The 57671-nt window shown below is 68.3% G+C and carries 44 protein-coding genes and 3 pseudogenes (1 of these 47 running past the window's edge); 14 read left to right on the forward strand and 33 right to left on the reverse strand.

What is annotated here, in order from left to right; all coding sequences use genetic code 11:
- Positions 1 to 200: hypothetical protein (locus OIE40_RS08190; protein WP_264701723.1), on the forward strand; the 200-nt coding region annotated here is incomplete at its 5' end.
- A 91-nt stretch (positions 201 to 291) separates the two neighbouring features.
- Here the strand turns inward: OIE40_RS08190 and OIE40_RS08195 are convergent.
- Both OIE40_RS08195 and OIE40_RS08200 read right to left on the reverse strand, forming a co-directional pair.
- Complete coding sequence (locus OIE40_RS08195; RefSeq protein ID WP_264701724.1) at positions 292 to 795, reverse strand: hypothetical protein; 504 nt, start codon at positions 793 to 795, stop codon at positions 292 to 294.
- A 50-nt stretch (positions 796 to 845) separates the two neighbouring features.
- Complete coding sequence (locus tag OIE40_RS08200) at positions 846 to 1202, reverse strand: hypothetical protein (protein ID WP_264701725.1); 357 nt, start codon at positions 1200 to 1202, stop codon at positions 846 to 848.
- A gap of 310 nt (positions 1203 to 1512) precedes the next feature.
- Between OIE40_RS08200 and OIE40_RS08205 the strand changes: the two genes are divergently transcribed.
- Entirely contained in the window at positions 1513 to 2376 is an 864-nt protein-coding gene (locus tag OIE40_RS08205; protein WP_264701726.1) for a hypothetical protein, read from the forward strand.
- Between the two features lie 14 nt (positions 2377 to 2390).
- Here OIE40_RS08205 and OIE40_RS08210 read toward each other — a convergent pair whose 3' ends face one another.
- From OIE40_RS08210 to OIE40_RS08220, 3 genes are all read right to left on the reverse strand, one after another.
- Positions 2391 to 2690, reverse strand: a complete 300-nt coding sequence (locus OIE40_RS08210) for a hypothetical protein (protein ID WP_264701727.1) — start codon at positions 2688 to 2690, stop codon at positions 2391 to 2393.
- A gap of 183 nt (positions 2691 to 2873) precedes the next feature.
- Positions 2874 to 4010: a hypothetical protein gene (locus OIE40_RS08215; RefSeq protein WP_264701728.1), complete on the reverse strand. Its 1137-nt coding sequence runs from the start codon at positions 4008 to 4010 to the stop codon at positions 2874 to 2876.
- Between the two features lie 213 nt (positions 4011 to 4223).
- Positions 4224 to 5018: an alpha/beta fold hydrolase gene (locus tag OIE40_RS08220; RefSeq protein WP_264701729.1), complete on the reverse strand. Its 795-nt coding sequence runs from the start codon at positions 5016 to 5018 to the stop codon at positions 4224 to 4226.
- A gap of 47 nt (positions 5019 to 5065) precedes the next feature.
- Between OIE40_RS08220 and OIE40_RS08225 the strand changes: the two genes are divergently transcribed.
- Entirely contained in the window at positions 5066 to 5773 is a 708-nt protein-coding gene (locus OIE40_RS08225) for a TetR/AcrR family transcriptional regulator (RefSeq protein WP_264701730.1), read from the forward strand.
- A gap of 237 nt (positions 5774 to 6010) precedes the next feature.
- On the opposite strand, the gene OIE40_RS08230 is transcribed toward OIE40_RS08225, so the two are convergent.
- Together OIE40_RS08230 and OIE40_RS08235 are read right to left on the reverse strand one after the other, a co-directional pair.
- Positions 6011 to 6838: a GIY-YIG nuclease family protein gene (locus OIE40_RS08230; RefSeq protein ID WP_264701731.1), complete on the reverse strand. Its 828-nt coding sequence runs from the start codon at positions 6836 to 6838 to the stop codon at positions 6011 to 6013.
- A 450-nt stretch (positions 6839 to 7288) separates the two neighbouring features.
- A complete protein-coding gene (locus OIE40_RS08235) occupies positions 7289 to 8230 on the reverse strand; it encodes a GlxA family transcriptional regulator (protein ID WP_264701732.1) in 942 nt (313 codons plus the stop codon).
- A gap of 107 nt (positions 8231 to 8337) precedes the next feature.
- On the opposite strand from OIE40_RS08235, the gene OIE40_RS08240 reads away from it, so the two are divergent.
- The gene (locus tag OIE40_RS08240) at positions 8338 to 8649 is read left to right on the forward strand and encodes a putative quinol monooxygenase (protein ID WP_027020518.1); all 312 of its coding nucleotides are present in this window, start codon (positions 8338 to 8340) and stop codon (positions 8647 to 8649) included.
- 291 nt (positions 8650 to 8940) lie between these two features.
- Here OIE40_RS08240 and OIE40_RS08245 read toward each other — a convergent pair whose 3' ends face one another.
- Positions 8941 to 9105, reverse strand: coding sequence for a hypothetical protein (locus OIE40_RS08245; protein ID WP_264701733.1), 165 nt, complete (start codon positions 9103 to 9105; stop codon positions 8941 to 8943).
- A gap of 176 nt (positions 9106 to 9281) precedes the next feature.
- On the opposite strand from OIE40_RS08245, the pseudogene OIE40_RS08250 reads away from it, so the two are divergent.
- Positions 9282 to 10008: pseudogene (locus tag OIE40_RS08250) on the forward strand (transposase); the annotation flags it as partial.
- 145 nt (positions 10009 to 10153) lie between these two features.
- On the opposite strand, the gene OIE40_RS08255 reads toward OIE40_RS08250, so the two are convergent.
- The 11 genes from OIE40_RS08255 to pglW form a co-directional block, all read right to left on the reverse strand.
- Positions 10154 to 11005: a metallophosphoesterase family protein gene (locus OIE40_RS08255; protein ID WP_264701734.1), complete on the reverse strand. Its 852-nt coding sequence runs from the start codon at positions 11003 to 11005 to the stop codon at positions 10154 to 10156.
- 21 nt (positions 11006 to 11026) lie between these two features.
- Entirely contained in the window at positions 11027 to 11236 is a 210-nt protein-coding gene (locus tag OIE40_RS08260; protein ID WP_105184541.1) for a helix-turn-helix domain-containing protein, read from the reverse strand.
- Between the two features lie 23 nt (positions 11237 to 11259).
- Positions 11260 to 15141 carry a MobF family relaxase gene (gene mobF / locus OIE40_RS08265; protein ID WP_264702320.1) on the reverse strand — a complete coding sequence of 1294 codons (3882 nt, stop codon included), beginning with the start codon at positions 15139 to 15141 and terminating at the stop codon, positions 11260 to 11262.
- A gap of 1125 nt (positions 15142 to 16266) precedes the next feature.
- Positions 16267 to 16659, reverse strand: a complete 393-nt coding sequence (locus OIE40_RS08270; RefSeq protein WP_264701735.1) for an OsmC family protein — start codon at positions 16657 to 16659, stop codon at positions 16267 to 16269.
- A gap of 370 nt (positions 16660 to 17029) precedes the next feature.
- The gene (locus OIE40_RS08275) at positions 17030 to 18013 is read right to left on the reverse strand and encodes a DUF7662 domain-containing protein (protein ID WP_425326173.1); all 984 of its coding nucleotides are present in this window, start codon (positions 18011 to 18013) and stop codon (positions 17030 to 17032) included.
- Between the two features lie 125 nt (positions 18014 to 18138).
- Complete coding sequence (locus OIE40_RS08280) at positions 18139 to 20271, reverse strand: DEAD/DEAH box helicase (protein WP_264701737.1); 2133 nt, start codon at positions 20269 to 20271, stop codon at positions 18139 to 18141.
- On the reverse strand, positions 20271 to 21608 hold the full coding sequence (gene brxD, locus OIE40_RS08285) for a BREX system ATP-binding protein BrxD (protein ID WP_264701738.1): 1338 nt from the start codon (positions 21606 to 21608) through the stop codon (positions 20271 to 20273). Before brxD ends, OIE40_RS08280 begins: the two co-directional genes overlap by 1 nt.
- The gene (pglZ, locus tag OIE40_RS08290) at positions 21605 to 24280 is read right to left on the reverse strand and encodes a BREX-2 system phosphatase PglZ (RefSeq protein WP_264701739.1); all 2676 of its coding nucleotides are present in this window, start codon (positions 24278 to 24280) and stop codon (positions 21605 to 21607) included. Before pglZ ends, brxD begins: the two co-directional genes overlap by 4 nt.
- A complete protein-coding gene (locus tag OIE40_RS08295; protein WP_264701740.1) occupies positions 24265 to 27987 on the reverse strand; it encodes a BREX-2 system ATPase PglY family protein in 3723 nt (1240 codons plus the stop codon). The genes pglZ and OIE40_RS08295 overlap by 16 nt, the downstream gene beginning before the upstream one ends.
- Entirely contained in the window at positions 27984 to 31586 is a 3603-nt protein-coding gene (gene pglX / locus OIE40_RS08300; protein ID WP_264701741.1) for a BREX-2 system adenine-specific DNA-methyltransferase PglX, read from the reverse strand. Before pglX ends, OIE40_RS08295 begins: the two co-directional genes overlap by 4 nt.
- Positions 31583 to 35818 (reverse strand): BREX system serine/threonine kinase PglW, encoded by a 4236-nt coding sequence (pglW, locus tag OIE40_RS08305; protein ID WP_264701742.1) that lies wholly within the window; start codon positions 35816 to 35818, stop codon positions 31583 to 31585. The genes pglX and pglW overlap by 4 nt, the downstream gene beginning before the upstream one ends.
- Positions 35819 to 35928: 110 nt before the next feature.
- Here pglW and OIE40_RS08310 point away from each other — a divergent pair, with 110 nt between their 5' ends.
- Positions 35929 to 36645 (forward strand): DEAD/DEAH box helicase, encoded by a 717-nt coding sequence (locus OIE40_RS08310; protein ID WP_264701743.1) that lies wholly within the window; start codon positions 35929 to 35931, stop codon positions 36643 to 36645.
- On the opposite strand, the pseudogene OIE40_RS08315 reads toward OIE40_RS08310, so the two are convergent.
- The 5 genes and pseudogenes from OIE40_RS08315 to OIE40_RS08330 form a co-directional block, all read right to left on the reverse strand.
- Positions 36617 to 37923, reverse strand: a pseudogene (locus OIE40_RS08315) (ISL3 family transposase). The gene OIE40_RS08310 and the pseudogene OIE40_RS08315 overlap by 29 nt on opposite strands.
- Positions 37924 to 38082: 159 nt before the next feature.
- Positions 38083 to 38951, reverse strand: a pseudogene (locus OIE40_RS17015) (nucleotidyl transferase AbiEii/AbiGii toxin family protein).
- Positions 38952 to 38995: 44 nt separating this feature from the next.
- Positions 38996 to 39556: a type IV toxin-antitoxin system AbiEi family antitoxin domain-containing protein gene (locus OIE40_RS08320; RefSeq protein WP_413774483.1), complete on the reverse strand. Its 561-nt coding sequence runs from the start codon at positions 39554 to 39556 to the stop codon at positions 38996 to 38998.
- A gap of 569 nt (positions 39557 to 40125) precedes the next feature.
- Positions 40126 to 40458 carry a hypothetical protein gene (locus OIE40_RS08325; RefSeq protein ID WP_264701745.1) on the reverse strand — a complete coding sequence of 111 codons (333 nt, stop codon included), beginning with the start codon at positions 40456 to 40458 and terminating at the stop codon, positions 40126 to 40128.
- A gap of 112 nt (positions 40459 to 40570) precedes the next feature.
- On the reverse strand, positions 40571 to 40996 hold the full coding sequence (locus tag OIE40_RS08330) for a hypothetical protein (RefSeq protein WP_105184565.1): 426 nt from the start codon (positions 40994 to 40996) through the stop codon (positions 40571 to 40573).
- Between the two features lie 318 nt (positions 40997 to 41314).
- On the opposite strand from OIE40_RS08330, the gene OIE40_RS08335 reads away from it, so the two are divergent.
- The 3 genes from OIE40_RS08335 (at position 41315) to OIE40_RS08345 (ending at position 45449) form a co-directional block, all read left to right on the forward strand.
- Positions 41315 to 41956 (forward strand): response regulator, encoded by a 642-nt coding sequence (locus OIE40_RS08335; RefSeq protein ID WP_264701746.1) that lies wholly within the window; start codon positions 41315 to 41317, stop codon positions 41954 to 41956.
- Complete coding sequence (locus tag OIE40_RS08340) at positions 41953 to 43494, forward strand: sensor histidine kinase (RefSeq protein ID WP_264701747.1); 1542 nt, start codon at positions 41953 to 41955, stop codon at positions 43492 to 43494. The genes OIE40_RS08335 and OIE40_RS08340 overlap by 4 nt, the downstream gene beginning before the upstream one ends.
- A 140-nt stretch (positions 43495 to 43634) precedes the next feature.
- Positions 43635 to 45449 (forward strand): alpha-amylase family glycosyl hydrolase, encoded by a 1815-nt coding sequence (locus OIE40_RS08345; protein ID WP_264701748.1) that lies wholly within the window; start codon positions 43635 to 43637, stop codon positions 45447 to 45449.
- A 342-nt stretch (positions 45450 to 45791) separates the two neighbouring features.
- Here the strand turns inward: OIE40_RS08345 and OIE40_RS08350 are convergent, their stop codons facing one another.
- Positions 45792 to 46181, reverse strand: coding sequence for a hypothetical protein (locus tag OIE40_RS08350; RefSeq protein WP_264701749.1), 390 nt, complete (start codon positions 46179 to 46181; stop codon positions 45792 to 45794).
- Between the two features lie 282 nt (positions 46182 to 46463).
- Between OIE40_RS08350 and OIE40_RS08355 the strand changes: the two genes are divergently transcribed.
- A complete protein-coding gene (locus OIE40_RS08355; RefSeq protein ID WP_264701750.1) occupies positions 46464 to 47051 on the forward strand; it encodes a DUF2231 domain-containing protein in 588 nt (195 codons plus the stop codon).
- A 55-nt stretch (positions 47052 to 47106) separates the two neighbouring features.
- On the opposite strand, the gene OIE40_RS08360 is transcribed toward OIE40_RS08355, so the two are convergent.
- Both OIE40_RS08360 and OIE40_RS08365 read right to left on the reverse strand, forming a co-directional pair.
- Entirely contained in the window at positions 47107 to 47604 is a 498-nt protein-coding gene (locus tag OIE40_RS08360; protein ID WP_264701751.1) for a DUF427 domain-containing protein, read from the reverse strand.
- Between the two features lie 124 nt (positions 47605 to 47728).
- Positions 47729 to 48115: a hypothetical protein gene (locus tag OIE40_RS08365; RefSeq protein ID WP_264701752.1), complete on the reverse strand. Its 387-nt coding sequence runs from the start codon at positions 48113 to 48115 to the stop codon at positions 47729 to 47731.
- A 53-nt stretch (positions 48116 to 48168) separates the two neighbouring features.
- Between OIE40_RS08365 and OIE40_RS08370 the strand changes: the two genes are divergently transcribed.
- From OIE40_RS08370 to OIE40_RS08380, 3 genes are all read left to right on the forward strand, one after another.
- The gene (locus OIE40_RS08370; RefSeq protein WP_264701753.1) at positions 48169 to 48408 is read left to right on the forward strand and encodes a hypothetical protein; all 240 of its coding nucleotides are present in this window, start codon (positions 48169 to 48171) and stop codon (positions 48406 to 48408) included.
- A 640-nt stretch (positions 48409 to 49048) separates the two neighbouring features.
- Positions 49049 to 49936 (forward strand): fructose bisphosphate aldolase, encoded by an 888-nt coding sequence (locus OIE40_RS08375; protein WP_264701754.1) that lies wholly within the window; start codon positions 49049 to 49051, stop codon positions 49934 to 49936.
- 117 nt (positions 49937 to 50053) lie between these two features.
- Positions 50054 to 50701: a hypothetical protein gene (locus tag OIE40_RS08380; RefSeq protein WP_264701755.1), complete on the forward strand. Its 648-nt coding sequence runs from the start codon at positions 50054 to 50056 to the stop codon at positions 50699 to 50701.
- A gap of 8 nt (positions 50702 to 50709) precedes the next feature.
- Here the strand turns inward: OIE40_RS08380 and OIE40_RS08385 are convergent, their stop codons facing one another.
- The 6 genes from OIE40_RS08385 to OIE40_RS08410 all read right to left on the reverse strand — a co-directional run bounded on the left by OIE40_RS08385 (position 50710) and on the right by OIE40_RS08410 (position 56885).
- Positions 50710 to 51501, reverse strand: a complete 792-nt coding sequence (locus tag OIE40_RS08385; protein WP_264701756.1) for a nucleotidyltransferase domain-containing protein — start codon at positions 51499 to 51501, stop codon at positions 50710 to 50712.
- 132 nt (positions 51502 to 51633) lie between these two features.
- Positions 51634 to 52059 carry a thioredoxin gene (trxA, locus tag OIE40_RS08390; protein ID WP_105187390.1) on the reverse strand — a complete coding sequence of 142 codons (426 nt, stop codon included), beginning with the start codon at positions 52057 to 52059 and terminating at the stop codon, positions 51634 to 51636.
- 169 nt (positions 52060 to 52228) lie between these two features.
- Positions 52229 to 52624 (reverse strand): OsmC family protein, encoded by a 396-nt coding sequence (locus OIE40_RS08395; protein WP_264701757.1) that lies wholly within the window; start codon positions 52622 to 52624, stop codon positions 52229 to 52231.
- A 1167-nt stretch (positions 52625 to 53791) separates the two neighbouring features.
- Entirely contained in the window at positions 53792 to 55516 is a 1725-nt protein-coding gene (locus tag OIE40_RS08400; protein WP_264701758.1) for a DNA/RNA helicase domain-containing protein, read from the reverse strand.
- Entirely contained in the window at positions 55503 to 55823 is a 321-nt protein-coding gene (locus OIE40_RS08405) for a nucleotide pyrophosphohydrolase (RefSeq protein WP_264701759.1), read from the reverse strand. The genes OIE40_RS08400 and OIE40_RS08405 overlap by 14 nt, the downstream gene beginning before the upstream one ends.
- 141 nt (positions 55824 to 55964) lie before the next feature.
- On the reverse strand, positions 55965 to 56885 hold the full coding sequence (locus OIE40_RS08410; protein ID WP_264701760.1) for an NADP-dependent oxidoreductase: 921 nt from the start codon (positions 56883 to 56885) through the stop codon (positions 55965 to 55967).
- Positions 56886 to 57202: 317 nt separating this feature from the next.
- On the opposite strand from OIE40_RS08410, the gene OIE40_RS08415 reads away from it, so the two are divergent.
- On the forward strand, positions 57203 to 57671 hold the start of the coding sequence (locus tag OIE40_RS08415; protein WP_264701761.1) for an MDR family MFS transporter. The gene runs 2264 nt beyond the window's last position; the window shows 469 of its 2733 coding nt (coding positions 1-469); it begins with the start codon at positions 57203 to 57205; its stop codon lies off the right edge, out of view.

Consider the following 57671-nt stretch of genomic DNA (forward strand, 5'->3'; position numbering starts at 1 on the left):
GCTGCTACGACTACCAAGCGGGCGAGCCGTGGCCCGGAGTGCTGTTGATCCTCTTGTGCGCGGTGATGCAGATGTGTTGGTGGTTAGCATTCCGAAGGACCAAGTCCCACTGGTTGCTTCGAGTTCTGGCTATTACACTGGCCATCATCCCACTGGCCACGTTTGTATGGTTGCGGTTGCATCCCGAACTCCTGGGCTGAACCGCTTGGCTCAGGCTCGGCGGGCATCCGCTCATGCCGCCGTCTGCGCGCTCCGCATGGTTCTAGCGATTCAGGCGGGGAAACCACCGCGCTAGTCGATGATCTCCACGTCGGAGTCATGCGTGAACTTGGCCACCGTGGTCTCGGGACTAATGATCTCCGAGGTTCGCAGCCTCAATGCGGACTTCGAAAGGAGGTTGACCACCGGGCGTTTGCTTGTCTGAAGGAAGTGTTTGGGAAGGTCGCCCACGACGAAGAGTTGCCGCCGACGACCTGTCGAGTCCATCGCGAGGCCGACGAGGTCGGCGACGAGGCCGCGTTGGCGGAGACTGTCGGCGCCCTTCCACTGGGCGACTTTGAACTCGGCGACTCGCAGGTTCGTTTCGAGATCGAAGATCCGTTGCGGATCGTTGCCTGCCGCGAGAGAGGGTCGCTTGAGGAGCTGCTCGCCCTCCTCCAGCAGCAGCGGGAGGGTCTGGGTGATTACCGCGGCATGGATCAAAGAGTCGAGGACACCGACGCGTTCGCGGACGATCAGAGCGGAGTCAATGACCGTGTAATCGAAGTCAGTGTTGTGCGCGACATGAGTGGCCATTACCTGGTCCGCGCCGGCCAAGGCGGCCTCGAGGTTGCTGACCGCTCGGGTCAGGGCTGACGCTGGAGGAAGGTGTCGAGGGTTGCGAACGCCTCGGCGGCCTCGGACGGTGTGATGGCCGGTCGTAGTTGCGGCCGCGGCGGGGTTGGGGTGGGGAATGCAGCATCTGGCCCGGGGATCTCGCTGGTGTGGAATCCCAGCCGTGCCAACAGCCGCACGGCCGTGTGGGAGATGTACTCCGACCGCCTGATCCCGGTCGCCGCCTCGAACGCCTGCTTGGCCGGCCAGCGGCGTCCGTCGATCTCGACCCAATGTGTGCGAACAGGGTCCGGAACCGACATCAGGATTCGAGAGCGAGCGACATCCGGGTCTACGTCGAAGGTCTCGCCGTTGAGCTGGAATCGCATGACCGCACATTATGCCCGCCACTCTGCCACCCGGGTGCCGCGCAGCATGCCCCCCCGGGTCTACTTCCCGAGAAGTGGTGCGTGAGCACCTACCGCCTCTCGCTGAAGGCACCAAGACCATCCGATTATGCCGTCCGCGCGGTCGACAAGTAGCCGAGATGCGGGTAGCGCTGGTTCAGGGTAGCCGCCCACACGGGCAACCTACCCAACCGACTGTCCAATGGCTTGGACCCTCCGCCTGACATCCGAGAGAAGGCAAGAGCCAGCGATCCCCCTGCAATCGGACGGGTCGGTGCGTAGCCTCTGGGACATGTCGACCGCCGTATGCGCGATCTGCCGAAGCGCAGCCACTCGCACCCGCGAGCACGTGTGGTCGAATTGGTTCCTGCAGCGGATGGACCGGCATGGAGCCCCGCCACTCGGATGGTCACTCAACGGCGTGCCGCTCCTGACACGCGACCGCACCCAGATCAAGGGGAGCCAGCGACAGCGGGTGATGCTCGGGATCTGTTACGCCTGCAACCAAAGCATGAACATGACGATCGAAGAGCCCGCAAAGCCGGTCGTCGGGCCACTCGCGCTCAACGGGTGGCGAGGGGAGTGCACCCGAGAGGACTGGCGAGCGGTCGGGCTGTGGTGGGCCAAGGTTCTCCTCCTCGTTGGCCATCCCGACTCGACATTGGAGAACCCTCGCCTGCAGAAGCTCGTCCGGTGGCATTTCGAATCCGCGCCCGATGTGCGGTGGCTGACCGACGGCAACGGCATTCCCGACCACGTGTCGGTATTCATTCACCGGGCCGACTTCAAGAAGGCCGGGACTCGACACGAACTCGTCGTCCCTGCGCACGTATTCATGGACGATGGCACGATCGCCGACTGTCACGTACTGTCGCTTGCCACCCCGGGGATGGCCGTTACCGCGGTCTCTTCTCCCGGAGTCACGATCGAACACCCACTTGTGGCCTCGGGGCACGCCTGGGAACTCCTCCACACGCCGCCGGCCGGTGGCGCTTTGCAGCGACTCAGGCCGCTGCCCCGAGACGTGGTCAGATTCGTGCGCGGAGGTGGTGTCCCTGAAGGTCACATCGTCGATGGCAGCGAGATGGCGCGGTTGACCGCGCTATTTGGGTACGAAGCCTCGTCAGCAACGGAATCGACCGCACAACCGCAATGACGCTGCGCGTCGAACTAAAGCCAGCGCACGTTCTGGGTCAAAACAGTAAGCCGCCGAAGGCCGGCGACGGTCTCCACTCCATGGTCCAAGGTGAGGGTGACTTCCTCGGCGTCGGGCCCCTCCATCTCTCCCCGTAGCCAAATCTCAACCGGGAAGACCGAGTCGGCGCTGAGTTCATGCACCGTGAGGACCGGGAGCTTCTCAACGATGTGGTGCGCTCGACCTCCCGCGTCCTCAACAACGACCTCGACCCAGCCCGGGAAGTCATCACTCGTCCAGCGCAGCGCCGTCGCCCGGAGAAGTCCGTCTGTCACGAGAGTCAGACTATTGCGGTGCCGCTCACTCGCGCGCTCATGCCGCGCAGCGTGTGCAAGGCCAGCCTCTGGTTTCGGTTCCCGAGCGCACGACCGCGTCCGCCGCCCGCGCGGGAAGGTCACGGCTACTACGGGGGGCGGCAATGACCGGATATCAACGGGTACAGGTGAGCGTGCACTGCTTTACGACCCCAAGAGGTTCAAGACAGGAGTGGGCTGTCCCCAGCGGTGAATGCCCCCGTCACGTCTATTGCATCCACAGGGGCATGGGTGACCGGTTCTGGCTGGGAGTGGTGCAGGCCACAGGTGGCGTTGCGTCAGGGCGCCAGCGCGGGTTGTGATAGCAAAGTCGTCTACCAGCTGCCGGGCTTGGATCAAAGCCTCGAAGTAAGTCTTAGCTGCCGCGGCTGTTGAGTCAGCTATGTGCGCAGCCACTTCGTTGAACTGCGGCCGGATCCGGTCGGCGATCGCTTTTCCGGTATTATCTAGCGGAGCACTCGACAATGGACCCTTCGCGACAAACCGAAAGGCCAATGCCCCCGTCTCGTGGACCATCGCTTCGCTACTAGACGCGATCCTTGCGGCGAATGCTGGATGTGATGCATCGGAAAGCCAGTCGTACCATTTGCTGTAGCGCTTCTCCCCGGTCATCTTTTCAAGCCTCTTCACGTAAGTGAGAACATTGGGCGCCTGTAGTCTTTCTGGAGAGCCGCTGATACGGGTCCCCATGGATGTCTTCACCAGAACAGGCGTCATCTTAGATCTCACCATTTCAGCCCGTGCTGCGCTCCCCGCACGCCCAGCCTTGGCATCAGCCCATGCGTTGAATAGAGACCTGCACTCATGCAATAGACAACCCACTTGCTCGATCAGGGCCCTCGCCGCCAAGGGTGCGGTAGTCAAGCGCCATGAGGCAATCCCGGAGACTGCGTCCGTTACGAGATCTGCACCTCTCCAAGCATGGAATAGCCACCAAGCACACAGCTGGCTGAGGAGAGCGGGATAGGTCACGGCGGCAACTGGCTGGGAGAGGGCGTGGTCTGGGACTTCATCCACTGCAAGGACCCCACCGCTCTTGAGATTCACAAACGACCAAGTCTCGCGAAGCTCGATTGCCGATCGCCGCCACCCCTCAGCCTGCGCGGGCGTCATTGGTGCAACCCAGAACTCTGTGCACCACTCGTCCCCCACCGTGGCTGTCAGTTCTTGGGCGCGCAGCGATAGGTCGACGAGATCCTGCACCCTATCGACTCCTAGAGCCCTAGTGACGCTGGAGGCGAACTTCGGTGGCATCATTCCAGCACCCTCCTCGCTTTTCATCTCTGACGGATCCTCCCACTTGAGATGGAGCTTTCAGGAGCAGTCCTACGTGCCTGCCACTCGAGAGTGCCGCCGCCGGACCCCCGATCCATGCCGCCACATACCGGCGACGAAGCCAGTTGAGGGCCCCCGGGCCCATACGCTCATGCCGCGGTGCGCCGGTCTTGTCTTCGATCGCTCAGGCGGGTGTGGCGGCGTGGCTGAGGAACCCGGTCAGGATCGTGTTGAATGCTTCGGGGTTGTCCTGGTGGGCGGTGTGCCCGGCCTGGGAATCTCTGTCTGCTCGGCGTAGGGTTGGCGGGCTGCCCAAGGCTTTGCTGACTTGGGGAAGATGCCGCCGTTGGCCTTGTCGAGTTGTCCGTAGGTGATCAGAGTTGGGCAGGGGAGCTGGTAGTTGTCCCCGAGTCCGGAATCGCGGGTGAGGCAATCGAGCCCGGCCATGATCACTTGTGTGTAGGCGTCTCGAGTCAGTGCGCCCGTGGCCTCGAGGGCCTGGGCTGTGACGTCGGGGCGGCTGCTGATCGCCTTGACCGACTCGGCTCGCATTCTTTCAAGGGGCATGCGCGCGACCCGGCCTGGTGCGAACTTGGCGAGCAGGGCGAGCAGGGCGGAGGGTTTGGCGCTGAGGTCTGTGCATCCCTCGACGACGAGGCCGCGGACCCGTTGTGGGGCCTTCGCGGCGGCGCCCTGAACGATGTAGCCGCCGAAAGAGTGCCCAACCAGGAACGCGGTCGGGGCCTCGCCGGTGTCCATCACGGCGAGCAGGTCATCGACGGCGATATCGAGGTCGAACGAGTCACCCATGGGTTGGGAGGCGCCGTGTCCGCGTAGGTCCCAGGTGAGTACACGGAAGCCGGCCTCGACCAGGGCGTCGATCTGTGGGTCGAACGAATGATGGTCCATCGCCGCGCCGTGGGTGAGCACGACGGCCGGATCGGTTCGCGACCCCGTGGACCACATGTGGATCGTCGAGCCGTGTCGCTCCACACATGTTTCGTGACCTGTCATCGGTGCCTCCTCGGTTCCGGCGGGCCCACTCCGCTATTATTCTGACAATGGAAGGAACTGCTGTCAAAAAACCAGTGCGGGGCCGGGGGCGCCCACCGCTGAGTGTCGATGCGCTCCAGTCGCGTAGCCAGCGGATCCTCGACGCCGCCGCCGACCTGGTCCTCGAGCACGGCTATGACGCGATCTCGATGGACCACATCGCGCGCGCGGTGGATCTCTCCAAGGGGACCCTGTACGAGCATTGGTCCACCCGCGAGGAGCTCTTCCTCGACCTCGTCCACCGGGAACAGGACTCGCTCGCCACTCAGGTCAGCGACGCTGCGCCGAGGACAGTGCAAGCCCTGATCAGGGAGTCTGCACGAGCTTTGCTGGAGCGCCCTTTGCTGGTCGCGGTCCTGGTCGAGAACAGCGCCATCTGGGGTAAACAACTCAAGCGGCTGCCGCCATCGATCATCTACCAGGACCGGATCGCCTCCTTCGCCGACTTCCTCTACGACCTTCGAGAGCGGGGAGAGATCCGCACCGACCAGTCAACCAGCGAACAGATCCACATCGTCACCGGAGTCCTGGCCGGGTTCCTCATGACGCGATCGCTGATCCCGCCCGCCCACAGCGTCGACGACGACACCCTCGCCCAACTCATGGCAGACACCGTCGCCCGAGCACTGGAAGCAACCACCAATAACCTGCCCGAACCCACCGCGACCCGCCTCCTCAACGCCGGGAAAAAAGCCCGAGGGAGATCCAGGACCTAGGACAGCCGACATCGCCGGGAACACCAACGGCCGCAGCCCCCACGCCGCGCGGGCCCTCGGTCCGAGACATCCGCATCTGCCGCTCTTCGCGCGAGCCGGTCGCGACCTTCGGCTGCGGGATGTATTCAATCCCAGGCTCATACCAGAAGCGAGCAGACCTGGAGGGCGATGGCTCGAAGAACTCCAGGGGATGTGGTCAGCGTCGGTACTGATTGTGGGCGTCAGCGACGTTTCTGCTCAGTTCTTGTTGTGGCCGAGCGATCGTGCGTGGAGCACTTCCTTCCAATAGCTCTCTCGCTCGAGGACGTGGGCGTCGTCGGTCCGCATAGACCAGTACTCGAGGAGCGCGAACCGCATGTTGGTGCGGTAGTACTCCTCGCCCTTGGCCTCAACGAGTTCGCGCAGGCCGACGTTGCCGCCATGGAGTGTGGTTGCGTACGTCGCCCAGCGATGCCAGATGCCGGTATCGCCGTAGGCGGAACCGACGTAGCGCTGTCCGGTCTCCTTGTCGTGGATGACGTAGACGCCCTTCATGCTTTCGAGTGCGATCCGCCAATCGGCGCGGGCCTGAGCAACGACTGCCTGCAGGTCAGAGAGGCTGTGGTTGATTCGGTCGTGCCCCGGAAAGGGTTCACCGGCGAAGGGTTCCTCGAGGATTGAGGAGACGCTCATCGCGGGGAGGACCGTTTCCATCGATCGCCGTCGGTTCCTGCCCACCAGTTTGTGGCGGATAATGAGCCGACGGATGAACGGCCCCATCAGGTCCTCACGGAGCTCGACGGTGTACGAGTCGGCTCTAGGTTCGGGTCGGCGTTCCAGGACTTTCCAGATCCCGCCGAACAGCCACAGCGTCAGGTCGTTCTTGTCCTGGGCTAGCGAGAAAATGAAGTCGCGGTTGAAGTCGTCCTTTGCGCCGCGCCACATTTGCCAGGCCTGCCACTGTTCCTGACTGCTGGCGAGGGCATCCATGGGCTGAGTGATGCCATTCCACACAGCGAAGTGGACCTTGAACGCTGACGGGTCTAGGTCTGCGGGAAGGAGTGCGGTTAGCGGGATGATCTCCATGTACTGACCATAAGACCCAGGACTGCAGCTTGATTGATCCAAGCAACGCGTTAGGGGCTCTTCCCAGATGAGGGTGTAGGTCGGCCAGGCGCGTCGGTCCGCAGATAGACGTCGAGATCTCCCGACGATGGAGGTTCCTACGCCATCCATCCGAAAGACCTCGACGTGACCGACGCTACCGCGCCGGCCGGCTTCGGCCGCCCTGACCTGACCGCCTTCGCGTCTCATCCCAATCGACCCTGATCGAGTCTGCTGACCCCCTCGACGAGAACGCAGCGACATCACAGCCACCCAACCCCGACCGTCCGGGAAGCCGGGACACGTCACATGGCCTGTGCTGCGGGCGTGTCGAGTGGGTCGTCCAGGGGGCGACGCAGGAGCGTCGACGCGACGTGCTGAGAGGTGGTTCCAGTCGAGCACTAGCACACCGGCTACAGGCATGGCGATAGGTCAGGAACGGCGTCGCTCCCTACGCAGGAGGGAGCGCAGAGTCTCGGCGTTCGCGTAGCCGACCCGTAGCGCGATCTCGGCGGAGGTGAGGTCCGTGGTTGCTGAGAGGTGCCGAGCTCGTTCGATGCGAAGCCGTTGGACGAAGCCGAGCGGAGTGAGGTTGAGCGCCGCACGGACTCGTCGTTCGAGGGTGCGCCGGCTGGTGCCGAGCGACTGCGCGACGAAGGCGACGTTGAACGGTTCGTCCAGGCGGGCGCGCACGAAGCGTTCGAACTCGACGACGATCGGGTCCTCGTGCCGGAGATGTTCGTAGGCGACGAAGGCCGCCTGCGACGGGCGCTCGTCGATGATGAGGAGCTTGGCGACATGTTGGGCCAGGTCGGGGCTGATCGATCGCACGAGTGAGAGCGCGAGGTCGATGTGGGCGAACGCGGCGCCGGCGGTGACGAGGTTCCCGTCGGCCACGACCATGGTGTCGAGATCGAGGGCGACGGTCGGATAGCGCTTCAGGAACTCCGGCCCCAGGAACCAGCTGGTCGTCGCCCGCCGATGATGCATCCGTCCGGTCTCGGCGACAGCGAACACGCCGGTGCACGCCGCGGCGATCCGGGTGGTCGCCTCGTCGAGGCGCCCGAGCGAGGCGATGACCGAACGAGCATCTCGGCTCTGGAGGGCGTCGTTGGTAGCGGCGGCCGTAAGGGTTCCAAGCGCAGGGACGACGACCACGTCGAACTCTCCGGACTCCGACAGCGGGTGGTCCACCGACAGGGTCATCGATGACGTCGTGGTCACTCGCCGTTTCGGTCCGAGGATGGCGAGTTCGATCGGGTCGATCCGCGGGTCGACATCGCCGCGGGCTCCGTCGGCCACCCGCACGATGTCGATGATCGACGCGATAGCCGATCCGAAGCAGCCGTCGATCGCGATCAGTCCGATACGCATGACGTAAACAATAGCAATACTGCCGTATACGCCACTCCCCACCGGCCCTCGCTCGTCATACGCTGAACTCGTCCCACGAAGAACCCCGATTTCAAGGAGAGTCCCTCATGTCCACACCCGCATCACTTCCGTATGCCTTCGTCGCCAAGATCGTCGCGGCCGATGGACAGCACGACGCGCTCGCCGATCTGCTCGCCGGCGCTGTCGCACTCGCCAACGAAGAAGTAGGAACGATTGTCTGGTTCGCGGTCAGGACCCACGCCGACACCTTCTGGATCTTCGATGCATTCCCCGACGAGGCCGCTCGCGACGCCCACGCCAACGGCGCCATCGTCGCAGCCCTGATGGCCAACCAGCACCTCCTCAGCGCAGCACCCGAGATCCTGGCGGCCGACGTCCTCGCGTCCAAGCTCCCGTAGTCCGCCAACGCACGAGACGATCGCGCCCCGCCGAGCCGCCGCCAGGTCGCGACACAACGCCATGCTGCGTTGCCGAGCGGTGCGAGGCCTATCGGCACACGGACAGGATGCCGGCCGCGAGCGCTCAGCCGGCGAGGGGTCCGTCGCAGAGGAGAGCGACGTCGGTGTCGGGCAGAGCCGTGAGGCCAGCGCATCGCGCGACCACCAGAACCGAACCGCCCCTGCCCTGCGTTTCCGCAGGTCAGGGGCGGTTCGCCGGAGCCGCCTTTCGGAATCGAACCGACGACCTCATCACGTCGGCTTTGCGTCTATCGCTTGATGCGCCCACTTGGCGAACGAGCCGCTGACCTGCGCAAACGCCGAGCGTGGGGGACGCCGCCATCCGGTGGTGACCGACGACGACCGACCAGTACCGACCGTTTCACCGGAGCTTGCGGCGGCGTCGAAGCCGAGCATGCTCCATTCCTTTAGCTCACCGCGCCCTCCTCTTCGCCGGCCCCGTCGTCGTCGAAGACGTTTCAGGGGTCTTCTCAGATGACGGTGTAGGTCGGCCGGGCGCGTCGGTCCGCAGATAGACGTCGAGGTCTCCCGACGATGGAGGTTTCTACGCCATCCATCCGAAAGACCTCGACGTGTCCGACGCTACCCCGCCGGCCGGCTTCGGCCGCCCTGACCTGACCGCCTTCGCTCGACTCGACGGCCTCGGTCTGAGCGTGACCGGACAACGACTTGAACCGGATCGTGCGGTCCTCGCGTGCCGCGTGGTGGAACCAGATCAGTGGTGCCGACGGTGCGGCAGCGAAGGCGCTGCGCGTGACACCGTGATCCGGCGGTTGGCCCACGAGCCGCTGGGCTGGCGACCGACCGTGCTGGAAGTTGTAGTGCGCCGCTACCGCTGTGCCGACTGCGGACACGTGTGGCGCCAAGACACCAGCGCCGCGGCGGAGCCACGTGCGAAGCTCTCGCGCACCGGGCTGCGGTGGGCGCTGGAAGGGATCGTGGTCGCACACCTCACCGTCGCCCGTGTCGCCGAGGGACTCGGGGTCGCGTGGGACACCGCCAATAACGCGGTCCTGGCTGAAGGCAAGCGGCTGCTGATCAACGACCCCACGCGGTTTGAGGGCGTGAAGGTCGTTGGCGTCTGATGAGCACGTCTGGCGCCACACCAGGCGTGGCGACAAGTACGTTACCGTGATCATCGACCTCACCCCGGTCCGCGATGGCGCCGGCCCAGCAAGGCTGCTGGACATGGTCGAGGGCCGGTCGAAGGCGGCGTTCAAGACCTGGCTCGCCGACCGCGACGACGCCTTCCGTGACGCGGTCGAGGTGGTCGCGATGGACGGCCGCGCAGGTGTTCGAGCCGTCCGTTGAGCGCCTCGGTCGGCCTGACGCCCGTCCAGTGAGCGAAGCCGAGGCGACCCTTGCCGTCCAGACGGCTGTGGCTCTTCTGGGCGCTGCCCTGGCGAGAGGTCTGCCCAGTCCCTGACTCTGCTCCACGACTGCGTCATGGCAGTGGGAGCTCCTCGCCCTGTGCGTCGACGAGCAGGGTGAGCTCGTTCGGTGGTGTGCCGTCCAAAGCCAACCCCGCGACGCGCACTGCTGCATGAGCGGCTTCGATGGTCGACGAGTACCGGACGTGGTGGTGCCCGTGGAACCAGCGGGACGCCTGCACGCCGTCGAGGATGCGGCGCATGCGTTCCTGGTGGGCATCCGCACGGACGACGGCCTCGAGTGGCCACCAGTTGCGGCGGAGCGGGGGAGGAACGTGTTGCTGCAGGCGCTCGCGAAGGAACGGGGTCGCCATCGGTGCGTCGTGGGCTACCACCACGTCTGCGCGACCGGCGTCGATGATCGCGGCGGCTTGGGGTTCGGTCAACTCCTCCTCTGGGAACCACTCGACCCCCTCTGTGCGTAAGTGCTTGTCGACCGACGGAGCGCCGCCGACGGCGAGCCACCGAGTTGAACCCCACGTCCAGCGGTACCCGGCGGGAAGTTCGAAGATGCGCGCTCCGACGGCTCTCCGGCCATCGCGGCCGATCGGCAGCTTCGCGAGCTCTGGCCAGTCCTCGTGGTTGCCGGGCACGAACCAGAGTTCAAGGCCGGCTGACGCTAACGCGTCATCGACGAGGGTGAGGTACTCGACACCGGCCCGGTGCTCGGCGCGTGGCCAGTAGCCGAAGTCGCCGACTTGAAGGATCAGGTCGGCGTCGACGGCTTGAGCGTGGTCGATCACCTCGTGGGCGGCGCGCGTGTTCATGTGCAGGTCGCCCGCGAGGAGGATGCGTTCCGGATCAGTCATGGGTTTCTCCCGGGATCGAAGAAGCTTGTGACCGACGCTACTCAGCAGCACCGACACCAATTGCTGAGAGATTCCGGTTCAGAAGTCGTCCGCGCTCTGGATCTTGCGGAACAGCTTCGCGAGATCGGCGGCACCGATGCGGATGATCTGACGGCCGCAGCGAACGGCCGAGAGCTGCCCCTGGTTGATTCTCCTCCGTAGGAAGGTCTCCGACACGTCGTACAGTGCGGCGGCCTTGGCGATCGACAGGTACTCGGGCTGGGGGTTGGGTACACGGCGGGTGGGCATGGCTTTGCTCCTTCTGTTGGGGTTCAGATGCGTGGGCCGTGCGACGGCGGGCGGGACATGGGAGGCGCGATGTCCTCGGGTCGACGATGCAGATTGATCGGCTCGACGGTCTCCCAGATCGGCGGTGCAGTGCGCTGCCGTTCGATGCGGGACGCGAGGGCGGCGGCGGGGTGGTCGTCGGGGAGCAGGCCGTCCGCGACGGCGTCTCGCACCCAACGCCGGACTGGATCGCCGTCAGCAGCCCAGGCGGCCACCTGGCGTCCTACCACCGCAGTGTGAGGATCGCGCTGCAGGTCGGGGACGGTGTCGCGCAGCCAGTTGGTCCACTGCCGAACCTCCGGGTGCTCGTCCACCAGCGCTTGGTCGAGACGGTACTGCCAACGTGCAGCGGCAGCGGCCGGCTGCGCGGCACCGGTCGGACGAAGGTCGCCATCCGAAACACCCATGGCGCATCTCCACACCGTGATCTCGGCGGCCAGCGCGGGCGAGGGTGGCAGGGGCATGTCCGCCAGCCAGGCCGGCCGCCGCTCGGCGCAGCCATTGCGCACCTCGTCCGCTAACTCCCGGACGAGCTGCTGCCTTGCCTCCACGTACACACCCCAGACCGGGTCGGCGCGCAGGCTTTCGGGAACTCCGTCAAGCCACGGCAGCGGACCACCTCGAGCGATTGGCTGCAGTCGCCACGACAACACCGCCGCGGGATCCTGAGCGTCGTCCAAACCGCCCGAATCTATCCCCCGTCGCAGCGCCTGGATCGAGTCGCCTCCTGACGCCTCGATCGTCAACAGGTGCGTGCGCAGCGCCGGCCAGGCGGCCGCCTCGGTCAGCCACAGCACCATCGAGTCGGCGGATCGTTCGATCTCCGCCATTCGATCGGCGCCCACGACCTGCTCGGCGGCCACGCCGACGGCATCGACGTAGCGATCCACCGCCGGCTTCAGCAACAGCGCCGGATCGGACTGCTCACGCAGCGACCCGACTGCGGACAGCGCCGCATCGTCCCGGCTCAGGACCGCCTCCAGAAGCTCGGTCGGCGTCGGCGGCCGGACCACCTCAGGCCGGAGCAGCGAATGCGGATCACCGTCCCCGACCGCGGTGACGTACACGTGATTGGCGTGCCGGCCACGAGTCATCATCGTGTACAGCTGCTGGCGGCTCTCCTGCCCGCTGAGCACGCCGTGCATCGAATCGACGGTCAGTCCCTGCGCACCATGGATCGTGCTGGCGTAGCCGAGCACCACATCGTCGCGGACGTACCCTGCCGGCAGTCGCACCTGCCACCCGGACGCGTTCGCCACGGTCAGACTCTGGTCACGCCCGACCGCCAGCACTGTCCAACGGTCCCCGTTGCGTACCCACCCGTGCCGCGAATACGTCAGCCGCCGCTCGTTGCGTCGGGTGACGATCGTGTCGCCCGCTGACACCCGATTGCCGTCGGCCAGCGATGCCTCGCGGCCCGGCAAGCGCCCACCCAACCGCTGCGCCCGAGCCCGAGCATTCAGCTGAGCGACCAGGTCGTGGGTCGGCGCCAGCATCAGCGAATCGAGGCCGCGGGCACGGTCCGCCACCCAGCCGGCGAACGCTTGGTCCAGGGTGGTGGTGGCGTCTCCGACGTGGACCCGCTGCCGGTCGAGGTAGAAACCCAGCGCGGTCGGACGTCCCTGCCGCAGCCCCAGCGACGCCGTCGCCTCCGCCGGATCGGAGAACCGGACCACTTCGTCCAGCCGGACGGCGCCGTGCTCGGTGGCGATCTCACACAGAACTCCGCCCGCCTCAACCGCTGAGAGCTGGTGATCGTCACCGACCAGCCGGACGCTGCCGCCACGGCTCACCACGAATGACACCACCTGTTCCAGGGTCAGGGTGTCGGCCATGCCCGCCTCGTCGATCACCACGAGAGTCCGCGGCCCGATGCCCGCCGCCCAGCCCGGCAGCCGCTCGTCGTCCAGACCCCGAGTGAGCTTGTGCATGGTGTCGGCGTGGCCGCCCAGCTGCTGGCCGAGCGCGTCCGCGGCCGCCGCCGACGGTGCCAACCCGATGACGTCGCCGCCGGCCTCCCGCCAGGCCGACGCCAGCGCGTTCATGGCGGTGGTCTTGCCCGCGCCCGCCGGTGCGATCGCCACCTGTAACCGCGACCCTGAGGACGCCATCGCCCGCACCAGCTCGACCTGTCCGTCGTTCAGCCGCACGCCGTTCGCGTGTGCCTCCAGCAGCGCCAGGTCGATGGACCGCTGACCCACGACCATGCCGTCACGACGCCCGGCGGTGGCGAGCAGCAGGCGCTCGGCGGCGAGGATCGGCGCCGAGGAGTACCTGGCCGAGCCCGCCACGACGTACATCGACGTGCCGTCCGCACGCCGCAGAGGCATCGGTTCGGGCACGTCACCGGGCATGTCCCGGGCGGTGTCCAGGGGGATGGAATGCCTGGTCAGCGCCAGGTCGACCAGGCACTGCGCCGCTGCTTCGGACACAATCCGACCAGAGCGCCGCACCTGCCGCTCCACCTCGGCACGCACATGCCACACCTGCCACGTCGCCCGGTTGCGCTCCACCACGCGGACCACCCGAGCCGCCGTCGCGTCCAGCCACGCCTCGTCCACCGGACGCCGCTCCGCCCGGCCAGGATTCAATGCGGCAGCCACCATCCGGGCCACACCACCACGTCCGAGCACGGCTTCGGCCTGCGCCGCCCACGCCCTTCGCTGCTCGGCCAGCGAGCGTGGCTCATGTTTCGCCTCCCGCGTCTCCAGGGTGGCCCGTTGACCCAGCGCGTGCTGCTCGCCGGGCGTCGGGGTGCGCCCCTGTTCGCGCTGGAAGTCGCCGACCAGCTCGCCCTGAGCCGTCCTGATCTCGAGATCGCGCTGCGACCAGCGCCGCAGCAGAGCCGGGTCGACGCCGGCGATCTCGCGCACCGGTCGGACGTCCCTGCCGTCCTGACGGTCGACGAACCGCACCCCCAAGTCCCGGGTCAGGTGCTGCTCGAGCGCAGTGTTGTAGCGCTCCGACGCGGCCACGTTGGCCAAGTAGAGCAGCCGCCCGTCGATGGCGAGCCAGTCGCCGTCGTCGACCGCCTGCACCTTGTTGGCCACCGCCACGTGCGTGTGCAGGTCGGGATCGCCGGCCCGCGAATCACGGTGCGTGAAGGCGGCGGCGACCAGCCCGTGCGTCTTCACTTGCCGGACGCCGTTGCGTCCCCGACGGGTGTACAGCGACTCTTGCTCGATGTAGCGCAAGGCGTCCGCGACAGCCAAGTCGTGGCAATGCTGAATGCGGGCGGCCGTCTGCGGATCGACCAGTGCCCACAGCGCAGACACCGACTTCACCGGCGAGAACGTCACGTCGTAGCCGGCCACGCCTTGGCGGCTCGGACGCGAGTCCCGCGCGATAAACCCGGTCAGCTCCCGCGGATTGAGCGGGGCCCGTCCGAACCTCTCCTGGAAGCGGTCCAGGCCCACCGCCGTCCGGATAGAGGCACGAACGACCTGCGTGACCGGAGCGCCGTCCGGATGTCCGTTGGCCCGATTCCACGCCGCTATCCGCCGGGAGACCTCGTCGGCGAACGCCTCCCCGCCGCTGTAGATGCCCCAGCGCTGGCCCAGCCGCATGGCGTTCTTGACGTCTCTCGCCGTGGCGTGGTTGTCCAGTGCGTCGAGTCGCCCTCGCGCCAGCGGATGATCGCCGATGCCGAACAGGGAGAGCATCTGATCCGCGGTGACCTGATCACCGGCCTCCAGGCCCTCGATGCCGACCAGACCCGAGCCCAGCCAGCGTCCGGGCGACTCGCCCTTCTGCTCGTAGTAGTCGGCCAGGCTGGTGTGGCCCTTGGTGGTGGAGTCCTGCGCGGCGACCTGCCGGGTCAGGTAGTCATACCCCGACCCGGCGGTCAGCTTGTGCAGGCTCATCATGGCCGGCACCGCCGCAGAAGGATCCTCACACCCCTTGTACCTGCGAAAACGGGGTCGATCGGGACAGATGGACGGCCATGGATGTGTACCAGGCACTGTGTGGACGATGGCACGGCAGCGAGCCGGAGGAACACAGCATTGGGTTGCACGTCCAGGGCGACGCTCGGTCCGTGCCCCACCAAGGCCACCTGGCACACTTTCACGTTGGCGCGCCGGTGTAGGGGCGAGTTGCGAAATGTCCTCACACTCCCTTTAGGCCGCTGAAATCCACCTGTTTCGGACGCTGACGCCAACTTCTTAGGAAATCCAGGGGTTCGTGGACGTGGTCGAGTCCCGATCAACGTGTCGTGAGTCGGCACATCCCCGCCGTGGCCGCCGTTGCAGCGGTCGCTTTCGCTACGCTGCCGGCGGGGGAGGTAGCGGCACCCGAGGTGTCGTCCCTCGTCCAGCTGCGGGGTCCCTGGACGGCTGCCGGAGGTGGCGTCGATATCGTCCGTCTGTGACGGCAAGACCACCCACCGGACGTTGGTGAGGTCCGTGGCCGGTCCGCTGAACATCAGCAGCGTCCACCGAGGCGCAACAGATCACCACGTCGTCGTCGCAGGGTTCCACCGAGTTGCTGATCGTGACCTTCTCCGGCGCGGTGATCAAGTCGGGAGCGAACTCGGTGGGGGCGGCGATCAAGGTTGACGGGGTGACGGTGGGCCGACCGAGCAGGGCTACTCCTACGTGGTGTACAGATCCTCATGGGGCACCGCTGCGATCAGCATGACCCGCTGCCTGCGGGTGCGGCCGGGCATGTATTCGGTCTCGGTCGCGCTGGGCGCCAACCTGGGTGGCCCGGCCTACGTTCGCGAGTACACGATCCGGATCGACCAGTACAGCAGAGAGCCGACGGGCCACACTGCACAGTCGTACGGTGACGTCGTTGGCTTACAAGTTCTTCGCTACGACAGCGGGGCTTGTCGGGCGGCTGGCCAGCCGTCAAGGCTTGTTCCAAGTGACCCGAGCGCAGGGCCGACCACGTTGGCCCGATGGATCCGGGAGCGTGGCACGTGATCGGGGTGCGGGTGTGGACGAGGTTCGATCGGGGTGACGAGGCAGGCTCGACGGCGGAACACCAGGTCAGGGCGTGCGTTGCACGCTGGCACCGGCTCGCACCGCGCGCGGGATCTCGGCGGCCTGGTCGACCAGGTCGATGAGCTGATCGACCACGGCGGCCGCGGCGGGGGAGTCCACCTCAACTCGATAATCGATGCCGGTGGACGCCCAAGCGTCGCTGAAATGACCGGAGGCTGTGACCCGAGCGCCGTCCAGTACGACGCCGACTGCGTCTGCCTCCCGATAGAGATCGTTCAGGACGCAGGCCGCGACGGACAGATGCAGCAGGTGGGCGCCGGTGAAATCGGCGGTGACGTCCACGCCACCATCAGTCCAGCGGTGCGCGAAGTGCGTCACCGTGGCGTTCTCGGAGGGGCGCAGGCTGCCTGCCGCGCACTCGACGGAGAAGTCAGTCATGAGCGGCAGACTGCCACGGCGCGCCGCCCCAGCCAATGGCGATCGGCGGGACCCTGCGTTGCGTCCGACGCGATCTGAAAATCCCTCCCTATCGCGGACGCTCGAGAGCACCGTCGAGCGCCGTCAATGCGACACGTGCACGAGTCACAGGGACGATCGTCCTCGCCCCGACGGCTACGGAATAATCAGAACCCTCCAAGTGCCACAGACCTCATGCATCTCGGAGTGGGCCGGGATCTATTGCACGTGCGGGGATGCAGTGCCTGTGGCAGATCCACCGGCCGTCTGGCGGCCACCCGGTCCAAAGCGAGTGTTGCTTGATGGTGGAAGAGACTCAGGGACTTTCCGACGAGGCGGCGCGTCTCGAGTCCTAATTGTCCTTCGCTGCGAGCTCCCGGAGTTGCGCCTGCACGTGTTCGTTGTACCAAGTCCCACGCCAGGGCTCTGCCTGGTCGGCTACAAAAAGAGCCAGTTGCGCAACGTCTGCTCTTGAAGGGAAACCTGTCGCGGGTAGGACTTCAAGCACCGCGATCTCGTACAGCGCACGAAGTACATAGTCAGGGTTCCAACCACCCGTGAAGTCCCAGACTAGGACGTGGCACAGGCGATCCAGCGCCTCCTCCCAGCGACCGGCGTGCGCTGCCATGTGGGCGCCGACGAGGGAGCTAAGCTGCATGATCCAGTATTCGGTTCCCTGGTCGAGCGAAAGTGTCCGCAGAATCTCGTGCGCTTCAGCGTCACGACCTTGACTGAACAATGCCCGCACCAGCTGTATCTCGAGCCACGCGAAGGCCGTGAACTCCCCGTCCACCCGCTGGTCGATAAGAGCCATGCGCAGACTCGCCACCTCACCATCCAGCGGGTTGCCCAACGCAGCCTGCGCAAGGAGCCGGCGCAGCCGCATGACGTCTCCGTCCAGGGGATCTGCGTCGTTCCAACTGGGGCGCCAAATCCTATAGTCCAACGGGTTCGCCATCACGCTTGGAAGGATGTTATGGAATCGATCGCGCGCTTGTTCAAAGGTGTGAGTGCGGTCCGGCAACGCCACTCCGCCAATCTGTTGGGCGGACGGTTGAGCGTCTGAGGTGGCTTGTGACGGCGTCGGATCCCTCGCAAAGTCAACCTCGCCCGCGGCAAGGTCTGCGTAGATCATGCGCCACCCTGCTGCGAGCCACGCTCTCGACTGGACGTGACCGACCGAGTCATTTGCCCACCACCCTGCGAGTGTGTACGCCGAGGGTGGAAGGCCACCTGGAATCGCCTCCGAGATCTGCGCCAGGCTCAAGCTGACCCACGGCGAGCCCTGCGCATTGAGCAACTCGACCAAGGCGTCATACTTCGCCAAATATTCCACCCCTTCCAGTGGAGCCGAGCGGTTGAACGCCTGGGATACCTTTGCGACCGGATCCGGCGCAAAGGCGCAGTGGTGACGTTATCCAAACCCGCGGTCGTTGCTCACCAGAACGTAATCCTCCACCCCTAGTCAGGTTCACAGGCTCGCCAGAGGACTTGCCGCGCAGATGTTATCGCAGAGGCCTGCCGATCAGCAGAACGCGAAGCCAGGGTGTCGACCGCGAGTTTCGGTGGGAGCAGGTCGGAGAACTTCAGCCCGTCGACGGCTTGTTGGCTGATGACCGGAACGGCGCCGCTCAGCTCTGGCCCGTACCTAGCCACGGCCACGTTCAGGGCGGCTTTCAGTTGATCCACCCTTACCTCGCCTCGCAGCGCAATCTGCAGGTTGTCGAACTGATCGCTGTCGCTGAGCAGTGCCGGGTCTGCCTCCGCCAGCACCGCGGCCAGGGTGGCGTTCGCCCGGCTTCCGGCCCACGTCCACCAGTTGGTGTACTTGTCGGTGCGCAGCACCACCGTCCGGTCACGGTCCACCCGATCCGCCCAGTCCTGGCGCAACTCGCCCAACTGGCGCTCCGCACGCTGGGTGAAACCAACCCCTGCTGGCGCATCGCCGAGCAGCACTCTGCGCATGGCATCGGCCAACTCGAAGGACAGCGGAATCGGCTGCCCGGACCAGCGTGCTTTGCCGGAGGCGTCGGTCGGCTCGGCCCAGGCCCGGTGCCGGGACCAGTCGATGGACGTCACCTGCCAGGCCCGACCTGCCAGCAGCACCACCCGCGGACCCTGCACCCGGGTCGCCAGCACCATCGGAGAGACCGTGCCGACCTCCTCGCGTCCGTGCAGGATCGTCACCTCAGGGCTGGAGGTGAACACGCTCATCAGTTCCATGAAGTGCCGGCGGCCGTAACGACGCTCCGCCGCCGGGCCGATGAACAACATGCCGCTGTCGGCGTCCAGATGGCCGGAGGTCACCAACCAGTCCGCGATCTCCGCCAATCTCGACGGCTCCGCCAGGTCCACCCCGGTCAGCCACTCCGGCCAGGTGTTTCGGCCAATCCGGCCCTCCTGCAGCGCCAGCGCCAACACCTGTTGAGCGGCGATGTGGGCCGGCGTCGGTGGTGCCTTGATCGGCTCCACATAGCCTTCCGACCACAACAGGGCCAGCCCCGCCGCCTGCAGCAGTTGCTCGGCGTCGGTGGCCAGAAGCAGCATGTTGCGTACAGTTCCCGGACGACGCCCGGTCCGGCCCAGCCGTTGCAGCAGCGACGCCACCGTTCCCGGGGCGCCGATCTGGATCACCCGGTCCAGGTCGCCCACATCGATGCCGAGTTCCAGGGTGGAGGTGGCGGTGATCACACAGTCACGGGCCTCGGCGAACGCAGCCTCCGACCGCCTCCGCTGCGAAGCCGACAAGCTGGAGTGCGACACGTAAGTGTTCACGTCCAGTTCGCGCAGTCGAACGGCGAGCTGTTCGACCGCCCGCCGCGAGTCGGCGAACACCAGCCGCTTCTCACCGGTGTGTACCCGCGAGATGACTGTTCCGGCGTTGGCGACCGAGCCCACATAGTCGATCTGCATGTCCGTTGCGGTCGCGGACGACGCCGCCGGCGACACCACCGACGCAGGCCGGACGTACCGGTTCGATCCCTGCAGCCAGCCCAGCAACTCCTCGGGATTGCCCACCGTCGCCGACAGCCCGATCCGCTGCAGCGGCCTGCCGGCGATCCGCGACACCCGCTCTAGAACCGCCAGCAGGTGCCAGCCACGGTCGTCACCGGCGAAGGCGTGCACCTCGTCGACGATGACCGTGCGGACGTCGGCCAGCACCACATGCGGGTCGACCGTGGCCGACACCAGGATCGCCTCCAGCGACTCGGGCGTGGTCAGCAGAATGTCGTGCCGATCAAGAACCTGACGGCGCCGGTCACCAGCACCGGTGTCACCGTGCCGAACGCTGGCCCGCCGCCCCACCCACCGGGCGTAGCCGTCGATCCGCGGCTCCAGGTTGTTCAGCAGCGCCCGCAGCGGGCACACGTACAGCACGGACGTCCCCCGCCAGTCCTCAGCAGCCATCGCCGACAGCACGGGAAACACCGCAGCCTCGGTCTTGCCGCCCGCGGTCGGGGCGAGCAGCAGAGCGTCCTCCCCATTCAGCAGCGGATCGATGGCCGCCTCCTGCAGCGGACGCAACGCCCGCCAGCCGAGTTCGTTGACGATGTGATGCTGCACCGCCGGATGCAGGGCGTCGAAGCCGCCCATCAGCCCTCCGGCAGGTCCAGGTCGATCGCATCCAGGTCGGCACCACCATGCGCGGCATTGCGCTCCACATCGGTCAGTTCCGCATCGCCCACGGTCAGCGCGTAGTGGGTCCGCGGGTCGAAGTCGGCGAACTGGTCGACCCGGTCGAGGACGTCCCCGACCAGCTTCTTCAAATACACCCGGGGCGCCACCCCGATCCGTCCGCCCAGCGAGCCCGCCACCGCCGACGCGAGGTCGCTGAGGTAGGCATCGTCGACCACCGACCGCACCCGGTCGGCCTGTGCGCTGCCGTCGGCGTACAGGTCGCGCACCTTGACCCCCAGCGCGACCAGGCTGTCGCGGTCGAAGCCGGGCAGCCGCACCTGCACCGCGCGCGGGTTATCGAACCGGGCATCAGTGGTGAAGTCGGTATGCACGCGCTGCGCCAACGGCGGCAGCCGCTTCAGCCCGGACGGCCCCTCGAAGAACGCGGGCGTGCCGGTGATCAGCAGGTACAGGCCGGGGTAGCGGCCCGAATCCACCTCATCGATCAGTTGCCGCAGCGCGTTCAGGGCCTTGTCGCGCACGTCGCCACGGACTCGCTGCAGCGTCTCCACCTCGTCCAGCACCACCAGCAGCCCGGGGTGTCCGGCGTCCTTCAGCACCGTCAGCAGGCCCTGCAGGAACGCCATCGCGCCGAAGTGGTCGAGGTCGCCGCGCAGCCCGGCAACGCGCTTCACGGACGCGGCAACGTGCGGTTGCCCGCCGATCCAGGCCGCCAGGCCGTCCGCGACGGGCGCGTTGCCGGCCAGGGTGGCGGCCCGGTAGCCGCGCAGGGCCTGGGCGAAGGCAGGCGTCTTGCTGGTGACCCCGGCCAGACGCGCCTCCAGCAGCCGCTCGACGGCCACGGTCAGGTCATGGTCAGACCCGCCACCCAAGGCCGGCTTGGCGGCCAGTGCGTCCGCCTCGAGGGTGAACAGCCAACTGTCCAGCACCGCCCGGAACGCGCTCGGCGGCACGGTCGCGGTGCGCAGCGACTCGGTGATCCGCCGGTAGACCGTCTCCAACCGGTGCAGCGGCGTTTCGGTCTCGGAGATCTGCACCTCCGCCGTGGCCCAGCCCTGTCGTAGCGCACGCTCCGCGAGGTGCCGGGTGAAGAAGGTCTTGCCCGAGCCGTACTCGCCGCGCACCGCCTTGAACACCGCCGACCCGGACGATGCCGCGGACAGTTCCGCGTCCAAGGCCGGCTGGAACCGCTCCAGCCCGACCGCCAGAAGGTCCAACCCGTTGGCCGGGACTGTGCCGCGGCGCAGCGCGTCGATCACCTCCCGGCGCCGTCGCGGCGACACCGTGGTCACGCCCGCACTCCGTACTGCTCGGCGAGCAGGCCGACATCCAGGCTGACCGCCTGGGTCGCCGGATCGGTGGAGACCACTGGGTAGCCCTCGACGTTCAGCAACTTGGTCACCTGGCTCATGGCGAAGCGCAGCCGGGCCACCGGTTCGCCGAGCTGCGCAGCAGCCCGGGCCGCGGACAGCCGCCGATCCGGCGCGCCGGCCAGCGCGTCGACCAGACCGGCCACGTCACGGTCGGTCACGGCGACCCGGCCCGCGAGGCTTTTCTGCGCCTGGTAGGTGGGGCTGCCGATCAGTGCGGCACCCAGCCCCGCCACCGCGGACGGCGCCGGCTCGGGCTCGGTGCTGAAGAGGTCGGGTTGCGGCGTTGCCGGGACGGGTTCGGGGATTGGCACCGCCGACGCGGGAACCACGATCCCGGTCGCCTCCCACCAGTCCGGCTGGGCAACAGGTGCGGCGACCAGGCGGTGGTCGAGCGTGGACGGCGCGAGCAGCACCACCGGCACCACCACCTCGGCGGGCGCCGCCCCACCGTGATACCCGGCCTTCAACGGGCCGTAGCGCAGCCGCTCGTTCACGGCGAGCACGGCGCGGTGTTCGGGGGTCAGCACCCGCGGCCCGCTGACCAGCACCTCGTCGTCGGCCACCGCATCGGCGGCGGCCCGGTAGCGGCCGCCGAGTCCGGCGCCGCGCTGGGTGCCGCGGCGCCGCTCGACGACGTGGCCGTGGTCGGAGGTGAGCACGATCAGCCGTCCGGCGGACCGGGCGGCCCGCAGCAGCGGGGCCAGATGCTTGACGGTGTCGGCGGTCCAGTCGGTGCCGCCGGGGTCGGTGCGATCGAGGGCATCGTCAATGGTGTTCAGCACGCAGCCGACCAGCCGGTACCGGTCGGTGTCGCCGATCGCCAGTCGCACCTCGTCGGCGACGGCGAAGCCGCCCCGCCCGGTGTCCAGGCCCCGCTTGTGGAACAGCGGCGCATCGCCCAGGCCGTGGGCGCGGGCGAACTCGGTGAAGTTGCGGCGCTCCACATCCTGCTGCCCGCGGGCCAGCCGCCCGCTGAGCAGCGAGGCGCGGCTCATCTCGGTCACGCTTGGCAGCACGGAAATCACGGGGGTGCGACGGGTGGCTCCCGGCACCAGGCACTCGACCAGGCCGTAGTCCAGCTTCTCGACCGCGTCGGCGATGATCTCGGTGGCCACCCCGGCGCTCATGCCGTCCAGCACCAGCAGCAGGGTGGGGTGGCTCCGGGTGAGGGGCAGGACGATATCGGGCAACACCTGCTCGATGGGCAACACCCCGGCCAGTGCCTCCGCCCCGCCCTCGCGGGCAAGGGCCGCCGCGAACGCCAGGTCGTGCGCGTCGCGGCGCGCCTGCACCCGCTGCAGCACCTGTTCCAGGGCGCCGGCCAGTACGGGGTCGTCCACGCCCGCCTCGGCGTCGTTGACGGCCGAGTCCACCCAGGCATCGGTGTCCAGGTGCGCCGCCGCGCTCGCGGCCAGGCCACGGTCGTGCGGTTCGTCGGGGGTGCGCAGCCACCGGGCCAGCCGGACGCCGGCCAGCGCGGGCGCCACCCGGGGATCCTCATCGGCCAGCCGATGGTCGTCGACCCGGAGCCAGGCCGCCTCCAGCGCCCCCGGATCGTCGCGACGGAGTTGTTCGGCAAGCGCGCGCAGCCGCAGGGTGAGGCCCGCCCGCAGCACGGAGGATGTCTCGGCCAGGGCGTCAGCGCCGGCCTCACCGAGGAGGTCATCGGCGCGGGCCAGCAGCCGGTGCGCGTCCGCCACGGTCGCCCGGCCGTCCAGCAGGCCCGAGACGGTGACGACGGCCAGTCGGCCGGTCGCAGCCAGGGCGGTGCGGGGCACGTCGCCCCAGCGGTGCTGCAGCCGTGCCAGGGCGACCTCGGCCTCCTGGGTGCGCCGGGAGCCGAGCAGGCAGTCCAGGACGATCCCGAGCGGCACCAGGTCGGTGGGTGCGCCGGTGCGCAGCAGGGCGGCGACGAACGGCCCGGCCTCACCCGCGGCGTCTGCGATCCAGGCCAGGGTGGCGTCGACGGTCTGCTCGCCGGCCCGGCCACGCAGCCGCGCCACCATGCCGGGCAAGCCGGGGTTGGTGGACCACTGCAACACCGCGATCAGGTCCAGCGGCCCGGTGCCGACGCCAAGCTCGGCCCGGGCCAGGCAACCCAAGGCGTGATCGCGGGTCAGCACCCCGGCCGGCGCCGGTGGCCAGCCGTCGGCAGGGGCGAGTTCCAGCAGGCCGGATGCCACCTCGCGGGCATGCGCCAGCCGCAGCAGCCGGGCGTCGATGGTCTGTGCGCTGAACCGCTGCTGCACCGCCTGCCAGGGGTCGGCGTGCCGCAGCCGCTGCCAGGTGAACCGGGCCAGCAGGCCAGGGCCGAGGTCGTCCTCGCTGCGGTCGGTGACCACCACCAGCCAGCCGTCCCGCATCGCGCCGCGCACCGCTTCGCGGACGGCCAGCGCGGAGCCGGCTGGCACGATCCGCACCGGCTGGTCACGGTGCGTGAACGACACCTCCGGGGTCGCGCCCGGCCGGGAGCGCAAACCCAGCACGCCGTGGGTGTATCGGCCGGCCCGGGCCTGGTCGATCAGCACCCGGGCCATCGCCGGCGTCACTGGCGCGCTGGGAACGACGTCGGCACTCACTCGGTGCGCCATTCCACGATGATGTCGTCATCCGGGTGCTCGGCGACGAACCGATTCAGGTCCGCGACGACCGCTTCGGCGCCCTGGCCGCGCCGGATGCGCCGCGTCCCGCCGGGCCTGCGCGGTGGCACCGGGTCCGGCGAGGGAGGGGTGGGTCCGGGCGGCGGCGTCGGCTCGGCGAGCCAGGCGAACAGGTCGTCCTCGGCCCGCTTCAACGCGGGCGCCACCGGGGTGACGAACTCGTCGTCGAGCACCGCACCACGCAACCGGCCCAGAATCCGCGACGCTTCGTCGGCGCGCGGCCCCTGCTGCCGCGACGCGGTCAGCAGTGGGTCGAGACGGTTCCACGAGAAGCCGGTGAGCTGGCCAGCCACGGTGGCCGCTGAGGCTAGGGAGCGGCCCACCCGCGACGGTTCAGCGAAGTGGGCAGCCGCCAGCCGCTGGATCAGCCGTAGCCCGTTCAGTCCGCGCAGCGCTTCGCACAGCTCTGCCCCCTGCCGCGCGGTCTGCAGCCGGCCCGTCTCGGGGGAGGCGGTCAGGGCCAGTCTGGTGCGGGCGAGCTCGACAGCGCTGACGAGCCGATGGGCCGGATCGCTGAGTTTCAGCGCTTCCTCCCGTAGCTTGTCAGCCAGGTTGGCCACTTCGGCCGGGGTCACGTAGACCGAGGCGGTCAGTCCGAACACCACCCCGGCCAGGTGGGTGGCCGCGGTCCAGGTGGCGCCATCGGGCATGGCCTGCACCCGCAACTCCATCTCGTTGCGCAGCGTGCCCGGCTTGGGGGTGGGAATGGGGGCGCCGTGGGCGAACCAGGCCCGGCGGCGCAAGGCCGCCCACGCCAGGATCACCAGGTCGCCGACGCTCTCGGCGAGGCCCTTGGCGGGCTCCATGGCGTTGATCCAGCCGCGCACCTCGCTGACGGTGACCGGGTCGTTCTCGTCGCCGCCGCGAGCGCCGAGCCGGCGTTCGAACTCCGGGCCCCACGCGCTGAAGTAGTCGTCGCCCATCAAGAAGTGGGTTTCGGCGGCCTTGCCGACCCCGAGCGGGTTCGCGATCCGGCGGACCGTGGCGGCGTCGGGGCCCAGCGGTACCCGGTTCTCCTTGTCGGCCAGGGCCTGCTCGACCGCGGTGTAGGTGGCCTGCAACTCCCGGACCCGCACCTCGACGTCGCTCGGTTCGAATCGGGGGTGGCCGGGAAAGGTGGCGCTGAAGGCGTCGGCGACCAGCCGGACGAACGCCTGCTTCAGGGTGCCTCCGGCCGGCGGTCGCGGGGTGAAGCTCGGCGTCAGCGACGAGTACACCTCGGGGTGAGCGGCGTCCATCACCACGTCGTCGCCGCCGGTGGGCGACTCGACGTCGTAGGCGACCTGGATGGCCCGCTGCACGGTGTGCAGCAGCGCGTCGCGCTGAGACTGCAGGATCGCCCGGGCCTGCACCCGTCCGGTCTCGGACAGGTGGTCGGCGTAGTTGGCGTAGCGTTCCCCGGTGCCGTCGAACAGGTAGTTGAGGATCACCAGCCGGCTCACATCGCGCAGCCGGGCCTCGCTGAAAAACCGCGGCAGCCAGACGATCGTCCGCTCGTTCCAGTTGTGTGCCCGAAAGCCGTCGATCCGGCTGAAGTCCTCGGAGGTGGAATGGCCGGGTTCGTCGAACGGGTGGTCGATGACGAACCGCCAGGTGCCGGGCCTGGCCCGGAAGTGGTCGTCGGTCAGCCAGCCGGCGTCGCGGACATTGCCGAACACCAGGTCGACCTCACGCCATGAGCCGCGCCAGATCAGCCGGTGGGTGTAGGCGCCGAGCATGTCCTGGTCGCCCAGGCGCTCCACCCCGAACGCGTCGGCGACCAGCCGTTTGATCAGGTCGCGGCGGCGGCCGTCGTTGTCCTCGCCCCTGGCCCGCTCGACCACGCTCTCGTAGTCGACGTCGGAGAGCTGCACGGACACCAGCGGGTTGCGGCCGGTCGCCTCCACCCTGATCTCCGGCACCTGCGCCGCCCACAGCCGTAGCTTCGACATCACCACCGCCGCCTCACCGCCCGGGAGGGGGGAGCGGATCGAGCCGTGGTTGAGCGCGGCCAGCCGGCCCGCGGTGAGCGCCTTGAGCGCGGGCACGTTGGGCGCCACCGCGCTGAGCAGCAGCGTTTTGGCCAGCCGCAGTTCGCTGCTCAGGGTGGGCGGCAGGGACGCCTCATCGTCCAGGTCTGCGGCGCTGACGCCGCTCTCTTTGAGGATCATCGGCTGTAGCCGCTCCCGGAACAGCGTGTGCGCCGCCCGGAACAGCGCCGCGGACGCCTCGTCCAGCGGTTGGTCGCCGGCCCCGCCGGTGACCAGGTAGTCGAACGCGTCGCCGACGGGGATCACGTCGTCGATGGTCAGGGTGTCGCGGCGGTCCACCAGCATCTGCTGCATCACCTTGAGCGCGGTGCGTTCCCGCTGCATCACCCCGGCCAGCGACCGCAGGGTGGACACCAGCGCCGGGCTGAACGGGTAGGTGAGCCGGAACTGGGCGGCGTCGGCGCCGCGGTGCCGGTCGTCGGTGTTGACGCCGTCGAGCAGCACGTCCCACGACTCGGCCCGCCGGTCGAGGCGTTCGAAGGCGCGGTCGATCTCGGCTTTCGCCTCCGCGTTGCGTGGGGTGAGCAGGCGCTTGTTGGCCACGTAGGGCAGGTTGTCGTCGCCGAGCCGGATCTCGCGGAAGCGGCCCTCCTGGTACCGGAACGCCTGGTCGAGCGCCTGCTGCTCGGCGCCGCTGGCACCGGAGTCGGCCAGCCAGCGGCGCAGGTCCATCTGCCGGGCGATGAACGAGATCAGCGGGACGGGCCGGCCGCCCTGGCCGCCCTCGACCAGCTTGGTGATCTTCTGGGTTTCGGCCCCGAAGAAGGCGCGGTCACGGATCCGGAACGCCAGCCACAGCACCAGTTCGTCCAGGAACAGCACCACCGCGTCGTAGCCCAGGGACTGGGCGTGGGTGGAGATCGCCGTCAGCCCCTCGTCGAGCCCGACGTAGGCGGCGTGCCGAGTGTAGGCGGTGAAGTAGCGCTGTTGCAGGGCGTTGACCAGTTCGGCGCGGCGCGGGTCGTCCAGGGCGGCCGCCTGGGCGCTGGCATAGGTGTCCGCGGTCCAGGTGCCGCCGCCACCCAGCACCGCGCCCCACACGTCAGCCTCGCCGGAGCCCTCGTTGAGTCCGGCGAAGAAGGCGTCGTCGCCCATCCGCGCGCGCAGCGCGTCGGCGTCCTCCAGCAGCCGGGCGGTCTGGTGCAGCAGTGGCAGCGGCGCATCGGGGTGCAGCTGCCGCACCTGGCGCAGGTAGCCGTCGAACAGGGCCTGCTCCAGTGAGGTGGCGCCGAGCAGGTGGAAGGTGAGCGGCAGTACGCGGCGGCCCTGCAACTCCGGGTCGTGCCGGGCCACGGTCTCGGCCAGTTCGGGAATGGCGCGGGCCGGCGGGTACTGCTCCAGCAGCGCATACAGCACGGCCATGAAGTGGCTCTTGCCGGAGCCGAACGAGCCGGTCAGGAAGGCGCCCTTGCTGGTGTTGGAGCCGATCGCGTCCGCCACCACCGCCAGGGCGGTGTCGAAGGCGCGGGACAGTTCGGACGTGACTACGTACTCGTCGATGGTGCGGGCCAGGTGGGCCTCATCGACGCTCTCGGTGAGCCGCAGCACGTAGTCGGCGGTCGAGGTGGTCTCCGGAATGGTGAAGATGTCCCGCAGCAGGGCGCTCATCGGCGTGCTCTCCTTCTGCGCGTGGCGGGTTCGGGCCGCCAGGCGTCGAGGTCGTCCACGGTCAGGCCGAGGTCCTGCAGGTGGCCGCGCAGTTGTTCGGCGCAGAACGCGGCCGGGCTGACCCCGTAGTCCTGGCTGATCGCGGCGTGCCACTGCTCCACCCAGGGCTGCAGTTCGGCCATGCCGGCGACCAGCGGCACGAGCACGCTGTCGGCGGCGCCCTCGCCCTGCCGGGCCTGGATGATGGTGGCCAGTGCCAGGGACTGCTGGGCGTGGTCCCAGCCGGCCCAGCCGAGCAGGGGAGTGGGGTCGGTCTCCCGACCCGCGCCCGGGTAGGCGATGAAGCGTTCCTTGGGCACGTCGAGCTTGCCGCGGTGGCTCCAGTAGGACTGCTTGCGGAAGTCGGCTCCTGTGTACTTGGGCGGCACCGGGATCGTGGCGGCGAACGCGTCGGCCTGCTGGTCGGCGGCCTTCTGCTCGGCCTCGGTGGGTTCGGTACCGCCGGCGACCTGCACCTGGCGCAGCGCGTCCTCCTGGCGCTGCAGCGCCCAGGTGTGCTGCCATTGGCCGAACTTGCGCAGCCCGGACTCCTTCAACCGGTACGCGGCCAGGTGGGGCACCGCTTCGGGTTCCAGCAGTTCGGTGAGTGCGGCGACCAGGTCGACGTCGCGGACGCCCTTCCACAGTTCCACCACGCCGCGGAAATCGGCGTCGCGGCCCAGCAGGTCGGCCAGTTGGCTGACCGAGTGCGGGGTGGGCTGGCCGAGCGCGTTGAGCCACAGCGACCGGTTCTCCAGCCGGTCGAGCAGCCAGCCGCGCAGCGCCTTGTCGGCCTGCTTGGCGAACGGCTCGGACGACCAGCGCCGCTTGTACTCCGGGGCCTCCAGCAACCGGATCGCATCGACGGAATCAATGGCGTCGATCCGCCGCTGCACCAGGTCGCGGTAGTCGGCCGGCCAATGTGAGGGGATAGCGATGATCGGGGTGGAGCCGTGCCGTTCGAACCAGGTGGTCTGCTCTTCGCCGGCGGCGATCCTGCGGGCCAGCACGATCTCGAAGGCTCGCTCGCCCAGCTTGATTTCGGGCGGGTCCCCGTCGTAGCTGAGGTCGTCGTCGAGCAGGCCGTAGGGCCGGTACACCTCCCAGTCCAGTTCCTCCTGTTCGGCGATCATCCGGCCGCGCAGCGAGTGCTGGGCGGCTTCGGCGGCGCGCAGCAGGTCGGCGGTGGGTGGCGTGGACGCGATCAGGGCGGAGACCTGCTGGGCGGAGAGTTCCTGGGCAAGCGTGTCGAGGGTGCGGCCACGCTCCAGGGGCAGGGACTCTGGCAGCGGGAAGTCCTGCAGGGTGGTGCCGGTGAACTCGTAGCGGTCAGACCACGGCTGCTGCGACACGCGCGCGCCGTCGGGGCCGACCGGATCACCGCCCTTAGGGTAGCTGTTCTGCTTGAGCCAGAAGCACGCCGTGGACGAGTTCAACACCCCCAACAGCTTCAGGTGGTCATCCTCGGTCGCCGAGTCAGGGAGTTGGAAGAACGGCGCTGACCGGTTGAATACCAGTTCTCCTCTGGCTAACGCGAAATGGTTGTGAGTCGAGACAAAGGCCCAACTCAGAGCGCGAGGTCGGTTAGCCCTTGCGAGCGCAATCTGGTGCCACTGCCACCATGAGCGGCCAGCCTGTAGGTATGAGCCACCCGAGAAGGTGGCTCTGCTCCATAGCAGGGTTCTGAGGGGCCACATCCAGCGCAGTGTCTGAGGCCACTCTGCGAGGTTAGCTAGCTTTCCAGCAATGTACGGGAAGACTGCCCATTCTCCCTCCGCAAGACCGTAGTCACGAATATCTTCGCCAACCACAAAGGGGCGATTGAGCTCGGGTTCAAGGTGCCGACGCCTCATTGATTCCTCTGGTGCAAGAAAGGCGCCGTCGGAATTGGTCTGACCAGAGTAGCCGATGTCCAGCAGGAGATCCTTCAAGCGATGCGTCCATACTCCTAGCGCCCGGACGACAGTACTGGTGCTACCGCCACCGAGTGCCCACGGGTGTTTCACAAAATTCTTGCGCGACGCCTCGCTGACCGTGACCCAGTCATCCTCGTAGTCAAAGCGATCCACGTGGGCGACTATGGAAGCCCAGACCCTTCCGTTCCGCGCCTGCTCTGGACGTCCCGGCTCACCCCGAATCCCAAGCACCGCCCGAACGGTTACAGTGCGCGGCGAGCGATTGCGACCCACCAGAATCAGTGTTGGCGTGCCGTGTCCGGGGATGTACGCGCCGGAGGTGTCGATCACCTCGACCAGATCGAGGTGCGCGAGGAAGTCCTCAATGATCGGGGCGCCGAACTCGCGCTTCATGAACGAGTTGGAGGTGATCTGGCCCACCCAGCCGGCGGGCTGGCTGCCGTCCCCGCGCCTGGCGAGCTTGAACAGCAGTTCCATGAACGGCACGGTCAGCGCGTAGGTGCCCTTACAGTAGTTGTAGCGCTCCCGATAGCCGGCGTTGAGCTTCTTGTCCTTGACCGTGATGTAGGGCGGGTTGGCGACCACCGCGTCGTACTGGCCGCGGGTGAGGGCGGCGACCAGGGCGTCCTTGTCTTCGGTGGAGTAGGCGAAGTCGTCGCTGTGGGTGAACAGGGTGTCCTGGTCGTGGCTGAACCACAGCGAGTCGCCGGCGAGCACGTGGTAGCGGAAGCCGGGGGCGCGTTCCAGGGAGTTCTCGCCCACGGCCTTGAGTGCGGCGACGGTGAGCCGGAAGGTGGCGATGGCGACGGCGAACGGGTTGAGGTCCACACCCCACACCGCGTCCAAGGCCTCTTGCACCCGCTCGCGGGTGCCGAGCCCCGGGGCTTCCGCGTCCCAGCGGGCCAGCACGCGGCGGAACGCGCCGAGCAGAAAGTGGCCGGAGCCGCAGGCGGGGTCGATCAGTTTGAAGCCGTCGAGAGGCCGGTCCGCCAGGGCCGGGTCGAGGGTGCGGTCGAGGATGAACTCCTCCACGAACTCCGGGGTCTGCAGCAGCGCGTAGGTCTTCTTGGCGTGGTCGGAGAGGTCCTGGTAGAGGTCGCCGAGAAAGCGGGTGTCCAGGTCGGGGTCGGTGAAGTCGTGCACCAAGGCCCCGTCGGCGTCGCGGCGGCGCCAGAACTCCAGCAGGGCGGTGACCGCCTGGCCGGACGGCGACACGGTGTGCAGCATCGCCTGGTCGTCCACCAGGCCCGCGGTGGCGGGCGTGGCGGCCAGGTAGTTGATCGCCTGCTCCAGCCACTCCCGGTCGGTGTCTTCCGGATGGCTGCGGAAGTAGGCGAGCTGGGCGTCCAGGGCCTCCTGGCGACGCTCCGGCGGGCCGGAGATCCAGACCGGGCCGAGCAGCCGGTTGTCTTCGCAGAACCGGATGAACACCGTGGTCAGCACCCACGAGACGGCGGCCTGGGTGACACGGTCGTCGGCCCAGGCGGTGTACCCGGCGGCGGTGCGGTCACCTGTTACGGCGGCGGCGTGCTCGCGCTTCCAGTCCCCGTCGAAGGCGGGCAGCGTGATGCGTTCCCGCAGGTCCTTCTCCAGCGACAGGACCTGCCGTTTCAGGTCGGCGACCAGGGTGTCGTGGGTGGTCACACGCGTCCTTCCTGCTGTTGCGCATCGATCCAGTCCGGCGGCACCGGCACGTACTGGCTGGGGGCGGTGAGCGGTAGCGAACGGCCGTCCACCATCGCGCCGGTGTTGCCGGGCAGTTGGGGCACCACCAGCCAGACCGCGGCGGGACGTGCGGTGGCCAGATCCATCCAGCCGGCGAGCAGGTCGAGCGCGTCGTAGCGGGCCAGCAGCGAGCCGTCCACCAGCGCCACCGGACGTCCGGCGGCGTCGTCGAGGGCCTGCCGTACGGCGGCACCGACCGCGGGCAGCGACCGCTTGACAAGCGCCCGCAGGCCCTGGCCGGGTCTCGAGGATTCCGCTTGCGTGTCGGCGCTGAGCACGTCGGCCCAGCTGATGCCGGCCGCGGCGGCGGTGTCGGCCAGGGCGTCCATCAGGGCGCCGGACAGGTCGAGTTCCACGGCGTCGAAGCGGTCGCGCAGCACATTCAGGAACTTCTCCAGCCGCAGCGCGCCCACGCCGAGGGCGAGGAACGAACGGCGCTCCCGGCTGTCCCGCAGGCGCTGGCCGACCGCTCCCGGGCCGACCGTCGAGACCGGCCCGGTCACCATCGTGGCCGGGCGCGAATCGAGGCCGGTGGTGTCGCGAATGGTGGCGTCCGGCACCAGGTAGGCGTCGCGGGCCGGATCCCACTGCAGGCCGAGACCCGCCTCAATGACGATGCGGTCGAGGTCGGTGCGGCGCGGCAGTGGCGGCAGGTCGGGGAACCGGGAGCGGACCCGCTGCTGCAGGTTTCGTGCGGTGTGCGGTTGGCCGGGAACCACCGCCGGCAGCACCTGCCGCAGCGCCTCGGCGGCGCCGAGGTCGCGGTGGTGCAGTTCACCGGTGGCGGATGCCCCGGCGCAGGTCGACAGCCGGGCAGCCAGCCGGGCCAACCGGGGGCCGTCGGGAGCGCCGTCGAAGGGCGAGGCGGTCCGGGCAGTGGTCGCGTCGTCCATGACGGCGGCGAGAGCGGCGGTTACCCGGGCCGCCGGCACCAGCGCGTCGGTGCCGGTGAGGTTCACCTCGGCGACCAGTTGATCGGCGCGCCGGCCGAGTGCCTCGGCCACGTCGAGCAGGTCGTGGCGGGTGGCGACCAGCACCGGCTGATGCTCGCGGCGACGCTGGAACCAGCCGCCGTCGTCCTGCTCGTCCGGTGCCTCGGCGCGGTCCAGCGCGGCGCGCCGCTCGATCGTGCAGCGCAGCATGCCCTCGGCCAGCCGGACCTGTTGGGCGTCAGCGTTGTCGGCGGCGGGCACCATCAGCCCCAGCAGGTGCTTCGCCAGTTCGTCGAAGGTGGCGACGCCGCCCAACTCACCCAGACGGACGTCGACGGCGTCGGCCAGGCCGTCCAGCAACTCCCGGGCCGACTCGACGGTGGCCCACCGGTCCTGCAGCACGCCGAACAGTTGACTGACCCGGCCCCGGGTGACCGGCGGGGCGAACGAGGCGGCCAGTTCGGCCTGGGTGGCGTTGGCGTCCAGGCTGCCGGTGACCCCGAGCAGATGCGAGGCGAGCACCACCGCCTTGTCGTTGCGGCCGGTGCGGGCGGCGTCCAGCAGCAGGTCGGCGCACTCGTGCGGTCCGGGCAGTGTGGCCTGCTGCTCGACCGGACGCCAGCCGCGGGCCGACCGGGCGAACTTCGACCGCCACAGCTTGGCGAAACGCTTGATCTCGTCGCGGGTGGCGACTGCCGAGCCGGGCAGCCGGTTGAGCCGGACGGCGTCCACGGCGGCCAGTTCGCCGACCGTGCTGACCGCGAGCGGCTCCAACGCGGAGATGGCCCGGGGGGTGAGCCCGGACTGGGCCAGGGGAGTGTCCGCGGTGGCGTTCGCGGCCAGTTCGTCGGCGTTGGCGGGCACCACGGAGCTTTCCGGGAAGCAGGCCCGCCATTCCAGCAGCATCTCGTCGGCGGTGTGGTGCCGGGCGGTTGCGTCCCGGGCCAAGGCCCGGGTGAAGAAGGCGGCCAGGCGCGCCCGGGCGGAGGCGTCGAAGTCGTCGGGATCGATGGTCGCCTCGTCACGGATGGCGGCCGGTTCGCTGAGCCCGTCGCCATAGACCGGGGTGTGGCCGGTGGCCATTTCGAACAGCACGACAGCGGCGGCGTACCGTTCCGCCGCTGAGTCGTACAGGCGTCGTCCGCCGAGGAACGGGTCCAGGTAAGGCCGGGTGCCGGCCTGGGTGTCGGACGCCGGCGCCTTCGACAGTGAGAAGTCGAACAACATCAGGTGCTTGGCCCGGTTGCTGTTGCCCGCTCGGGCCTCCCGCACGCCTAGGTTGGCGGGCTTGATGTCGCGGTGCATGACGCCGGCCGAATCCAGGGCGATCACCGTCTCGAGCAGATCGGTGCCCCAGCGCTCCAGGAGGTCGAGCGAGAGCCGGTCGCGGTTGCCCAGGTGGGTGGCCAGCGTTTCCTGCCCGGCGCTGGCCAGCAGCAGCGCCCAGCGGCCCCCGACGTCGAGCGGACCCTCGATCAGCTTGGCGATGCGTGGACTGTTCAGCCGGCCGAGAGTGTCCGCCTCCTCCTCCAGGCGGCGGACGGCGGCGTCGTCGACGGCCACTTTCAGCACCCGCTCGGCCTCGTCCGGATGCTGGTGGTCGCGGACCAGCAGGCCAACGGCGGTGGAGCCGGCACCGAGACGGTGGGTGAGTTCGAAGCGGTCACCGAGGATCGCACCCGGTCCCGCGTCGAGCGGGTCGGTGACTTCGGCGACCGCCGGTTGGACGGCCGCGTCGAGGATGGACAGGAAGGCGGCGACGTCCGGCAGCCGCTCCGAGACCGACGGCGCGGTTGCCGCCAGCACGGCCCGGCGCAGTTCACTGTGCGCGGCGGGCAACTCGACCGACAGGTCCAGGCCGTCCTGGTCATGAAGGCGGGACTTCAGGTCGGCCGCCGTGCGGGCCGGCGGCTGGCCGCCGGTGAACAGGTAGAACGCAAGCGCGCCCAGTCCGAACACGTCCAGCCGCAGCCGGTTGCGGGTGGCGGCCAGGACACCTTCGGGGGCGGTGAAGCCGTCGTGAATCCATCGCTCGGCGACCGGTAGCTGGTCGGCGTCCAGGCTGGCCAGTGCGGTGACTCCGCGGGTGGCCTGGGTGGAGGTGGCCGCGTCGGTGCGTCCGACGCCCTGCCAGTCGGTGAGCCGGACCAGCGGGCGTCCGTCGTGCGTGGTGCTGATCAGCACGGCGTGCGGGCTCAGCCGGCGGTGGACCACGTTCTTGCCGTGTGCGTACTGAAGAGCCTCGGCGATCTGCCGGACCAGGTCGAGCTGGGTGTCGAAGTCGAGCCCGTCGGGCCGGCCGGCCAGCCACAGGTCGAGCCGCTGCCACGACGAGTCATAGGGGTAGACCAGCCCGGGGCCGAGTTCGGAATCGACATAGTCCTCGGGCCGCAGGATCGCGTCGTGGCTGAGCCGCTGCATGACCTGCAGCTCGTGGGCGGCGAGCAACCGGGCCTGGCTGCGGGCCTGCTCGGACGATCCTTCGGGGACGGTGCGGAACCTGATCCGGCGGCGCTGGTTGCGCAGGTGCTTGTGGGTGGCGAGCCAGTCCTGCCAACCGGGACCGTCGTCCAAGGGCTGCGGGTCGAGGACGAAGGAGCCCGCTTCGCGGGGGTGGGCACGCACACCGATGAGCTGCATTGCGCCGACCACGGCGTTCTCATAAATGCGAGTGTTGGGCCGGGGATCGCCGTCGAACACGTCGGTGATCGGGTCGAGTGCGCCCGGACGGTCGTCATCCGGAAGGCCGTAGAGGCCGATGCGTGCCGAATCTGGCAGTGCACAGACCAGGTCGGGGTGGTGCAGAAAGACCGCTTCCTGAATGAATGGGATGCCGTCGCGCGGGTTGGGGGCGTCACGGAAGGAGTGGTTGCGCAACCACTCGCCGTAAGCCGTCATTAGCTTGGAGCGCAGCCGCTTGGCCTTGCGATTGGCCAGGAGCAGGGGAGAGTCCTCGGGGGCACGGCCGTCACGCCGCCAGGTCTGGTCGGTGCCCTGGAGTCGCCCCGAGTAGTACTTCAACTCGATCAAGTGCAGCCCGTCCGGGGCAAGCACGAGCAGGTCGACCTCGGCCCAGTTGCCGCGGTCGTCACGGAACTCGAAGTTGGTCCAGGCACGGTAAGGGGCACGGTCTGGCATCAGCCTCTTGGCGATGCGGAGGCCTTCGGCTTCGTGTGCGAACTGGGAGGGGGTGACTTCGACCCAGCGGTCGTTGACCACAGTCTGCTCACTCCCTTCCTCGGACGCTCTGCTCAACTTACCGGCAACGCGGCGTCGCTGAACGACTGATGCATCGGTTCAGGCGGAGACTGTCGGAAGCACATGGCACCATGAATGAGCCGTTCGATCTTGAGAAAGTCAAAGACCATTCCATGGCCCCGCGTCGCCGTAGACACCAATTCCCAACCGAGCCCACTGCCGTGCTGGATGACCTCAGCATCGACGACGAGATAGTTCGTCTCCAGGAACGTCTCAATGAGTTGGAACGGCTGAAGCAGTCAATGGCAGCGCCGCCCGCTGCAACCTCTGATCCCGGCCTGAGCTTGTTTCCGTGGCAGCGTGACGCCTTGGATGCCTGGTCCGATCTGCGGCAGTGCGGCGTGGTACAGGCGGTGACCGGAGCCGGCAAGACGCGGGTTGGCATTGCGGCGATTGCCGAGGCACTGGAGTCGGGCGTCCGCGCGGTTGTGATGGTGCCAACTCTCGTGCTGCAGCAGCAGTGGGTGAACAGCCTTCGTGAGCTCTTGCCGGTTGCCCATGTGTCGACCCGGATCGGTGACGAGAGCTCGTGGCAGGTGATGGTGACCACGGTGCAGTCAGCCATCCACCGAGCAGTGCTGTCACGCTCGCAGCCCGGGCTGCTGGTGGCCGACGAGTGCCACCGGTACGGAGCGGAGTCTTTCGCACGGGCTCTTGGTCCGGAATATGCGTGGCGGTTGGGTCTGACAGCGACGCTAGAACGCGGTGACGGAGGAGACGCGATCCTCACCGACTACTTCGGCGGGGTTTGCTGGCTCTTCACAATCGAGGGTGTAGTTGGGGTCTGAAACCTCCGGTTTCGAGCAGCGATCTGGCGATGTAGTTGGTGAGGTTCCGGAAACCGAGAGCGGAACCGCGGAGGTGTTCGAGGCGGCCGTTGATCGCTTCGGTGGGGCCGTTGCTGGTGCCGGGCCGGTCGAAGTAGGCAAGCACGTCAGCAGCCCGCTGTTTCAGGGTCCGGCCAAGCGATCGGAGTTCGACGAGCGCGGTCGGGACGCCGCTGCTGAGGCTGCCGATGAGTTGCTTCATCAGATCATGGCCGCGGGTCGGGTCGGGTTTGCGGTAGGCGGTGATCATTCGCTGGTAGGCGGCCCAGGTGACCTCGACGGCGACGTGGTCATCGTTGGCGAACAGGGCATCGAGCCGGGTCTTCTGTTTGTCGGTGAGCAGGCTGGTCCCGGTGTGCAGGGTGCGGCGGGCGGAGTAGAGCGGGTCGCCGGCCCGGCCGCGGTGGCTGTGGAGGTCTTGCTGGATTCGGCGGCGGCACTTGTCGAGTGCGTCGCCGGCGAGGCGGACGACGTGGAAGGGGTCCATCACCGCGACCGCGTCAGCAACTCCTCGCTGGTGGCGGTCTTGAAGCCGGTGAAGCCGTCCATCGCGACCACCTCGACGGCGTCTCGCCAGGCTTGGTCGCGTTCAGCGAGCCAGGTGGCGAACACGCTCTTGGAGCGGCCCTCGACCATGTCGAGCAGCCTGGCTGGACCGTTGCCGGTGCGTGGCCCGGTCAGGTCGATGATCACGGTGACGTACTTGTCGCCCTTACGCGTGTGCCTCCACACGTGCTCGTCGACCCCGATCGTGGTGACACCCTCGAACCGGCCTAGATCGTTGATCAGCACCCGCTTCCCTTCGGCCAGCACCGCGTCGTTGGCGGTGTTCCAACTGACGTCCAGCCCTTCGGCGATCCGGGCCACGGTGAGGTGCTGCACCACGATGCCCTCCAGCGCCCACCGCAGCCCGCGCCGGGACAGCTTCGCCCGCGGCTCGGCGGCCTTCGTGGTGTCCTGCCGCCATACGTGTCCGCACCCAGTGCATCGGTACCGGCGGATAGTGACCTGAAGGATCGTGGGTCGCCACCCGAGCGGTTCGTGGGCGAGCCGGCGGACCACCGTGCCGCACGCCGTGCCCTGGCAACCGCAACGGTGGCACCACTGGTCGGGCTCGACGACCCGGCAAGCCAGCACCGCCCGGCCAGGTTCGAGCCATTGCCCGACCACCACCAAACCGAGTTCGTCGACGCGGCAGAACGTGGTCAGGTCAGGGCAAGCGAAGGTAGCGTGAGGCACGTCGAGGTCTTCCAGACGGGTTGTGTGAGAACTCCCATCATCGGGAGACCTCGACCCCTACCCGCACACCGACGCGCCGCTGTCGATCACACCCCCGCCACACCCTCGTTTGTGATGAGCCGCATTGGGTTCAACGCGTGCGCGATGAGCCTCATCTGGTCATCCAGAAGCTCCTTCGCACAGATCCTGCGCACCGTTCTTTCGGCGCCAGGTTGCCCACTTCGCCTGGGACGCCGCGCCATAGCCGTCGACCACGGTCTCGACCGCGCGCAGCTCCACATTCCGATAGTGAGCCACCGCCTCCAGGGCCTCACGGAGAGCCGCGGGATCGGTTCGCTGCCCTCGATGGAGTTGGACGATGTCGACGTAGTCGCGCCAGCGGGTGGAGGTGATGCCACGCTCGAGCAGTGTGACGACCTTCTCCGCGATGGCTGTTTCTGGGGCATAGGACCAGATCGGGATGGGTCGCCGAGAACCCGTTGAAGCTCGATCAACCTGGGAGGCGGCACGATCGGGTCGCCACTGGATACGTCCCAGGCGAGCTCGCCCCGGGCGCTACTGATCGTGGCCGGCATCCGCAGTCTGATACCGCGATAGCCCACCTGCTCACGGATGGTCCCCAGCGTGAGCCGGCCGGCATCGAACACAACGCCATCGGCTACGTCGAGCGCGGCCACCTCTCGTGCGATCCGGGTGAGCGATTCCTCACTGACGCGAACACCAATCGCATTGCTGTCCACATCCTTGGTGGGCCTTCGAACTGCGTAGGCGCCCATCAGAAGGCCGCCCTTGAGGACGAACTGCCTGGCATGCCCGGTGATCGCCAGGCGCGCCAGGAACGATTCGAGAATGTGACGGGTGAGATAGGCCTGGGTGGCGACAGGCCTACCAGTGGTTCTGCCGTCGGCGCGGGCGAGGCGCTGCAACTCGTTGAAAACCTGCTCGCTCGACCGCCGAACGGCTGTGCACCGATCGATGCCGGCGGCGTCGGTTCGGCGGACGTCTGCGGAATCGCTAGCGCCGGCCACGGGGGTTCCCTTCGTGCGTCTCGGGCATCACGGGACTCGATCGTTCAGGTCAGTGCTTGGAGCGCTTGCAGGAGGGGCGATTTGGCTCGAGGAAGCTTGGTGGCCACCGAGATCAACTCCGCCGGCTGGCCGCCGCGATCCAGCCAGACGCGCAGGGCCGCGGTCGGCGTTTCATACCCCAGTTCGCCACGAAGGCGATATGCGTCAGCGATACATCGTTGTGCGTTGTACATGCCGATCGTCAGGCCGTCGGTGCCGGGGATCGGGATCTCTTCGCGGCCGACGTCGAAGGTCGACTTGTCGAACAGGTGCCAGGTGATCGCGCCGGCGGTCGCGGGGATGCGGGATCCGCGGGGGAGCGCGACGTCGAGGGTGGTGGGGATCTCGTCGGTCAGGCCGTGATGGGCCAGCGCCGACACCAGACAGATGATCGCATCGGGGCGCCGGGCGGCCGCCTCGATCCAGTCCAGGTCGGCGGCCTCGGCGTCCGTGGGGCGGTAGATCCCGCGTGCGATGCGTTCGTAGCGACCCGCCCTTGCCCCGCGCGCCAGTTGTGCCTTCGATGTGCCATGGGCGGCAGCGTTCTTGGTCGTCACAGTGTTCATCCCGACCTCCTCAGCGATGGTAACCAAGTGTAGACAGATAGTCGCATCTGTCGACAGTCAGCGACAACCTCGGTGGTGCTGTTCTGTCGCACGACTGTTGCACGAGGGGATTACGCGACCGTAGGTTACCTAGCCAAAACCCAGTTCTCCGCGTGCTTTTAATCCGCGGGTTCTAGGTTCGATTCCCAGTGGGCCCACCAGTCGTCGGTCGAGCTTGTCGAGACCTTTCTCAGGGTTAGAACGGACTGGTGCCCCCGAGGGCTCCGTCACTCCAGCGAACGCCGGAATCTCTGGGCAGAGGCATACCTGGCCACTGCTTGAGGCGGTCTACCAGATCCCGTGTTGCGCAGCCTCTGCGGGGATCTCGGAGGTGAGCCCCGGGTAGGGGTCCTTTCAAGCCACGCGCTGGTCGCGGAGCCTCTGCATCCGTTCGCGCAGGAGCGCGCCAGCGGTGCAGTAGCGGCCGCGGGTCTGTCCGTCGGCGCGCCCATGAGCCGGTGGGTGGTGCCCGACCTTTCGGCGATCAAGCTCCGCGGGTCTTGGGATCGATCCCAGGAGGGCCCACCAGGTCAGGGCGACGACCGCTGGGGGATCACGTGGTGATCGAGGCTTCGGAAGTACACCTCGAGACCGAATGCGGCCGCAACCCCTGACGCGCCCGCGACCAGCCAGAACGACGGTCGACCGAGCCGGCGCCGTTGCGTGGCCACCAACCAGGCAGCAGTGGCGAGATTCAGGCCCGCCAACACCGCGTTCAGCCTCGGGGAGGAATCCGCGCGTCCCGGCGGATCGGCGAACGGCGTGGGGAAGGGCTGCCGCATGACCGCGTGTGCCAGGTGCGGCACCGCATTGGCCGCCACGGCGCCGGCGGACGCCGCAGCGGCATGGTTCTTCAATGACACGGCAGGCTCCTTCAGACGACGGCGATGATAGCGAGCCGCGTCCATCACCGACCTCTCGTAAGTGGTGATCGAAGCCCAACTTGGCCGGGCTGTGGAGCCATCAGGGCTTCCCTCAGGAGTCGGAGGCGCGCATTCCGCGCAGGATCAGCCAGGCGGCCACCAGGGCGAGCAGGTAGCTGACGCCCGCGCTGATCGGTGCCATCAGCGGCAATCCGTCGACGAACACCAGGACGAACGGCGGCCACAGGGTCAGGATGGAAGCGACCTGGATGCCCGCCACCCATTGGGCGGGTCGGCGCCGGCCGTTCCAGGCCAGCGGCACCAGCGCCAGGGTCACCAACGCCGTCAACGGGCAGTAGATGGCGAGGAAGATCACCAGGATGTCCCACGCGGATCCGTCCAGGCCGATCTCCGAGACAGCCGGGATGGCGTTGAGCACGGTGAAGGCGGCCGCGAGCGCGAGGCCGATCCGCAGCGAGACGGGACGGCGTGGAACAGCCGGGGCGAGGGCGGGCATCGCCGGATTGATGGTGGCCATGGTTGACTCCTTCACAGGTTCGGTCGGACCGCGGTTCGGCCCGACAACGAGCCTGCTGCGGCAGGCGTCCCACACCCAGGGGGCTGAACCGCGATCCGCCGGGTGATTGTCGGGTTGATCGCCCGGCCGAACCGGGACGCCCACCCCACGCCGTCGGTCGAGCTTGTCGAGACCCGTGTCGGGCCGTCGAGAGCCTGTGGCAACGGGTTTCGACATGCTCAACCAACGGGCACGAAGAGGAACCGCCCGGACATCTTCCCGGCTCATCTGGGGGCCGGCCCCTACAGCGACGGCCGTCCGGCGGGAGAGAATGCCGCCATGCCAACTCCCATTCGCGTGCTCGTCGCCGACGATCACCCGATCGTGCGTGGCGGTCTGGTCGCGCTGTTGAGCACGCTCGCCGACGTCGAGGTCGTCGGCGAGGCGTCGGACGGCGCCGAGGCGGTTCGCGAGGCACTGCTGTCGCGTCCCGACGTGGTGGTGCTCGACCTGCGGATGCCGAACGTGGACGGCGTGGAGGCCGCACGGCGAATCGGGCGGGACCTGCCCGGCACCGCAGTGCTGGTTCTCACGATGTTCGACGAGGACGAACTGGTCGCCGACGCCCTCGCCGCCGGCGCGCGCGGCTACCTGCTCAAGGGCGCGGAGCCCGAAGAGATCGAGCGTGCTCTGCGCACGGTGGCCGGCGGGTCGGCGGTGCTGGCCCCGCGGATCGCCGAACACGTGCTGGGACGGGTCACCCGCCGTCCGGCCGGCGAGTCATTGCCTGAGTTGACCGTGCGAGAGCACGACGTGCTGACCCTGATTGCGCAGGGGGCGTCCAACCCTGCGATCGCGCAAGGCCTGGGGATCGCTGCGAAGACGGTGGGCAACCACGTGTCGTCGATCTTTCTCAAGCTCGGCGTCGCCACCCGCGCCGAGGCGATCGTGCGGGCTCGCGAGGCGGGGTACGGGCGATGATCATCCGGCGCATCGGCCTGGTGCTGGCGGTGCTGATCTCACTGGTGGCGTTGGTGCCCGCGCTCGACATCGGCCCCGACCCGGCAACCGGTCAGCTCGGGGTGACCGCGGTGGCCGCGGCGGTGCTGACCGTGCTGGTCGCCGTCGTGGTCGTGGTTCTCGTCGTGCCGGCGTGGCGCGGGTCGGAATGGGCCGGTCTGGCGATCGGGGGTGCCTTGCTGGCGGGCATCGTCACGTCCTTTCCGGTCTTCTTCGCCCCGCCGGAGGTGGTACCGGCCGGTGGTGTGATCGCGGCCGCCGTCGGCACGTTGGTCACGATCGCGGTCGTCGCGATGGTGCTGGTGACGTCGTCTTCGCTGGCGCTGCACGCCCTGGCCGTGATCGTGGTGATCGCCCTCTACGCGTCGGTGGTGTCGGCGCTGTTGACGGTCGTGCCACCGCAGGCCGAACGGCTCGTGCACGTCGTGACCGCGGTGGCCGTGGTGCTGCTGTACGCACCGCTGCTGACGCTGCTGCGACGCACCGTCGGCCGGGCTCTGTACGGGGGCCGCCTGGACCCTGCCGCGACGGCCTGGCTGGTCGGCGATCGGCGCGGCGCCGAGACCGAGGTGGTGGCCTCGGCCCTCACCGACGCTGCTCGCGAGTTGCGACTGCCGAGGATGGAGCTGGTCGCCGGCGATCGGGTCCTCGCGGTGGGCGTCTCGCCGGCGCCTTCCGGCTCCGTCATCGTGACGCTTCCGCTGCGCACCCAGCCCGCGTCGGCCGAAGGCTCAGCTGCGCCCGACGACCTGTCGTTCCGGATCACGTTGCGGGTCGGTGAGCGACAGTTGCGCCGCGACGATCGGACCGCCCTGCAGTTGGTGGCATTGCCGCTCAGCCTGCTGGCGCGCGAGAGCGCACTGCTCACCGAGGTTCGCACCGCCCGGGCCGCGCTCGCAGACGTACGGGAACGGGAGCAGCTCACCCTGCACCGTGACCTGCACGACGGTCTGGGTCCGCTGCTCACCGGCGCCGTGATGCGTGCGGACGCGGCCCGTAACCTGTTGGCCACCGACGTTGAAGCCGCCAGGGACTCGCTGGACGCCGCCCGCAGCGACCTGCGGGTCGCGGTGACCGAGCTGCGTCGGGTCGTCTATCGGCTGTGGCCGCTGGAGCTGGAGCAGCGCGGCCTGTGGGGGGCCATCGCCACCAGGGCCGCACGCTCCGGGGCGGACCTGGTGTGCCCCGACGCGACCGTGGACCTGCCTCCGGCGGTCGAGCTGGCGCTGTACCGGATCGTCAGCGAGGCATTGACCAACGCCGACCGCCATGCGCCGGGAGAAACCGCCCGGGTGGCGGTCGACGTCGGCCGGCAGGCCGTCGCCGTGACGGTGACCAACCCGCTGCCGGCCGGCGACACGAACCTCACCGCAGGAATGGGACGCACCTCGATCGGGGTGCGTGCCGAAGAGTTGGGTGGCTATGCCGAGATCGGGCCGACAGGTGCAGGGCGAGGCAACCTCTGGCGGGTGCACGCGGTGCTGCCGGCCGCCGCGTAAGAACCGGTCACGGTGATCGACCGGGGCCGAAGTCAACGATCAGGGTGGTGAGTTTCCTGCCATCACCATCGTCGCGCTGGTGGCACGTCGCCATGAGGTCGCTCACACCAAACCCAGCATGCGTGCGTACAGTGGTGACCGTGCCGATCGCCCCGTCACCGCACGCCGGCATGGGCGCCGTGCCCCACCACGGCGGGGTGACGTTTCGGGTCTGGGCGCCGAACGCCCGCACGGCGCACGTGACCGGCGACTTCTCCGGGTGGCACGCCAAGGGCCGGGTGCCGATGGCCCCCGACCACGCACGGTCCGGCACCTGGTCGGTCTTCGTCGAGCAGGCCCACGCCGGCTCGCACTACAAGTTCCTGCTGCGTCGGGGTGGGCCGTACCGGTGGCGCATCGACCCGTTCGCCCGGCAGGTGACCCACAGCCGCGGCGACGCGGTGGTGTTCGACCCGCGCGCGATCGACTGGGGCGATCAGCCGTTCGAGATGCCGGGCTGGGACGACCTGGTGCTCTACGAGCTGCATGTGGGCACCTTCGCCGCAGCGGACGACCGTCCGGGCACCTTCGACTCGGCGATCGGCCGGCTCGATCACCTGCGGCGGCTCGGCGTCAACGCGGTCGAAGTGATGCCGCCCTTCGGGTTCGCCGGGCCGCGCAGTTGGGGCTACAACCCGTCCCACCTGTTCGCCATCGAACCCAGTTACGGCGGCCCGCACGCGTTCGCCCGGTTCGTCCGCGCCGCACACGAGCGGGGCATCGCGGTGATTCTGGACGTGGTGCACAACCACCTTGGCCCGACCGACCTTGACCTCTGGCGCTTCGACGGGTCGTACCGCCGGGGTTACGGAGGCCAGTACTTCTACAACGACCGCCGCGCCCTCACGCCCTGGGGCGCCACCCGGCCCAACTACGACCGTCGCGAGGTGCGCAACTTTCTGCGCGACTCGGCGGGGATGTGGCTGGAGGATTTCCGCGTGGACGGCCTGCGCTTCGACGGCACCAACTACGTGCGGTCGCGGTGGGGCAGTACCCACCGTGCGCAGGACCGCATCGCCGGCGGGCACCGCTACCTGGCCGGGGTGACCACCGACCTACGCTCGCGGCAGCCGTGGAAGCTGCTGATCGCCGAAGACATGCAGCGTGACCCGCTGGTCACCGCGCCGGTCGAGCACGGCGGGCTGGGTTTTCACTCCCAGTGGGACGCCGACTTCGTCCATCCGGTCCGGCGCGCGCTGGAAACCCCGTGGGACGCCGACCGCGACGTGGCTGCGGTCGCCCGGGCGGTCACGGGGCACTACCTGCGCGCCGCCCACGAACGGGTCGTTTTCACCGAGTCGCACGACGAGGTCGCCAACGGACGATCACGGGTACCGGAGACGATCAACCCGGGCGCCGCCGACTCGTGGCCGTCGCGCAAGCGAGCCGCCCTCGGCCTGGCCCTCACGCTCACCTCGGCGGGCATGCCCCTACTGTTTCAGGGTCAGGAGTTCTGTGAGGACGGGTGGTTCGACGACCGCAGGCCGCTGCGGTGGGACAAGGCCCAGCGGCATTCGGGGTTCCTGCACCTGGCCAGCCAGCTGATCGGGCTGCGACGCAACCTGAACGGCACCACCGCCGGACTCAGGGGAGCCCACACTGCGCTGCTGCGCGTCGACAGCGAGCGCAAGCTGCTGGTGTATCACCGCTGGTGGCGCGGCGGTGCCGGCGACGACGTGGTCGTGGCCGTCAACCTGAGCGCCCACGTGGTCGGCGATTACCGAGTCGGCCTACCGCGGCCGGGTGTCTGGCGCTTGCGCTGCAACACCGACGCCCCGATGTTCGGCCACGACTTCGGCTGCGTTCACGCCGGCGACCTGCACGCCGAGCACGAACCGTGGGATCAGCAAAGCTCGTCGGCCGCTTTCACCATCGCCCCTTACAGCGCACTTGTGTACTCGCAGGATGCCGCCTGACGGAAGGCGTCCGGGGTGCGGCGAACCACCACCGGGCTTGTCCACACCGACCGCTCGATGCGGGGCGAATCTCGGCACGCCGGTGGAACCTGCCGGCGAAGGAGGGTCGCAGCCTGTTTGGGGTGCATCACAGACCCACGGCGGCTCTCTGACAGTCGGGCGCAGACGCTGTGCACCGCAGGTGGCGCCGCCGACCACGTCTGATGAAGGAGTTGCCATGTCACTGCCCACATTGCTTGCGACTGCCGCTGCTGCGGCGGGCACCGCCGGTTTGGCCGCGCCGCCTGCGGCGTAGGTCACCGCACCCACGGTGTCGTCCCTCACTCAGGTGAGCCCGTTACCTCAACTGGTGGCGACGTCCACCCTGTGCGACGGAAAGACCCTTCGTCGCACGTTGGTGAAGTCCCGGTTGGGGCAGCTGGACGTCAGCAGTTTGGCGTCCACGGAGGCGCAGCAGATCACCACGTCGTCGTCGCAGTCGCTCAGCCGGGTCAGATCGTCTACGGTCAGTCGGCTCGCTCCGGTGCGCGCCAGAACGCTGACCTCGGACGCCGCGCGGCTGACGATCGGCGTGGCCACGGCCCAGCGCTCGTGGTCGGCTTCGGGGGCGACGGCGAGTTCACGCTGGGCGTCGGCGATCGCGTCGCGGCTGGTCTGCAGCATCACCTGCGTGTAGGCGGCGGTGCTGCGCAGGTCGAGCTCGAGCCGAACGGCGAGGGTTCGACTCGCCACCGACGCGCGGGTATGGGCGACGGCGACCGCGGGAGCGTCGGACGCCGGCCTGCTCGCGCAGCCGACAGCAGCAGAACCGCACCGGCGACAAGTCTGTTCGTCATCGCACCCCTCGCACGCTCACCCTGATACTGCCACCATCGCCACCGCATGAACCCCTGCCAGGGGGTGAAAAACGCTGCCGACGCGCGATAACACCCCAACGGACGGAACAGCCCAAGGGATGGCTGCAAACGGTGCTGCGCGGCGTAGCGTGAGGCCAGTCGGACTTCAGGAGGACCCATGCCCGCAGCGCACGCAGCGACAACGTCGACCACCGCCTTCATGGAGCGGCTCGAGCAGAGCGAATCCCTGGGCCGGGCGGCCGAAGAGATGGCGAAACCGATGGGTTCGCTGCTGGGCGAGGGCCCCGTGAGCGATGCGCTGAGGGGACGTCCGCTGGGTCACGCACTGCACCCGGTGCTGGTGCAGGTGCCGATCGGTGCGGTGCTGTCGGCGGCGGTGCTCGACGTGGTGCAGGGCCGCAAGGCACAGGCACAGTCGCGGCTGCTGATGGGGCTGGCCTGGGTCACGTTGGCGCCGGCGGCCCTCAGCGGCTGGGCGGAGTGGGTGCACGCCGACGAACGCACCCAACGGGTCGGCATCGCCCACGCGGGCCTCAACGCCACCGCGGCGGTGGCCTCGGCGCTGTCGTACCTGACCCGGCGGCGGGGCTGGTCGCCGGCGGCCGCGGCGTTGACCGGGGTGGCTGCGGCGGCGTTGAGTGCCGGCGGAGTGCTGGGCGGGCACATGAGCCTGGTGCGCAAGTACGCCTCGCACGACCGGCCGTCCGATTCCGAGGGTGTCACCAAGGGAAGGTTCGACGGCTAGCGCCCGCGCCACTCGCGCTTCAACGGTGCGAGCCTCGGGTGAGAGGCCAGAGCCCTCACCACCCCATCGTGCCCGGTGACCCCTTGAACGGCCCGCTCACAGTGGGGGTGATCCAGCCCCCGTAGAACCCGCCCGGCTGGGGCGTGACCGGACTGCCGTCGACCAGGCAGGCGTCCATCTCACGGGCGTAGAGCGCCACGTGATCGCGCAGCACGGCGGCGTCGCCTCGGGGGTTGCGGTAGGTCCAGGCGGCCCGTGCGGCCACCTGGTCGCCGACCACCACGTCGTAGTAGCTGGCGGCACCCTTCCATTCGCAGACGGTGCCGACGCCGTCCACCTCGCGCAGAACGCCCGGCTCGAAGGCCGAGAGCGGCAGGTAGTAGGTGGGCGGGTGCGAGGTTTCGAGCACGCACCACGCGTCGTCGGTGGCTGCGATGGTCCGGCCTGCGAAGCGCACCTCGACGTGCTCGTGCCACTGCTCGTACGCCGGTGGACGAGGGAAGTCCCAGACCGACCGCTGGCCCGGCTTGGATGCGTCACGACGGGGTCTCATCGCTCCATGATCTCGAAATCGTCGTCGCCCCGCAGTAGGTTCGCGCCCACCATGAACCGAGGGGAGGCCCAGCTGAGTCGAAACCGTCCGGCCCGGTCACCGGCGCCGACCAGGGCGTCGGCTTTCATGTGAGCAAAGGGCCGGCGCGCGTCATCTGCTCGACCAGTGAGGGGGAGTGAACAGCGCTGGCGTGAGCAGCGATCAGAACCCGGGCGTCTCGCAGCTGACCGCGCACCGACTCGGGCGTGCCGGCGAACAGGTCGGGGCTGACGGCCCGGCCCGAGAGGTGCCGAAGGTAGTCGACCGAGTCGAGGGTCACGAGGGCGGCGTCATCAGGCGTCCCTGCCCTCACCTGCCACTCGCCGACGCCGGTGCCGCTCAACCGCAGAACGAACGCGGGGCCCGTCCAAGCCAGCCCCAGGTCTCGCACCACCTGGGCGACGACGTCGGCATCGGTGGGGTCGCGGGGTACGTCCACCCCCGTCGCGCGGCCGATGTCGTAGCGGTGCACGAGCCCCGGCGTCGGCGGCGGCTTCGCTCACGATGATGTTGACCGCTGTGCCGGTGAGCGCCAGCAGCGAGCCGGCGTGCGCCGAGAAGGCCAGCGCCATGAGCATCTGCAGCAGCGATGCCCACCCTGATAGCCACCACGACCACCACCGGAATCAGGGCCGCGACCGCCCCGTTGCCGCTGATCAGGGCGGTGAGCAGCGCCACCAGCAGGCAGATCAGACTGAGCAGTTTCGGGCGTTTCTCGCCGCCGCGGCTGATCACCTGCTGACCCGCCCAGCGGCGGACTTCTGACGTATCGCTGGTCGAGCTTGTCGTTGGTCGAGCGTGGCGTTGGTCGAGCTTGTCGAGACCCCCGTGGTTGCGTCTGTTCCGCGGAGCGGGGCCGCCCCTGTCCCGCCCTTGCGGAACTGCTCGGCTAGCGCCTCGCTGTGCGCAAACGCCCGACCACGCCCTGACAGGGGCGGCCCCGCTCCGCTTGGAGCTTCCTTTGGTCGAGCGTGTCGGCCCCCGCATGGTCGCGTCCGTTGCCTTGAGCGACGGTTGCTCCTGTCCTACCTTGCCGGACTGATCCAGGCCAGCCTACGAACCACGTCGTCCCGGCGGACGCCGGGATCTTGTGACCCGAGTCGGGGGTGGTGTGCTGCCGGGCCGGTGGACGTCCATCTGGTGCTGTTTCGCCACGTAGCTGCCTTTGTGGCACGTAACCGCCCGCGTGCAGGCAGGCAGCGACGTGTCACGAGGGCAGTTACGTGGTGGGACGGGCCCGATCGACCCGGTTGTTGGTCGTGCTTGTCGAGACCGACCGGCGGGGTGAGGGTGACGGCTGGCTGAAAGCGCCTTGCCGTGTGTTCGTTCGGCGTAGTGTTGAAGGTGTTCACGGCCCCACCGACGGTCAGTGGCGACCCTCGGCGGCGACGTGAGAGGAGGAGCCATGAACACCGAACAGTACGAGCGAATGGGTCAGGGCCTGGGGTTTGTGGCCGCCCTCGACCAATCGGGTGGCAGCACGCCGGGTGCGCTGAAACGGTACGGCATCGAACCCGACGGTTACTCGGGCGACGACGAGATGTTCGACCTGATTCACGCCTACCGCACCCGCATCATCACCAGTTCGGCGTTCAGCGGCGACAAGATTCTGGCGGCGATTCTGTTCGAGCAGACCATGAACCGCGACATCGACGGCATCGACGTGCCCGACTTTCTGTGGCACGTGAAGGGCGTGGTGCCGATTCTGAAGGTCGACAAAGGGCTGGCCGAGGCCGCCGACGGCGCACGGGTGATGAAGCCCATGCCCGAACTGGACGCACTGCTCGAACACGCCCTTTCCAAGCACGTGTTCGGCACCAAGATGCGCTCGTTCGTGCAGGCGGCCAACGAAGCCGGCATCGACGCGGTGCTCGATCAGCAGTTCGAGGTGGGCCGGCGCATTCTCGACGCCGGGCTGGTGCCGATTCTCGAACCCGAGGTCGACATCAAGGCCTCCGACAAGGCCGAGGCCGAGGCACTGGTCACCGAGGGCATTCTGAGCCGGCTGGGGTCGTTGCCGCAGGGGCAGCGGGTAATGCTGAAGCTGACCATTCCGAGCGAGCCCGACCTGTACGCCGACCTGGTGGCCCACCCGAGCGTGCTACGCGTGGTGGCGTTGTCGGGCGGGTACAGCCGCGACGAGGCGAACCGGTTGCTGGCCCAGAACCACGGGGTGATCGCCAGCTTCAGCCGGGCGCTCACCGAGGGGTTGCGGGTCGATCAGAGCGACGCCCAGTTCGACGCCACGCTGGCCGCATCGATCGGGTCGATCTACGAGGCGTCCATCACCTGAACCAGGGCCGGACGGTCGAACCTGCCTGACCTTCAGGGCAACCAAAGCGATGTGTCGACCCGTGGGTGAGGAGGCACACACGGCGACGAACTTGCAGCAAGGCCAGCCATCGTTGTGGTGCGCACGATCTCGTCGCCCAGAGGGTTGCAGAGTCTGCTCAATCGGGCGCTGGCAGGGTGGGTCGAGCCCGAGCCCGAGCTGATCGCGGGTGCCGTGTCGAGGTATCAGCACTTCATGCGGCTGGTCGGCGGTCGGCTCAGGCTGACGGCTGCCGGCTATCTGCCACCCGCCGTGGTTGAGAGGTTGGTCGCCGACCTCGACCTGGAAATCGAGTTCGTCGGCAAAGGCAATCGCGAGGACTACACGATGCCCGTGTACCACCTGCGCGAGTCGGCCACGGCACTGGGCCTGGTGCGCAAGTCGAAGGGTGTGCTCAGCGTTACCAAGGCCGGGCAGAAGGTGGTCGACGATCCGGTGGGCCTGCTGAGCCACATTCGATCTCGGCTCCCTTTGGGCCGCGAGTTCGAGCGCGATGCAGGTCTGCTGGCTCTGCTCGTCACCGCGGCGGGGCAGAGTTGGCGGCAGCATCACGACGCCGCGACGCCCATCTACCGCGACCTGGGTTGGCACGACCCAGGTGGACGCCTCGACCTGGCCCTGTGGCACGGGTCACGCCCAACCCTCAACGTGCTGGAACAGGCGACCGGCCGATGGGGCACCCCTGAAGAGAAGGCGACCATCGCACGGCTACTCCTTCGCCGCTGATCGCCGACCTACACCCAACGCCAGTGCCGGCGCTGCGCGTTGACCGCCCAGGCAGAGATCAGGGTGTAGTCGGCTGTCGCGGGCACGGGCGTCCGGCCGGTGTCGAGCAGGTCGCGGACGGCGGCTTCGAGCCGTCCGATCTCGCGCGACACCTCGTCGCGGGGCACCTCGCCGCGCTTCACGGCTAGCACCTGCTCACGTTCGCGGGTCGGCATCGGCAACGTGAGGGTGCCGGTGCCGGCGATCTCGTAGCCCTGATGGGCCAGTCGTAGGGCGTGGCTGCCGTACTTGACGTCCCAGCCGTACTTGACGATCAGTTCGGGACGGTTGGGAACGTTGCGTTTCGACTGTCCGAGCATGCGCTCGTGCTGGCTGCGCATGTAGCCGAGAAAGCGTTCGACGGCCAGGCGCGACAGGAACGACGTCCGCAGAGCTCGCAGTTCTTCACCGAGTGGCGTCAGCACCACCAGTGACTGCTCGGGTGCGAACAGGGGCAGCATCACCGTCGGATTGCCCTTGATCGCCAGCCGCAGGTACTTCTGCAGGCTGTACATGACCAGATCGGTGTCGCCCGGCCCACTGCGGACGCTCTCGGGCTGGGTGCGCCAGATGTAGTCGTCGCGGTGTCGCTCGACGCCCAGCAGGTACTCGGGAGGTTCGATGTAGACGCCCATCTCGTCGTGGTCGTCGGTGCCCTCGATGGCGATGCCGTGCACGCCGCTGCCCACCACGCTACGAAGAATCTCATTGGGTAGCGCGACCTCGCGGTCACCGTATTCGACGTTGTCGGGCTGGGTCATGGGTCAGGGTACTGGCGTGGCGTTGAATCAAGACGCGTTGAAGCAGGGCGCGACGAGTCAGGCGCGATTGGTCAGCGAAGTCAGGGGCGAGGAGTCAGGGCGCGATTGGTCAGCGAAGTCAGGGGCGAGGAGTCAGGGCGCGAGCAGCGCGTCGATGCGGGCCTTGAGCACAGGCTCGGGTTGGGCGCCGACCAGGCGCGCCACGGGCCTGCCGTCACGCAGCATCACGAGGGTGGGAATGCTGCTGGCGTCGAAGCGCTGGGCGATACGGCGGTTGTCGTCGACGTTGACCTTGACCACCTTCACCCGTCCGGCGTAGTGCGTGGCGAGGCGTTCCAGTACGGGGGCGACCTGACGGCACGGGCCGCACCAGGGCGCCCACAGATCGACGAGCACCAGTTGGCCGGTCTCGGTGGCGGCGGTGAAGTCGTCATCGCCGGCGTCCACCAGCCAGGGCAGGGAGGTGTGACACGAGGCGCATTGCGCACGCCCCTTGCCGGCCACGGGAACGCGATTCTTGGTGCCGCACGACGGGCAGGCGACCACACGGGCACTCATGCAGACCACGATAGCCCCGACCAGTGGGTGTCCCGATTCGGCGTCGTCTGCGATCCGGTCGTCGTCGAGAGCCGCGGTGGCACTGTTGCTCGCCGGGCTGAGGCGGGACTAACCCTCTCAGGCAGGCTCGTCCGGGCGGCCCGCCGAACCGGAGAACCCGAGCGCCAAGTCAGACTGTGCGCTGCACGCCGGCACCGGCACGGACCGCGCGCGGGATCTCGGCGATCTCGTCCACCAGCGCGACGAGTTCATCGACAACTGCGACCTCTGCGGGGGAGTCGACGTCAACCCGGTAAGTGATGCCCGTGGACGCCCAGTCGTCGCTGAAGCCACCGGAGGCTGTTACCCGGACACCGTCCAGAATGACACCACGCTTGTCGGCCTCGCGATACAGGTCGTTCAGGACGCAGGCGGCGACGGACAGATGCAGCAAATGGGCGCCGGTGAAATCGGCGCTCACGTCCACGCCACCGTCCGTCCATCGATGCGCGAAGTGAGCCACCGGCGCGGACTCGGACAAGGAGCGCAGGCTGCCGGCCGCGCACTCGACGGAGAAGTCGGTCATGGTCGGCAGACTGCCACGGCCCCTGGTCTGGAACAATCGGCATTTTCGCGAAGTCTCAGACGTCTCCGACGATCGGTGCTTGCGTTGTCGTCCCCTCCTGATTCAGTTCCGGACACGACTGTGAGTGCCGACGCTGACCACTCCAGGCTGTCCGCGACCCTACGGGCCTCGCCCACAGACTCGACGAGAACGCGAACGCCGCGTCGCCGCCAACCCCGGCCGAGCGCAGGAGTCGCCTTGCCGGCCACTGGGCACACAACCGCCCAGAGACGGGCCTCGCTTCCCGCTGGTTGAGCCAACAGGACGGCGGCACGAGCCGTTGCATCTGAGCCGCGAGCCAACCTCAATGGTGTGGGAAAGACGCCATCCCAAGGCTTCGCGGTACCCCAAGGCAGATCTCTCTGCACCCGAGATCGGAGGCCGCCAGTGCAAGAGCCTGTTGAAACACGCGGTGTGGCGTTCGTATGGCGCCGTGAGGTTGGCTGAGTGTCGAGCATGGTCGAGGCGAGTTCTCTCGTGCGACTCGTGCGACCCGCGGAACCTGGCCTTGGCGTCGCGCTCTGCCGCCCTGAGGGACGCGAGTCGCCGGACGTCTTCAGCCCCAACCACGAGCACGGCGTCGCGGATGAAACGGCTGCGGTCACCCGAGGTTTCGGCGTAGCTGTGGTCGCTCACCACCTCAATCCGGCCGTTGAGAAGTCCTAGTGCGACCTTGTGAAACTTGACGGGTTCGGCCTGCTCCCACCGTGCGACCTTGTGAAACTTGACGGGCTCGCCTGCTCCCACCGTGCAAGCGGCCCCTTCGTGACCAGTCGGGCCAGCCCCCGGTCCGCAGTGAGCGGGCCGTCCGCGGTAAGCACATGACAGCTCGGCAACGCGGACATCCAGGACGCGTTCCTTGGACGACACCCCCACGCACCCGACTCCATCGGCTGCGTAGCGATCGGTGCGCCGAGACCTTCCTCGACTGTCATTTCGGCGAGCTGGGCTTCGAACGCCAGTTCGACGGCCAGTCGGCGAGATGCCGAGCACATCCGCGCGCCACCCTCCCATGTCTTCTCCGGCTGGAACTGCTTCGAGAACGGCGCGGCAGCCGATACTTCGAATGGCCAGCGCGATCGCCCGCTTGAGCTCGAGATGCGTCGCTGATTCGCCGAGCGACGGGCATCACGCAGCAGCAGGGATGAAGCGGCGCAGGTGCTCGCGCAGTGCGGGATCCACCGCGTATACGTAGGTTCCCCGCATCCCTCTCGTCAGCAGAACCGAGTAGATGTTCCGCACGAAGCCGAGCAGCTCCTGGTCCGTGTACGTCCTGCCCAAGCGCGGGTTGTTCTCCTTGCCCTTGGCGTCGAAGTACGACTCGCGGTGAAAGGTCGTCCGGCCAGTGACGGGGTCGAAGCGAAGGTCAGGGCCGATGATCACGCCGGCGTAGTTGAGGTCGTAACCCTGCACCGTGTGGATGGAACCGACCTCGTTGAGCGACCCCTTGGAGTTGATCCAGTCCTTGTCTGTGCTGTTCCACCGCAGTCGAACGCCGTCCAGCTCGATGTCGTAAGCCGCCTTGTTCCTCTTGCTCGCCCACGGCCAGGCGAACCCCGCCACCAACCTCGCGAGGCCGTGGCGTCGATCCTGACGTTGAATGGCGTGCTGCATCGCCGCGAAGTCGTCGTACAGCCTCAGGTCGTAGTCGCCGAAGGATTGGGGCACGGTGACACTGCCGTCCAGAACCCCGCGTACGTACCCCACGTAGTCGCTGCCGGCCCGGACTCTCATCTGGGAGTGCAGACGGTACAGCCGCTGGTCGGCTTGAGCCATGTCGATCAGGGAGGCGACGAGGGCGGGCGGCAGGTCGGCCGGGCGCACGCTCTGAGCCGAGTCCAACAGGTAGATCTGGTAGCGGCTCTTGGCCTCGATCCAGTCGAGCTGCGTCCGGCTGTAGTCGTCGGCGCCGAACAGCTTCTGGTTGATCAGCCCGAAGTCGCGGTTCCGCATGCCGGAAGACTGGTTGGCGCGCTGATTCAGCCGGTGCGTCTCGTCGACGATGAGCAGATCCCACTCCTCGTCGCTCTTGCCGACGTCGAACGGTGTCAGCACCATGGGCTGCGCCAGCTTGGGTGTCTGTCGGAACACTTTCCTGATCGAGTCGCGCAGTGACTGCTGGGGCACGACCAGACCGATGCGGCAGTCCTTCAGCAGGCTGGCGTAATCGGGCAGGAAGAAGTCTGAGAACACCGACTCGGTGTAGAACTCGTCGTGCAGATCGGCGGTCTGGATGTCCCGCAGCAGCTTGATGAGAAAGATGCCGACGATCGTCTTGCCTGTGCCGGGATCCCCCTGAATGACAATGGAGTGCCTACGACCCGCTTCCAGATCGTCGAACAAGCCTTCCATGATGTCCAGGACGACCAGCGCCTGGTCCTCACTGAGGGACTTGAACGGCGACAACTTGAACAGGTCGCTGTTCTCGATGTCCTTGATGCTGCGCTGGAACAACCCCTCCCTGCGCAGTTCGTCGAAGATGTCGCCGAAGAGTTGCTGGTAGCGGTTCCGGTCGTAGTAGTTGCGATCGGTGATGCCCGCGTTGGCGTTCAGAACCTGGAAGTGGCCCTCGCCCGCCAGAAGCCTGATCAGGAACGACTCCAGATCGAGGCAGACGGACTTGTTAAACGTATCGTCGATCACCACGCGAATGGTGCGAAGCGGGGCCATGGTGGGCTTGCCCAAGTGTTGGCGGAAGCGCCCAGCGGCGTCCAGGGTCTCGCCGATGTAGATTTCGCGGGCGCTGTTGAGTGCGTACACCACGGGCCAGTTTGAATGCGCGATGTCGATCGGCTGCCAGGCGGCGACAGCCTGATTGTCGAACGTGAGGTGCTCGATCCTAAAGGACGTCATAGCGATCACTCCTGCCGCGCGCCTGGTCAGCGGGGTACTTCGCACCGGTCACGGCCAGCTTGTCGAGGACGATCTCGGACGGGTCGAGTCCGAGCCGATCGGCCAGCAGGGCACAGTAAGTGAGGACGTCGGCCAGTTCGCCGCGCACCTGCTCCAGGTCGGCATCGTCGTTCCACTGGAAGCACTCGAGCAACTCTCCGGCCTCGATCGCGATGCTCTTGGCCAGATTGCTGGGCGTGTGGAACTGAGCCCAGTCACGCTCAGCAACAAAGGCACGCAGGGACTCGCGGACGCGGTCGTCGAGCATTTCCGGAGCCTAGCAATCGCGGCCGGGACGCGGTCTTGGGGGCGTCCAAATGAGGCGTGGTCAGGCTGGCCAAGCTCGGCTCGCAGGGCGTTCGCTGGGAAGTGGACCGAGGGGAACCGTCCCCTCGGTCCACACCGGGGCTCAGGTGAGGTCGATCACGATCTTGCCGCGGGTGTGTCCCTCGCGGCTGAGGGCGAAGGCGTCCGGTACCTGGTCGAGGGCGAAGGTCGCGGTCACCGTCACGTCGACCGCCCCGGACTGTGCCAGTTCGGCCAGGGCCGCCAGGTCGGTGGGGTCGGGGTGCACCCACATCCACTGTCCGCCGGCGCCCAGCACCGCGGGGTCGGTGATCGAGGCGTGGACGCCTCCGTCGGCCAGCACCGCGAGCGTGGCGTCCAGGACGCCGCCCACGAAATCGGCCACGATGTCGACGCCCTCCGGCGCCAGCGCCCGCACCCGGTCGGCCAGTCCGTCGCCGTAGGTCACCGGCTCTGCACCCAGGTCGCGCAGGTATTCGTGGTTGCTCTCGGACGCGGTGGCGATCACCCGGGCGCCGGCCGCCACCGCGACCTGGACGCCGAACGAGCCCACCCCGCCCGCGCCGCCGTGGATCAGCACTGTCTTGCCGGCGTCCAGGCCTAGGCGGTGCAGCACTTGGTAGGCGGTCAGACCGGCTAGCGGCAGCCCGGCGGCCTGCTGCCAGCTCAGCCGCTCGGGCTTGCGGGCCAGGCAGCGACGGGGGACCGCGACGAACTCGGCGAACGTGCCGCCGTGCACCCAGTCCTTGCGGGCGTAGCCGATCACCTCGTCGCCGACCGCGTAGTCGGTCACGTCGATGCCCACCTGCTCGACGACGCCGGCCACGTCCCAGCCTGGGACGACCGGGAACTGGGTCTCCATCATGGCCTCCAGCCCGCCGGACATCACCTTCCAGTCGACCGGGTTCACCCCGGCGGCCTTGACCCGCACCAGCACCTCGCCGGGTGCGATCCGGGGGAGCGGTTGGTCGGTCACGGCCAGCACGGAATCGTCGCCGAAGTGGTCATAGGTCGCTGCACGCATCGTCGTCATGGCAGGTGCAACCGGCGAGCGGGGCGGAGGATTCCCGGGCGTGATGAGATTCCGCGCGCGGCGGCGTGACGGGTCGGGACGCCAGGTCGGGTCGATAGAGATCCCGGCGTGCGCCGGGATGACGGGGGTCGAGGCTGGGGCGCGGCCCCCACGGCAGCGGCAGCCGGACAGGCTGGGCGCGTGGGCCCACCGGCTGGAGCGACCCCGACCACCATGCGCCCATCTTTTTGCATTGCTGCAAATCTGCGTTACCGTAATCATGCGCTGCCGCAGAGTTCGGTGGCGTTTCGCATGTAGCAGGAGGAACCGTGGCCGCAGCCACTCTGGAACGCCCCGTCGAGCCGAGCGAGGCGTCCAACCCGATCATGAGTCACCGGCAGATCATGCTGGTCATCTACGCGCTGATGGCGGGCATGTTCCTCAGCGCCCTCGACCAGACGATCGTCGGCACCGCGATCCGGACCATCGGAGACGATCTCCAGGGTCTCGATCAGCAGGCCTGGGTGACCACCGCGTACCTGATCGCGGCGACGGTCACCACCCCGCTGTACGGCAAGCTGTCCGACCAGTTCGGACGGCGTCCGCTCTTCATCGTCAGCATCACCATCTTCGTGCTCGGGTCGCTGCTGTCGAGCTTCGCCACCTCGATGCTGGGCCTGGCGGCCTTCCGCGCCTTCCAGGGCCTCGGCGCCGGCGGCCTGATGTCGCTGCCGCTGGCCATCATCGGCGACATTCTCGCTCCCCGCGAGCGCGCCAAGTACCAGGGCTACTTCCTCG

Origin of the sequence: Micropruina sonneratiae (assembly GCF_025972045.1) — a bacterium.
Classification (GTDB): Bacteria; Actinomycetota; Actinomycetes; order Propionibacteriales; family Propionibacteriaceae; genus Micropruina; species Micropruina sonneratiae.

Bases quoted from the DNA above. Each gene is read 5' to 3' on its own strand.
- OIE40_RS08195 (WP_264701724.1), bottom strand. From the start codon at position 795: ATGGCCACTCATGTCGCGCACAACACTGACTTCGATTACACGGTCATT.
- OIE40_RS08200 (WP_264701725.1), bottom strand. From the start codon at position 1,202: ATGCGATTCCAGCTCAACGGCGAGACCTTCGACGTAGACCCGGATGTC.
- OIE40_RS08205 (WP_264701726.1), top strand. From the start codon at position 1,513: ATGTCGACCGCCGTATGCGCGATCTGCCGAAGCGCAGCCACTCGCACC.
- OIE40_RS08215 (WP_264701728.1), bottom strand. From the start codon at position 4,010: ATGAAAAGCGAGGAGGGTGCTGGAATGATGCCACCGAAGTTCGCCTCC.
- OIE40_RS08220 (WP_264701729.1), bottom strand. From the start codon at position 5,018: ATGACAGGTCACGAAACATGTGTGGAGCGACACGGCTCGACGATCCAC.
- OIE40_RS08225 (WP_264701730.1), top strand. From the start codon at position 5,066: ATGGAAGGAACTGCTGTCAAAAAACCAGTGCGGGGCCGGGGGCGCCCA.
- OIE40_RS08230 (WP_264701731.1), bottom strand. From the start codon at position 6,838: ATGGAGATCATCCCGCTAACCGCACTCCTTCCCGCAGACCTAGACCCG.
- OIE40_RS08235 (WP_264701732.1), bottom strand. From the start codon at position 8,230: ATGCGTATCGGACTGATCGCGATCGACGGCTGCTTCGGATCGGCTATC.
- OIE40_RS08240 (WP_027020518.1), top strand. From the start codon at position 8,338: ATGTCCACACCCGCATCACTTCCGTATGCCTTCGTCGCCAAGATCGTC.
- OIE40_RS08245 (WP_264701733.1), bottom strand. From the start codon at position 9,105: ATGCTCGGCTTCGACGCCGCCGCAAGCTCCGGTGAAACGGTCGGTACT.
- OIE40_RS08260 (WP_105184541.1), bottom strand. From the start codon at position 11,236: ATGCCCACCCGCCGTGTACCCAACCCCCAGCCCGAGTACCTGTCGATC.
- mobF (WP_264702320.1), bottom strand. From the start codon at position 15,141: ATGATGAGCCTGCACAAGCTGACCGCCGGGTCGGGGTATGACTACCTG.
- OIE40_RS08270 (WP_264701735.1), bottom strand. From the start codon at position 16,659: ATGACTGACTTCTCCGTCGAGTGCGCGGCAGGCAGCCTGCGCCCCTCC.
- OIE40_RS08280 (WP_264701737.1), bottom strand. From the start codon at position 20,271: ATGGGCGGCTTCGACGCCCTGCATCCGGCGGTGCAGCATCACATCGTC.
- pglZ (WP_264701739.1), bottom strand. From the start codon at position 24,280: ATGGCGCACCGAGTGAGTGCCGACGTCGTTCCCAGCGCGCCAGTGACG.
- OIE40_RS08295 (WP_264701740.1), bottom strand. From the start codon at position 27,987: ATGAGCGCCCTGCTGCGGGACATCTTCACCATTCCGGAGACCACCTCG.
- OIE40_RS08310 (WP_264701743.1), top strand. From the start codon at position 35,929: ATGAATGAGCCGTTCGATCTTGAGAAAGTCAAAGACCATTCCATGGCC.
- OIE40_RS08320 (WP_413774483.1), bottom strand. From the start codon at position 39,556: ATGAACACTGTGACGACCAAGAACGCTGCCGCCCATGGCACATCGAAG.
- OIE40_RS08330 (WP_105184565.1), bottom strand. From the start codon at position 40,996: ATGGCCACCATCAATCCGGCGATGCCCGCCCTCGCCCCGGCTGTTCCA.
- OIE40_RS08335 (WP_264701746.1), top strand. From the start codon at position 41,315: ATGCCAACTCCCATTCGCGTGCTCGTCGCCGACGATCACCCGATCGTG.
- OIE40_RS08340 (WP_264701747.1), top strand. From the start codon at position 41,953: ATGATCATCCGGCGCATCGGCCTGGTGCTGGCGGTGCTGATCTCACTG.
- OIE40_RS08355 (WP_264701750.1), top strand. From the start codon at position 46,464: ATGCCCGCAGCGCACGCAGCGACAACGTCGACCACCGCCTTCATGGAG.
- OIE40_RS08360 (WP_264701751.1), bottom strand. From the start codon at position 47,604: ATGAGACCCCGTCGTGACGCATCCAAGCCGGGCCAGCGGTCGGTCTGG.
- OIE40_RS08375 (WP_264701754.1), top strand. From the start codon at position 49,049: ATGAACACCGAACAGTACGAGCGAATGGGTCAGGGCCTGGGGTTTGTG.
- OIE40_RS08385 (WP_264701756.1), bottom strand. From the start codon at position 51,501: ATGACCCAGCCCGACAACGTCGAATACGGTGACCGCGAGGTCGCGCTA.
- trxA (WP_105187390.1), bottom strand. From the start codon at position 52,059: ATGAGTGCCCGTGTGGTCGCCTGCCCGTCGTGCGGCACCAAGAATCGC.
- OIE40_RS08395 (WP_264701757.1), bottom strand. From the start codon at position 52,624: ATGACCGACTTCTCCGTCGAGTGCGCGGCCGGCAGCCTGCGCTCCTTG.
- OIE40_RS08400 (WP_264701758.1), bottom strand. From the start codon at position 55,516: ATGACGTCCTTTAGGATCGAGCACCTCACGTTCGACAATCAGGCTGTC.
- OIE40_RS08405 (WP_264701759.1), bottom strand. From the start codon at position 55,823: ATGCTCGACGACCGCGTCCGCGAGTCCCTGCGTGCCTTTGTTGCTGAG.
- OIE40_RS08410 (WP_264701760.1), bottom strand. From the start codon at position 56,885: ATGCGTGCAGCGACCTATGACCACTTCGGCGACGATTCCGTGCTGGCC.